Origin of the sequence: Bradyrhizobium sp. YR681 (assembly GCF_000282615.1) — a bacterium.
GTDB lineage: Bacteria > Pseudomonadota > Alphaproteobacteria > Rhizobiales > Xanthobacteraceae > Bradyrhizobium.
In genome coordinates this window covers 1-48,545 of sequence record NZ_AKIY01000283.1, presented here as the reverse complement: position 1 = coordinate 48,545, position 48,545 = coordinate 1, and the positions used below count along the sequence as shown (strand labels likewise).

The 48,545-nt window shown below is 64.7% G+C and carries 58 protein-coding genes and 1 pseudogene; 27 read left to right on the top strand and 32 right to left on the bottom strand.

Annotated features, from left to right (window positions below):
• The first annotated feature begins 138 nt into the window (after nucleotides 1-138).
• The gene (gene curA, locus PMI42_RS30745; protein ID WP_008141965.1) at nucleotides 139-1,161 is read left to right on the top strand and encodes an NADPH-dependent curcumin/dihydrocurcumin reductase; all 1,023 of its coding nucleotides are present in this window, start codon (nucleotides 139-141) and stop codon (nucleotides 1,159-1,161) included.
• A 149-nt stretch (nucleotides 1,162-1,310) separates the two neighbouring features.
• A complete protein-coding gene (locus tag PMI42_RS30740) occupies nucleotides 1,311-1,619 on the top strand; it encodes a hypothetical protein (protein WP_008141964.1) in 309 nt (102 codons plus the stop codon).
• Nucleotides 1,620-1,625: 6 nt separating this feature from the next.
• Here PMI42_RS30740 and PMI42_RS30735 read toward each other — a convergent pair whose 3' ends face one another.
• The 10 genes from PMI42_RS30735 to PMI42_RS39800 form a co-directional block, all read right to left on the bottom strand.
• Nucleotides 1,626-2,690 carry a LacI family DNA-binding transcriptional regulator gene (locus PMI42_RS30735; protein ID WP_008141962.1) on the bottom strand — a complete coding sequence of 355 codons (1,065 nt, stop codon included), beginning with the start codon at nucleotides 2,688-2,690 and terminating at the stop codon, nucleotides 1,626-1,628.
• Between the two features lie 41 nt (nucleotides 2,691-2,731).
• The gene (locus PMI42_RS30730; RefSeq protein WP_008141960.1) at nucleotides 2,732-3,760 is read right to left on the bottom strand and encodes a succinylglutamate desuccinylase/aspartoacylase family protein; all 1,029 of its coding nucleotides are present in this window, start codon (nucleotides 3,758-3,760) and stop codon (nucleotides 2,732-2,734) included.
• A gap of 62 nt (nucleotides 3,761-3,822) precedes the next feature.
• Entirely contained in the window at nucleotides 3,823-4,167 is a 345-nt protein-coding gene (locus PMI42_RS30725; protein ID WP_008141958.1) for a RidA family protein, read from the bottom strand.
• Between the two features lie 55 nt (nucleotides 4,168-4,222).
• Complete coding sequence (locus tag PMI42_RS30720; RefSeq protein ID WP_008141955.1) at nucleotides 4,223-5,020, bottom strand: transporter substrate-binding domain-containing protein; 798 nt, start codon at nucleotides 5,018-5,020, stop codon at nucleotides 4,223-4,225.
• Nucleotides 5,021-5,051: 31 nt separating this feature from the next.
• Entirely contained in the window at nucleotides 5,052-5,780 is a 729-nt protein-coding gene (locus tag PMI42_RS30715; RefSeq protein ID WP_008141953.1) for an amino acid ABC transporter ATP-binding protein, read from the bottom strand.
• Nucleotides 5,767-6,417: an amino acid ABC transporter permease gene (locus tag PMI42_RS30710; RefSeq protein ID WP_008141951.1), complete on the bottom strand. Its 651-nt coding sequence runs from the start codon at nucleotides 6,415-6,417 to the stop codon at nucleotides 5,767-5,769. The genes PMI42_RS30715 and PMI42_RS30710 overlap by 14 nt, the downstream gene beginning before the upstream one ends.
• Before the next feature lie 9 nt (nucleotides 6,418-6,426).
• A complete protein-coding gene (locus tag PMI42_RS30705) occupies nucleotides 6,427-7,086 on the bottom strand; it encodes an amino acid ABC transporter permease (RefSeq protein ID WP_008141948.1) in 660 nt (219 codons plus the stop codon).
• 8 nt (nucleotides 7,087-7,094) lie between these two features.
• Nucleotides 7,095-8,390 carry an alanine racemase gene (locus PMI42_RS30700; protein WP_008141945.1) on the bottom strand — a complete coding sequence of 432 codons (1,296 nt, stop codon included), beginning with the start codon at nucleotides 8,388-8,390 and terminating at the stop codon, nucleotides 7,095-7,097.
• Nucleotides 8,391-8,530: 140 nt separating this feature from the next.
• On the bottom strand, nucleotides 8,531-9,373 hold the full coding sequence (locus PMI42_RS30695; RefSeq protein WP_035967108.1) for a metallophosphoesterase family protein: 843 nt from the start codon (nucleotides 9,371-9,373) through the stop codon (nucleotides 8,531-8,533).
• 70 nt (nucleotides 9,374-9,443) lie between these two features.
• Nucleotides 9,444-10,058 carry a hypothetical protein gene (locus tag PMI42_RS39800; RefSeq protein ID WP_008141941.1) on the bottom strand — a complete coding sequence of 205 codons (615 nt, stop codon included), beginning with the start codon at nucleotides 10,056-10,058 and terminating at the stop codon, nucleotides 9,444-9,446.
• Between the two features lie 158 nt (nucleotides 10,059-10,216).
• On the opposite strand from PMI42_RS39800, the gene PMI42_RS30685 reads away from it, so the two are divergent.
• From PMI42_RS30685 to PMI42_RS39450, 3 genes are all read left to right on the top strand, one after another.
• Nucleotides 10,217-10,639 (top strand): MAPEG family protein, encoded by a 423-nt coding sequence (locus PMI42_RS30685; RefSeq protein ID WP_035967093.1) that lies wholly within the window; start codon nucleotides 10,217-10,219, stop codon nucleotides 10,637-10,639.
• A 34-nt stretch (nucleotides 10,640-10,673) separates the two neighbouring features.
• The gene (locus PMI42_RS30680) at nucleotides 10,674-11,975 is read left to right on the top strand and encodes an RsmB/NOP family class I SAM-dependent RNA methyltransferase (RefSeq protein ID WP_008141936.1); all 1,302 of its coding nucleotides are present in this window, start codon (nucleotides 10,674-10,676) and stop codon (nucleotides 11,973-11,975) included.
• 133 nt (nucleotides 11,976-12,108) lie between these two features.
• Nucleotides 12,109-12,756 carry a hypothetical protein gene (locus PMI42_RS39450; protein WP_008141934.1) on the top strand — a complete coding sequence of 216 codons (648 nt, stop codon included), beginning with the start codon at nucleotides 12,109-12,111 and terminating at the stop codon, nucleotides 12,754-12,756.
• Nucleotides 12,757-13,025: 269 nt separating this feature from the next.
• Here the strand turns inward: PMI42_RS39450 and PMI42_RS30675 are convergent, their stop codons facing one another.
• The 3 genes from PMI42_RS30675 to PMI42_RS30665 all read right to left on the bottom strand — a co-directional run bounded on the left by PMI42_RS30675 (nucleotide 13,026) and on the right by PMI42_RS30665 (nucleotide 14,520).
• Entirely contained in the window at nucleotides 13,026-13,235 is a 210-nt protein-coding gene (locus tag PMI42_RS30675) for a cold-shock protein (RefSeq protein ID WP_008141931.1), read from the bottom strand.
• Between the two features lie 267 nt (nucleotides 13,236-13,502).
• On the bottom strand, nucleotides 13,503-13,835 hold the full coding sequence (locus tag PMI42_RS30670; RefSeq protein ID WP_008141928.1) for a DHCW motif cupin fold protein: 333 nt from the start codon (nucleotides 13,833-13,835) through the stop codon (nucleotides 13,503-13,505).
• Nucleotides 13,836-14,151: 316 nt separating this feature from the next.
• The gene (locus PMI42_RS30665; RefSeq protein ID WP_008141926.1) at nucleotides 14,152-14,520 is read right to left on the bottom strand and encodes a nuclear transport factor 2 family protein; all 369 of its coding nucleotides are present in this window, start codon (nucleotides 14,518-14,520) and stop codon (nucleotides 14,152-14,154) included.
• Nucleotides 14,521-14,668: 148 nt separating this feature from the next.
• On the opposite strand from PMI42_RS30665, the gene guaA reads away from it, so the two are divergent.
• Nucleotides 14,669-16,267 (top strand): glutamine-hydrolyzing GMP synthase, encoded by a 1,599-nt coding sequence (gene guaA, locus PMI42_RS30660; protein WP_035967106.1) that lies wholly within the window; start codon nucleotides 14,669-14,671, stop codon nucleotides 16,265-16,267.
• A 99-nt stretch (nucleotides 16,268-16,366) separates the two neighbouring features.
• Here guaA and PMI42_RS30655 read toward each other — a convergent pair whose 3' ends face one another.
• From PMI42_RS30655 to PMI42_RS30640, 4 genes are all read right to left on the bottom strand, one after another.
• Nucleotides 16,367-17,245 carry an SDR family NAD(P)-dependent oxidoreductase gene (locus PMI42_RS30655; RefSeq protein WP_008141921.1) on the bottom strand — a complete coding sequence of 293 codons (879 nt, stop codon included), beginning with the start codon at nucleotides 17,243-17,245 and terminating at the stop codon, nucleotides 16,367-16,369.
• A 145-nt stretch (nucleotides 17,246-17,390) separates the two neighbouring features.
• On the bottom strand, nucleotides 17,391-18,209 hold the full coding sequence (locus PMI42_RS30650; protein ID WP_050994427.1) for a DUF3108 domain-containing protein: 819 nt from the start codon (nucleotides 18,207-18,209) through the stop codon (nucleotides 17,391-17,393).
• Between the two features lie 194 nt (nucleotides 18,210-18,403).
• A complete protein-coding gene (locus tag PMI42_RS30645) occupies nucleotides 18,404-18,997 on the bottom strand; it encodes an NADPH-dependent F420 reductase (RefSeq protein WP_008141918.1) in 594 nt (197 codons plus the stop codon).
• A 16-nt stretch (nucleotides 18,998-19,013) separates the two neighbouring features.
• Entirely contained in the window at nucleotides 19,014-19,748 is a 735-nt protein-coding gene (locus PMI42_RS30640; RefSeq protein WP_008141915.1) for an SDR family NAD(P)-dependent oxidoreductase, read from the bottom strand.
• A 286-nt stretch (nucleotides 19,749-20,034) separates the two neighbouring features.
• On the opposite strand from PMI42_RS30640, the gene PMI42_RS30635 reads away from it, so the two are divergent.
• Nucleotides 20,035-20,931, top strand: coding sequence for a LysR family transcriptional regulator (locus PMI42_RS30635; RefSeq protein WP_008141913.1), 897 nt, complete (start codon nucleotides 20,035-20,037; stop codon nucleotides 20,929-20,931).
• Nucleotides 20,932-20,982: 51 nt separating this feature from the next.
• On the opposite strand, the gene PMI42_RS30630 is transcribed toward PMI42_RS30635, so the two are convergent.
• Nucleotides 20,983-21,519, bottom strand: coding sequence for a hypothetical protein (locus PMI42_RS30630; protein ID WP_008141911.1), 537 nt, complete (start codon nucleotides 21,517-21,519; stop codon nucleotides 20,983-20,985).
• A gap of 73 nt (nucleotides 21,520-21,592) precedes the next feature.
• A complete protein-coding gene (locus PMI42_RS30625; RefSeq protein WP_008141909.1) occupies nucleotides 21,593-22,363 on the bottom strand; it encodes an alpha/beta fold hydrolase in 771 nt (256 codons plus the stop codon).
• A 213-nt stretch (nucleotides 22,364-22,576) separates the two neighbouring features.
• Between PMI42_RS30625 and PMI42_RS30620 the strand changes: the two are divergent.
• The 5 genes and pseudogenes from PMI42_RS30620 to PMI42_RS30600 all read left to right on the top strand — a co-directional run bounded on the left by PMI42_RS30620 (nucleotide 22,577) and on the right by PMI42_RS30600 (nucleotide 28,916).
• Nucleotides 22,577-23,514, top strand: a pseudogene (locus tag PMI42_RS30620) (cupin domain-containing protein).
• A 237-nt stretch (nucleotides 23,515-23,751) separates the two neighbouring features.
• On the top strand, nucleotides 23,752-24,048 hold the full coding sequence (locus PMI42_RS30615) for a hypothetical protein (protein WP_008141905.1): 297 nt from the start codon (nucleotides 23,752-23,754) through the stop codon (nucleotides 24,046-24,048).
• 95 nt (nucleotides 24,049-24,143) lie between these two features.
• On the top strand, nucleotides 24,144-26,411 hold the full coding sequence (locus tag PMI42_RS30610) for a hypothetical protein (RefSeq protein WP_008141904.1): 2,268 nt from the start codon (nucleotides 24,144-24,146) through the stop codon (nucleotides 26,409-26,411).
• 166 nt (nucleotides 26,412-26,577) lie between these two features.
• Nucleotides 26,578-27,831, top strand: a complete 1,254-nt coding sequence (locus PMI42_RS30605) for a serine hydrolase domain-containing protein (RefSeq protein WP_008141902.1) — start codon at nucleotides 26,578-26,580, stop codon at nucleotides 27,829-27,831.
• 203 nt (nucleotides 27,832-28,034) lie between these two features.
• Complete coding sequence (locus PMI42_RS30600) at nucleotides 28,035-28,916, top strand: AraC family transcriptional regulator (RefSeq protein ID WP_008141900.1); 882 nt, start codon at nucleotides 28,035-28,037, stop codon at nucleotides 28,914-28,916.
• 71 nt (nucleotides 28,917-28,987) lie between these two features.
• Here PMI42_RS30600 and PMI42_RS30595 read toward each other — a convergent pair whose 3' ends face one another.
• Together PMI42_RS30595 and PMI42_RS30590 are read right to left on the bottom strand one after the other, a co-directional pair.
• Nucleotides 28,988-29,338 (bottom strand): EutQ-related cupin domain-containing protein, encoded by a 351-nt coding sequence (locus PMI42_RS30595; RefSeq protein ID WP_008141898.1) that lies wholly within the window; start codon nucleotides 29,336-29,338, stop codon nucleotides 28,988-28,990.
• Nucleotides 29,339-29,448: 110 nt separating this feature from the next.
• Nucleotides 29,449-30,588, bottom strand: a complete 1,140-nt coding sequence (locus PMI42_RS30590) for an FAD-dependent oxidoreductase (RefSeq protein ID WP_008141896.1) — start codon at nucleotides 30,586-30,588, stop codon at nucleotides 29,449-29,451.
• On the opposite strand from PMI42_RS30590, the gene PMI42_RS30585 reads away from it, so the two are divergent.
• The 3 genes from PMI42_RS30585 to PMI42_RS30575 all read left to right on the top strand — a co-directional run bounded on the left by PMI42_RS30585 (nucleotide 30,572) and on the right by PMI42_RS30575 (nucleotide 32,463).
• Nucleotides 30,572-31,339: a TetR/AcrR family transcriptional regulator gene (locus tag PMI42_RS30585; protein ID WP_240535301.1), complete on the top strand. Its 768-nt coding sequence runs from the start codon at nucleotides 30,572-30,574 to the stop codon at nucleotides 31,337-31,339. The genes PMI42_RS30590 and PMI42_RS30585 overlap by 17 nt on opposite strands.
• Nucleotides 31,340-31,438: 99 nt before the next feature.
• Complete coding sequence (locus PMI42_RS30580) at nucleotides 31,439-32,101, top strand: SRPBCC family protein (protein ID WP_008141890.1); 663 nt, start codon at nucleotides 31,439-31,441, stop codon at nucleotides 32,099-32,101.
• The gene (locus PMI42_RS30575; protein ID WP_008141888.1) at nucleotides 32,101-32,463 is read left to right on the top strand and encodes an ArsR/SmtB family transcription factor; all 363 of its coding nucleotides are present in this window, start codon (nucleotides 32,101-32,103) and stop codon (nucleotides 32,461-32,463) included. Before PMI42_RS30580 ends, PMI42_RS30575 begins: the two co-directional genes overlap by 1 nt.
• 33 nt (nucleotides 32,464-32,496) lie before the next feature.
• Here the strand turns inward: PMI42_RS30575 and PMI42_RS30570 are convergent, their stop codons facing one another.
• On the bottom strand, nucleotides 32,497-33,378 hold the full coding sequence (locus PMI42_RS30570) for a LysR family transcriptional regulator (RefSeq protein WP_035967102.1): 882 nt from the start codon (nucleotides 33,376-33,378) through the stop codon (nucleotides 32,497-32,499).
• Nucleotides 33,379-33,530: 152 nt separating this feature from the next.
• Between PMI42_RS30570 and PMI42_RS30565 the strand changes: the two genes are divergently transcribed.
• Nucleotides 33,531-34,184, top strand: a complete 654-nt coding sequence (locus PMI42_RS30565; RefSeq protein WP_008141886.1) for a hydrolase — start codon at nucleotides 33,531-33,533, stop codon at nucleotides 34,182-34,184.
• 122 nt (nucleotides 34,185-34,306) lie between these two features.
• Here the strand turns inward: PMI42_RS30565 and PMI42_RS30560 are convergent, their stop codons facing one another.
• Nucleotides 34,307-34,804 carry a peptide deformylase gene (locus PMI42_RS30560; RefSeq protein WP_008141885.1) on the bottom strand — a complete coding sequence of 166 codons (498 nt, stop codon included), beginning with the start codon at nucleotides 34,802-34,804 and terminating at the stop codon, nucleotides 34,307-34,309.
• Between the two features lie 77 nt (nucleotides 34,805-34,881).
• Here PMI42_RS30560 and PMI42_RS30555 point away from each other — a divergent pair, with 77 nt between their 5' ends.
• From PMI42_RS30555 to PMI42_RS30535, 5 genes are all read left to right on the top strand, one after another.
• The gene (locus PMI42_RS30555; RefSeq protein WP_008141884.1) at nucleotides 34,882-35,466 is read left to right on the top strand and encodes a TetR/AcrR family transcriptional regulator; all 585 of its coding nucleotides are present in this window, start codon (nucleotides 34,882-34,884) and stop codon (nucleotides 35,464-35,466) included.
• A 95-nt stretch (nucleotides 35,467-35,561) separates the two neighbouring features.
• Entirely contained in the window at nucleotides 35,562-36,149 is a 588-nt protein-coding gene (locus tag PMI42_RS30550; RefSeq protein ID WP_008141883.1) for a DUF308 domain-containing protein, read from the top strand.
• A gap of 109 nt (nucleotides 36,150-36,258) precedes the next feature.
• Nucleotides 36,259-37,275, top strand: coding sequence for an alpha/beta hydrolase (locus tag PMI42_RS30545; RefSeq protein WP_008141882.1), 1,017 nt, complete (start codon nucleotides 36,259-36,261; stop codon nucleotides 37,273-37,275).
• Nucleotides 37,276-37,279: 4 nt separating this feature from the next.
• On the top strand, nucleotides 37,280-38,005 hold the full coding sequence (locus PMI42_RS30540) for a class I SAM-dependent methyltransferase (protein ID WP_008141881.1): 726 nt from the start codon (nucleotides 37,280-37,282) through the stop codon (nucleotides 38,003-38,005).
• 94 nt (nucleotides 38,006-38,099) lie between these two features.
• Nucleotides 38,100-39,320 (top strand): MFS transporter, encoded by a 1,221-nt coding sequence (locus PMI42_RS30535; RefSeq protein WP_008141879.1) that lies wholly within the window; start codon nucleotides 38,100-38,102, stop codon nucleotides 39,318-39,320.
• Between the two features lie 4 nt (nucleotides 39,321-39,324).
• Here PMI42_RS30535 and PMI42_RS37585 read toward each other — a convergent pair whose 3' ends face one another.
• Nucleotides 39,325-39,957: a CGNR zinc finger domain-containing protein gene (locus PMI42_RS37585; protein WP_008141876.1), complete on the bottom strand. Its 633-nt coding sequence runs from the start codon at nucleotides 39,955-39,957 to the stop codon at nucleotides 39,325-39,327.
• Between the two features lie 53 nt (nucleotides 39,958-40,010).
• On the opposite strand from PMI42_RS37585, the gene PMI42_RS30525 reads away from it, so the two are divergent.
• Complete coding sequence (locus tag PMI42_RS30525; RefSeq protein WP_008141874.1) at nucleotides 40,011-40,958, top strand: EamA family transporter; 948 nt, start codon at nucleotides 40,011-40,013, stop codon at nucleotides 40,956-40,958.
• On the opposite strand, the gene PMI42_RS30520 is transcribed toward PMI42_RS30525, so the two are convergent.
• The 4 genes from PMI42_RS30520 to PMI42_RS30505 all read right to left on the bottom strand — a co-directional run bounded on the left by PMI42_RS30520 (nucleotide 40,955) and on the right by PMI42_RS30505 (nucleotide 43,222).
• Entirely contained in the window at nucleotides 40,955-41,341 is a 387-nt protein-coding gene (locus PMI42_RS30520; RefSeq protein ID WP_008141872.1) for an ester cyclase, read from the bottom strand. The two genes, PMI42_RS30525 and PMI42_RS30520, sit on opposite strands and share 4 nt — an antisense overlap.
• A 68-nt stretch (nucleotides 41,342-41,409) precedes the next feature.
• Nucleotides 41,410-42,282 (bottom strand): bifunctional helix-turn-helix transcriptional regulator/GNAT family N-acetyltransferase, encoded by an 873-nt coding sequence (locus PMI42_RS30515; RefSeq protein WP_008141869.1) that lies wholly within the window; start codon nucleotides 42,280-42,282, stop codon nucleotides 41,410-41,412.
• Nucleotides 42,283-42,332: 50 nt separating this feature from the next.
• Nucleotides 42,333-42,746, bottom strand: coding sequence for a cupin domain-containing protein (locus tag PMI42_RS30510; protein WP_008141867.1), 414 nt, complete (start codon nucleotides 42,744-42,746; stop codon nucleotides 42,333-42,335).
• A 74-nt stretch (nucleotides 42,747-42,820) separates the two neighbouring features.
• Nucleotides 42,821-43,222, bottom strand: coding sequence for an Ohr family peroxiredoxin (locus tag PMI42_RS30505; protein WP_008141864.1), 402 nt, complete (start codon nucleotides 43,220-43,222; stop codon nucleotides 42,821-42,823).
• 103 nt (nucleotides 43,223-43,325) lie between these two features.
• On the opposite strand from PMI42_RS30505, the gene PMI42_RS30500 reads away from it, so the two are divergent.
• Nucleotides 43,326-43,829: a MarR family winged helix-turn-helix transcriptional regulator gene (locus tag PMI42_RS30500; protein ID WP_502692750.1), complete on the top strand. Its 504-nt coding sequence runs from the start codon at nucleotides 43,326-43,328 to the stop codon at nucleotides 43,827-43,829.
• Nucleotides 43,830-43,942: 113 nt separating this feature from the next.
• Nucleotides 43,943-44,683 (top strand): 2-keto-4-pentenoate hydratase, encoded by a 741-nt coding sequence (locus tag PMI42_RS30495; protein WP_008141860.1) that lies wholly within the window; start codon nucleotides 43,943-43,945, stop codon nucleotides 44,681-44,683.
• Between the two features lie 13 nt (nucleotides 44,684-44,696).
• On the opposite strand, the gene PMI42_RS39795 is transcribed toward PMI42_RS30495, so the two are convergent.
• Nucleotides 44,697-44,846 (bottom strand): hypothetical protein, encoded by a 150-nt coding sequence (locus PMI42_RS39795; RefSeq protein ID WP_008141858.1) that lies wholly within the window; start codon nucleotides 44,844-44,846, stop codon nucleotides 44,697-44,699.
• A gap of 135 nt (nucleotides 44,847-44,981) precedes the next feature.
• Entirely contained in the window at nucleotides 44,982-45,335 is a 354-nt protein-coding gene (locus PMI42_RS30490; RefSeq protein ID WP_008141857.1) for an MmcQ/YjbR family DNA-binding protein, read from the bottom strand.
• A gap of 69 nt (nucleotides 45,336-45,404) precedes the next feature.
• Between PMI42_RS30490 and PMI42_RS30485 the strand changes: the two genes are divergently transcribed.
• From PMI42_RS30485 to PMI42_RS30475, 3 genes are all read left to right on the top strand, one after another.
• Nucleotides 45,405-45,956, top strand: a complete 552-nt coding sequence (locus tag PMI42_RS30485) for a carboxymuconolactone decarboxylase family protein (protein ID WP_008141853.1) — start codon at nucleotides 45,405-45,407, stop codon at nucleotides 45,954-45,956.
• A gap of 127 nt (nucleotides 45,957-46,083) precedes the next feature.
• The gene (locus tag PMI42_RS30480; protein ID WP_008141851.1) at nucleotides 46,084-46,710 is read left to right on the top strand and encodes a PadR family transcriptional regulator; all 627 of its coding nucleotides are present in this window, start codon (nucleotides 46,084-46,086) and stop codon (nucleotides 46,708-46,710) included.
• Nucleotides 46,711-46,733: 23 nt separating this feature from the next.
• The gene (locus PMI42_RS30475; protein ID WP_008141849.1) at nucleotides 46,734-47,378 is read left to right on the top strand and encodes an O-methyltransferase; all 645 of its coding nucleotides are present in this window, start codon (nucleotides 46,734-46,736) and stop codon (nucleotides 47,376-47,378) included.
• On the opposite strand, the gene PMI42_RS30470 is transcribed toward PMI42_RS30475, so the two are convergent.
• A complete protein-coding gene (locus PMI42_RS30470) occupies nucleotides 47,359-47,592 on the bottom strand; it encodes a tautomerase family protein (protein WP_008141847.1) in 234 nt (77 codons plus the stop codon). The genes PMI42_RS30475 and PMI42_RS30470 overlap by 20 nt on opposite strands.
• A 34-nt stretch (nucleotides 47,593-47,626) precedes the next feature.
• Nucleotides 47,627-48,367, bottom strand: coding sequence for an SDR family oxidoreductase (locus tag PMI42_RS30465; RefSeq protein ID WP_008141845.1), 741 nt, complete (start codon nucleotides 48,365-48,367; stop codon nucleotides 47,627-47,629).
• Nucleotides 48,368-48,545 lie beyond the last annotated feature (178 nt).

Here is a 48,545-nt window from a genome sequence, read left to right as displayed (position 1 = left end):
CCGCGGCTTCTCGGTTCAATCGCAGCCGCCTCTGGAATACTGGATCGTCCGCTTTCGCGGGCGATGACAGCGAGTGTGGGATTTGCTTCATTCCCACGCACCTCCTAAATGATTGCAACAAGCATTCAGGAGGAAGCCATGTCCCAAGCAAAACGCATCGTTCTCGCCGCGCGTCCCGTCGGCGAGCCCAAGCCGTCCGATTTCCGCATCGAGGAATTCGCAGTTCCGACGCCGGGCGCGGGTGAAGTCCTGCTGCGCACGATCTGGCTGTCGCTCGATCCCTATATGCGCGGGCGCATGAGCGATGGTCCGTCCTACGCCGCACCGGTGCCGGTCGGCGGCGTGATGGAAGGCGAGGCGGTCAGCGAGGTCGCGGCCTCCAGCAATCCCGACTTTGCCAAGGGCGACATCGTGCGGGCCCGTACCGGCTGGCAGTCGCACGCGATCTCGAACGGCAAGGGCCTGATCAAGGTCGATCCGAAGCTCGGCCCGATCTCGACCTCGATCGGCGTGCTCGGCATGCCCGGCATGACCGCCTACACGGGCCTGCTCGATATCGGCAAGCCGCAGGACGGCGAGACCGTCGTCGTCGCCGGCGCCTCCGGCGCGGTCGGCTCGGCGGTGGGCCAGATCGCCAAGATCAAGGGGGCTCGTGCGGTCGGTATCGCCGGCGGCAAGGACAAGTGCGACTATGTGGTGAAGGAGCTCGGCTTCGATGCCTGCATCGATCACCGCGATCCCGATCTTGCCGCCAAGCTGAAGGACGCGTGCCCGAAAGGCATCGACGTCTATTTCGAGAATGTCGGCGGCGCCGTGTTCGAGGCGGTCTTTCCGCTGCTCAATCCGTTCGCGCGCGTGCCGGTCTGCGGCCTGATCGCCCATTACAACGACACCGAGGCCAAGCCGCCGAAATGGGCCGCATCCATGATGCGCGCGACCCTGACCAAGCGGCTGACCTTCCGCGGCTTCATCGTCTCCGACTTTGCCAGCCGTCATGGCGACTTCCTGCGCGACATGTCCACCTGGGTCCGCGACGGCAAGGTCAAGTACAAGGAGTTCGTCACCGAGGGCCTGGAAAGCGCGCCCGGCGCCTTCATGGGGCTCCTGAAGGGCGCCAATTTCGGCAAGCAGCTGGTGCGGGTGGGACCGGACAAGGCCTGATCTGGCCGTATCCGGCCTCTCGGGCGGTGGATGGTTAAGAAAGAGTCACCAAACGGTCACACCTGCCTGCAAAAGCCGCAGGTGTGACCGCCGGTTCATTGACGGGACGGGGAAGGCATTGAATCATCGCGCATATTTTGGGTGTTGCGATGTTCGAGATCGGTATTTTCTGCGTAATCCTTCTGGCCGCCGGCTATTGGGCGACGATGTTCGTCATGGGCCGGCGCGACGACGTCATCCATGGCAAGTTCATTCACACCGAAGACGTGGGCGGTTCCACACCGGCGGCGATGCCGCCGACGCCGCCGTTCCCGAGGCGTCCGGTGAAAATTGTGCAGCCTGCCAACGTCCAGACCGCCAGTGTCCAATCCGAGACGACAGAGGCGAAGCCCGTGAGCAGCGCGGCGCTGCAATCCCTGCTGGCCGCGATCCAGCAGGATCTCAAGAGCGTCGCGTAAGCACGCTCAGATGCTGCCGCGCTCGACCAGGAACAGATCGACAGCCAGCCGCTGTTCGGCGGGCGGCGTTCCGGAGAGGCGCGCCAGCAGCAGGTCGCCCGCGATACGTCCCACAGCCGCCGCATCGAAAGAGATGGTGGTGAGGCCGGGCGTGATCTGATCGGCGACGTCGTTGTCGCCGAAGCCGAGCACGGCGAGATCGCGCGGCACCGACAGGCCGCGGGCGCGCGCTTCGATCAGCGCACCGGTCGCGAGCAAATCGTTGGCGCAGAACACGGCATCGATACCGCCGCCGCGCTCGAGCAGGGCGGTGAAGGCGGCACGGCCGTCGACGAGGCCGGTGATCTCGCCAACGCCAATCTCGTGGACGATCTCGAGCCCGAACTGCTTTGCCGCCGCGCGAAAACCGTCGCGGCGCAGCGCGCCACGCCCGCTGCTGCGGCCGATGAAGGCGACCCGGCGATGTCCGGCCTCAGCCAGCCTGCGCGCCGCCATCGCGCCGGCATCCGCGTTCGGCAGGCCGACCAGCATGTCGATGGGATCGCGCGGAAACGCCCAGGTCTCGATCACGGGAATGCCGAGTTCGGCCAGCGCCGAGCGATTTTCTTCGAGCTCGATGACGCCGGTGAACATTACCGCGGCGGGGCGGATGCCGCGCAGCGACTGGATCATCGCGACCTCCTTGGCATAGGAGTAGGAGGTCTGGCCGACCAGAACCTCAAAGCCCTCAGGCTCGAGCGCGGCCGCGAAGCTGCGCACCGCGAGGCCAAATTGCTGGCTGAGGATGTTGGAGACGAAGGCCATGACCACGTTCGAGCGTCCCGAGCGCAGCGCGCGTGCATGCGGGTTGGAGGCATAGCCGGTCGCCTCGATCACCGCGAGGATGCGCTCGCGCGTCTCGCGGTTGACCTTTTCGGGGTGGCGCAGCACCCGGGACACCGTGATCGGCGAGACCCCGGCGCGTTCCGCCACCTCCTCGATGCGCGGCGGCCGCCCGGTCGCACTGCTGCGGCCGGGCGGCGCCGGAATGCGCACCACGTCGTCATAGGTCGGCCTTGCCGGATCGCTCATCGAATCCTGGGGTTAGTCGAAGCCGGTATCGTCTCCGAAGTTCAGCGTGCGGGCAACTCGTCACGCGACAGCCCGCGGCCGACCTGGACCAGGCAGTCGCCACTCTGGCTGTCGGTGTGCAGGCGCTGCGAGATCACGATGCCGTCGGCGGGGAAGCGCAGCACCTCTTCCGGCAGCTCCGGGCGCTCGAAATCGTGATACCAGCCGGCGATGTCGCCGGCCGCGACGCGTGCGCCGACCATGACCGCGGGCTCGAACCAGCCGCGCCGGGTCGCGAACACCGCCTGGGCGTGGCTTTGCAACGCCAGGAGCTCGGTGGCGCGCTCGACCGGCGCATGGGGTCCCAGCACCGGCGCCTGGACGATGCCGAGCGCGAGCAGCAGCCGGTCGACCGCGCGCGCGGTGAGCGCCATGGTCTGCGGCGTGACGGTGCCGCCGCCGCCGAACTCACCGGACAGCCCGATCGCGCCGGCGCGCGCCGCCGCCGCCATCGAGGTCGGTGCCGTGGAGCCGTTCTCGGCGACGAAGGCGAAGGGCATGCCGAGGCCCTCCATCAGGCGCAGCGCGTGGGCCAGCATCTCGGGCGTGCCTTGCCGCTCGATCAGCGCGCAGGGCACATGCGCCATCGAGGTGCCGCCGGAATGGATGTCGAAGACGACATCGTGACGCGGAAACAGCTCGTGCTCGAGGAAGTGCGCCAGACGAAACGTCGGCGTGCCCGCGGCATCGCCCGGGAAGGCGCGGTTGAGATTGCCCTCGTCGAGGGGCGAGCGGCGGCGCGCCGCCATGACGGCGGGCCAGTTGGCGAAGGGCAGGATGGTGATCTCGCCCCTGATGGCGTTCGCATCGAGCCGGCGAAACAGCCGCGTCAGCGTGATCTCGCCCTCATATTCATCGCCGTGATTGCCGGCCATCAGAAGCAGCTTCGGGCCGGCGCCGTTCCTCATCCGGAAGATCGGGATCTTGAGCTGGTAATAGGGAGAGCGATCGATCGAGAAGGGAATGCCGAGATGGCCGGACCATTTCTGGTCCTTCTCGAAATCGATGTCGTGAAACAGTCCGGTATGCATGGGAGGCCTCATGGCCGCGTCGTCGCCGACGCCGGCCGAAGGTTGAAGGAAGGACGGTGCCGTTACAGCAGGGCGACCGCGGTCATCTCGACGCGCAGGTCTGGATCGGCGAGACGGGCTTCGACGCAGGCGCGCGCCGGCGGGTTGGCCGGATCGATCCAGGCATCGTAGACCGAATTCATGGTGTCGAAGTCGGTGATGTGCGGCAGGAAGACGTTGACCGCGATCAACCTGGAGCGATCGGAGCCGGCCTCTTTCAGCAGCGCGTCGATCTTGGCGAGCACCTCTCGGGTCTGCGACACGATGCCGGCCTTGCGATCGTCGGCGACTTGACCCGCGATATGCACCATGCCGCCGGCGGCGACGGCCTGGCTCATGCGCGATCCCACGACGTAACGTTTGATCATATGAAATCTCCTCGTGAAGGTCGGCTCCCGCATGGTGCGGGAGCCGTGTGCGAGCTTACAGCGTCGGAAGCGTCTGCTCTTCCTTGAACCATTTCAGCTGAAGTGCGCCGAGCTTGCCGTTGAGCTTGTTGAAGAAGATGTCGGTGTTGATCCAGTTCAGCAGGTTCTGCTCGCCCTGGCGGACGCCGACATGGGCCGGCGACTGGCGGATCAGGAATTTCAGCTCGACCTCCTTGGTCGGGTTCTGGTCCTGCACCTTCAGCGCGATGGCGCTGTTCTCGGCGAAGGTGTCGGCCTGTCCGGCGAGGAAGGCGGCGAGCGCGGCCGGCGTGTCTTCAAAACGCACCAGCTTCACCTTCGGGGCATTGTCGGTGAGCCAGACGTCGAGCGTCGAGCCCTTGGCGACCGCAACGCTGCGGCCGTCGAGATTGTCGGGCTTCTTGCCGGTCGCCGCAGGAATCGACTTGGCGCCGTAGACGCCGAGATTCACCACCGCGTAGGGCTGCGAGAACATCACCTGCTGGGCTCGCTCGGGCGTGGCGCCGAGGCCCGCGATCAGAATGTCGATCTTGTCGGAGAGCAGGCTCGGGATGCGCGCGGCACCCGTCACCGGCACCAGCTCGAGCTTCACACCCATGTCGGCGGCGATCAGCCGGGCGAGATCGGCATCGAGGCCCGCGATCTCGCCCTTGTCGTCCTTGAAGCCCCACGGCGCGGCATCGGTCAGCAGGCCGACGCGCAGCTTGCCGGAGCCGAGCACGTCCTGGAGCTTGTCGGCGTGCGCGAGGGTGGGGGCGGCGAGCACGGCGAGTGCCGTGGCTGCGATCGTAAAGAGGGACTTCAATTGTCTCATGACTCTCTCCTGGTGGCGGATGGCTGGTTGATCATTTCGAAGAAGCGATGAAGCTTGCGAGCTCGGGGGTTTCAGGGTTGGCGAACAGTTTTGCCGGCGGGCCCTGTTCCCAGACGCGGCCCTGATGCATGAAGACGATGCGGTTGGCGACGTTGCGGGCAAAGCCCATCTCATGGGTGACGAGGATCATCGTCATGCCCTGCTTCGCCATCGCCTCCATCACCTTCAGGACTTCGCCCACGAGCTCGGGATCGAGCGCGGACGTCACCTCGTCGAACAGCATGAGGTGAGGGGCCATGGCGAGGCAGCGGGCAATCGCGACGCGCTGCTGCTGGCCGCCGGAGAGTTGTTCCGGCCAGGCGTCGATCTTGTCGGCGAGGCCGACGCGGGTCAGCACGTCCTCGGCCAGCGCCCGCGCGCGGGCCTTTTCGATGCGGCCGGTGAGGAGCGGGGCGAGCGTGATGTTGCGCTCGACCTTCAGATGCGGAAACAGGTTGAAGGCCTGGAACACGATGCCGACGCGCTGACGGAATTTCTTCAGGTCAGCCATCTTGGCATGAACCTTCTGGCCCTCGACGCGGATCTCGCCGGTATCGACGCTCTCCAGCGCGTTGATGCAGCGGAGCAGCGTCGACTTGCCCGAGCCGGAGCGGCCGATGATCGTGACGATCTCGCCTTCCTCGACGTCGAGCGAGACGCCCTTGAGCACCTCGACCTTGCCGAATGTCTTGTGCACGTCGCGGATTTCAACGAGAGCCATCGAGGCGGGCCTCCAGGGAGCGGGACCAGAGCGTGAGCGGCAGGCACAGCGCGAAATAGATCGCGGCGACCAGCGCGTAGGTGAGCAGCGGCTGGAACGTCGCCGCGCTCACCACCTGGCCGGCGCGGGCGAGCTCGACGAAACCGAGGATGGAGGCGAGCGAGGTGCCCTTGATGAGCTGCACCAGGAAGCCGACGGTCGGCGGCAGCGACAGCCGCAGCGCCTGTGGCGCGATGATGTGGCGGAACTGCTGCCACGCGGAGAGACCAAGGCAGGCGCCGGCTTCCCATTGGGCCTGCTTCACGGCTTCGAGGCCGCCGCGCCAGATCTCGCCGAGGAAGGCGGCGGTGTAGAGCGTGTAGGCGACGGTGACGGCGACGAGTGCCGGCACCTGGATGCCAAGGAACACCGGCATGCCGAAATAGAAGAAGAACAGCAGCCCGAGCAGCGGCACGCTCTGGACGATCTGGATGCACGCCGCCATCGTCCAGCGCAGGCCGGCGAGGCGGCTGATGCGGCCCATGGCGAGCCCGAGCGCCAGCGGTGCACCAAAGGCGAGCGCGAGTGCGACCAGCGCGACGGTCCAGCGCAGCGCTGCGAACAGCGAGACGAAATCGATGAGGGTGAAAGATCGCATCGTCTTCCCTCAGCGCCGCCGCGGCCAGCGGAACGCCGCCAGACCGATGACGGCGAACAGCGCCTTGAACGACATCGCCATTGCGAAATAGACGGCGCAGATCACCGCATAGACCTCGAAGCTGCGATAGGTGCGGCTCTCGATAAAGCCGGCGACGTGGAACAGCTCGTCGGCTGCGACCTGCGAGGCGAGCGAGGTGCCGAGCAGCAGGAGAACGAACTGGCTGGTCACGGCCGGATAGGCGTTACGCAGCGCCGGCGGCAGCAGGATGTGACGGAACACCTGCCAGCCTGACAGCCCAAGGCACTGCCCGGCCTCGATCTGGTTCTTCGGCACGGAGTCGAGACCTGCGCGGATGATCTCGACCGAATAGGCGCCGAAATACAGCGAGAGCGCGACGGCGGCAGATTCGAACGCCGGCAGCTTCAGGCCGAAATTCGGCAGCACGAAGAAGATGATGAAGATCTGGATCAGCGACGGCGTGTTGCGGAACAGCTCGATGTAACCGCGCACCAGCCAGCGCAGCGGCGCGATGCGTCCGTTCAGCGCGACCGCGCCGGCGATGCCGATCACGAGACCCGCCAGCGCCGCGATCACCGTCAGCTCGAGCGTGACGATGGCCCCGTCGATGAGCTGGTTCTGATAGCGCCAGAGCGGCAGGAAGTTCATCGCCGCCCTCAACCGAACTGGGTGGGGAGGGCGCGCGTCACCACGCCGTCGGCATCGAGGCCGAGGATGACGCGCCAGCGGTCGAGGCAGGTGCAGGGATGCGAGATGCCGAAGGCGACGATGTCGCCGACCGCAAGCGCGCAATGGTGGGCGACGGACAGGAACGCATGCTGGTCGTTGAGGCGCGTGACGGACATGCTCTCGGCGAGAGCTTGCTGCTCGACGCCGTCGCGAAACACGCGCAAGGGTACGGGCAGTCCCTGGTCGAAAGAGGCGTCGCGCATGCCGAAGCCGGCAACCGCAAGCCCGTCCTCGGGGCGCGATAACACTTCGGCCCAGAGCGTCAGCGCAGGGCGAAAGCTTTCCACAGCGGAATGGCGCAGGCCGTCGATGAGGAGACCGCCGCGCCGATCGATCTCGGTGAAGGCGCGGGCGTAGATGCCATGATCGGCAAAGAACAGCGCGCCCGAGCGCAGGATCATGCTGGCGTTGCCGTCGGCCTGCGCGACCGGAGCGAGCGCGCGCGCGACGATATCGAAATAGGCCGAGCCGCCGGCACTCAGGATCAGCGGCCGCTGCGGAGCGGCGGCGCGCGCCAGCGCAAAGGTCTCGATGCTGCGCTCCAGCAGTGCCGCGATGGCGCGCAGGCTCTCGTCGGCATCCTGTGTTGCCGCAGCGCCCTCATAGGTCGCGACCCCGCCGAGCACGAGCCGGTCGGCGGCGAGCACGGCTGCGATCGTCGCCTCGATCGCGGTGCGATCTCGCGCGCCGGCGCGGCCTGCGCCGAGTTCGACCAGCACGGACAATTCGGCGCGCTCCGCAATCCGCGCCGTCTCGGCCAGCGCTGCGACTGCCGCGGGCGAATCCGCGAAAGCGTGGAACTCGACATCGGGATAGGCGCTGAGTAGCGCGCCGAGCCGCCGGCCGGCTGCGAGCCCGCCGATCTCATTGGCCAGCAGCAGGCGTCGCTCGCCGCTCGCGAGCAGCACGGCGGCCTGCTGGATGTTGGCAACCGTCGTGCCCCAGGCGCCGGCCGCACGCAGCGAGCGGGCGAGCTCCGGCGACATCGGCGTCTTGGCGTGAGGCGCGACGTTCACGCGTGCGCTCGCGCACCAGCGCAGGAAGAGGTCGCGGTTGGCCGCGAAGGCGGCTTCATCGAGGGTAAGGGCGGGCAGGGCAAGGTCGCCGCGCGAAGGTGACCATCGCTGGCTGGCGATGTCTTCCATTGCCAGGCCATCGACCAAGGGAATGCCCCGGATTGTCGTTGAAAGACGTTGGTTATCCCACCGGGACAAGAACTGCATCGTCGCTCCCTGAGCGGCCCTCGACCGCCGATGGAACGATATGCTGTAATGACAACGTTGTCATCAGGCTCTTCTAGCCATCTACAAGCTACTTTTGATGCAATGTGGTATTTAGATAGGGGTAAATGCCTGCCGACTGGCTAGTGCTCGACGCCCATCTGGGCGAGCAGCTCCTCGATATCGACATCAAGCTGGCCAGCGGCCCTGATATGGCGGACCTCGAAGCTGTCAGGCCGGAAGCGATACTCGACGAGGCCGGTCTCCTTGATCGCGATGCGGTCCTGGCGCGCATCGTTGATCTTGAAGCCGGCTGACGGCGCCCAGACGTGGCGGGTGTGGCGCCAGGTGAAGTCGCGGCGCTGATGCACGTGACCGCTGGCGATCAGGCGCAGATCGACAGGCGCGAACATCTCGATCAATCGCGCGCGCGCCGGCTGCGGCACGTAGCGGATTGAGGTCTCGGGCGTCTCTGGATCGTCGGGCAGGTTGAGGAACAGCGGCTTGTGCAGGAACAGCGCAACAGGCCTGCCGTTCAGGCGCGAAACTTCGGAGGCCAGCCAGTCGAACTGCTCGGCCTCGAAGGCGAGGCCCGAATTCATCACCAGCGTGTTGAGGCCGATGAAGCGCCAGCCGGCCGCTTCGAACGACCAGTGATCTTCGCCGATGATGTCGCGAAATTGCAGGCGGTGCTTTTCCTCGACCGGCGGCTTCGGCGCCGACCCGATCGCGGTCGGATTGTCGCCGATGTCGTGATTGCCGGGGATGTAGCGGCAGGCGACGGGCAGGGCGTCGTGCAAGCCCTTGGCGAATGCGACATCGTCGCGGCCGGTCGGCCCGTCGAAGGACACGTCACCGGTGTTGATGACGAGATCGGGTCTGTTCGCATCGACGTGTTCGCAGACACGATGGAAGTTTGCGATCAGGCCGGGAAAGCGCCGGCCGAGATGGGTGTCGGAAATCTGGGTGAGGCGAAATTCGGACATGCGATCAGCATATGCGTTGTCACACGTCGAAACGATGACGGCGCGCGCATGCATCCCGATGAAACAAAGTTTAAAGCACGCGATAGCGGATCGTGAAGGCGTCCTGCGGGGCGACCGCGCCTGTCACCGGCGATGCAATGCGATCGGCGAGGTGCCAGGGGCCGAACTGTTCGGAGCGATGCGGTTCGGCGGGCAGGCGGAGGCGGAATTCGAAGGTGCCCTTGCCGGGCAGGTTCACCACCAGCACGCGGTCGGTGGTGCGGTGGTTGAGCGCCACCGCGCCGCGCAGCAGGGCGCGGCCGTCGGCGAGATCGCGCACGCCCTCGACCAGCGCGAGCGTCTGGTTGCGGTCGGTGTGCAGCTCAATCTGGGTATCGGTGACAGCCGTCAGCGTCTCCCGGGGCATGCGGATCTCGAACTCGACCGCGGGCTTGGACGGGTTGAGGCCGAGATAGGCAAGCGCGGCGTGGCGCATGTCGTAGGCGGCAAAGGCGAACAAGGCGACGGCGGCAAGGGTGGCGAGGCCATGCCTGACCACGTCGCGCCAGGTCCGGTAGCTCAGGCGGAAATACACCGTCATCGCCAGCGCCACCGCAAGCGCGGCCGCGATACCGGACAGCATCGACATCAGGATACCGAGCTGGCCGTCGGCGGATTCGGTGAAGAGGCTGGACAGGATATTCATGGCGCTAGCTCGCCTTGCGCCCCCCAGGGGGCCAAAATCGCTTTAACTATCGGCAGTTGGTCGCCGGATCGGGAACACCGGTTCAACTCGTTGATTGTCAGCGCCAGCAGTCGCGGCTAATGACGGTCCGCGGCGTTCCGCCTTACGGGAAAGTTCCGATGTCTGTCCAAATGGTCCTGCTGCCTGTCTTCGTGCAGGTCGGTCTCACCTTCGCGCTCCTGATCGGCATGGTGTTCGGGCGCCGCAAGGCGCTGGTCTCGGGCGAGACCAAGATCCGCGACATTGCGCTCGGCGAGCCGAACTGGCCGAAGGGCGCCACACAAATCGCCAATTGCTACCGCAACCAGTTCGAGCTGCCGGTGCTGTTCTACGCCCTGATCGCACTGGCGCTTCCGTTGCGCCATGCCGATCTCTTCATCGTGCTGATGTCCTGGGTGTTCGTGGTGACGCGCTTTGCCCATGCCGGCGTGTTCGTTTCCTCGAACGATCTCGGCCGCCGCTCCACGGTCTGGCTCGCCGGCGTGCTGGTGCTGCTCGCGATGTGGATCTACTTCGCACTGAAGATGCTGTTGCTGATCTGAGCCTTAGGTGCCGGATCCAATCTGAAAGATTCAAATGACTCCCGCTGCCCGGCTGTCCGCAGCCATCGAACTGATCGACACCATCGAGAAGGACCGCGTGCCCGCGGCCAAGGCGCTGAAGGAGTGGGGCACCGCGCACCGTTTTGCCGGCTCCGGCGACCGCGCCGCCATCGCCGGGCTCGTCTGGGACGTGCTGCGCCGCTACGCCTCGAGCGCCTACCTGATGGACGCCGACACCGCGCGCGCCCGGCTGATCGGCATGCTCCGCCTCGAGCGCAACATGGACGCGGCGACCATGGCCGCGCTGTTCGACGGTAGCCGGTTTGCCCCGGCGCCGCTGACCGAGGCCGAGCAGGCGGCGCTAGCCTCGCGTTCCCTGAAGGACGCGCCCGCTGCGATCGCCGGCGACTATCCCGAATGGCTCGATTCCCATCTGGCAAAAGTCTTTGGCGAGGACCGCGCGGCGGAGGCGGCCGCGATGGCGAGCCGGGCGCCGCTCGATCTTCGCGTCAACACGCTAAAGTCCAGTCGCGACAAGGTGCTGCGCGGGCTTGCTCATCTTCATGCGAAACCGACGCCCTGGTCCGCAAACGGCCTGCGCATCGAGCTTTCGGCCGATGCGCGCAACCCCGGCGTCCAGGCCGAAGAGGATTTCATCAAGGGCGCCGTTGAAGTGCAGGATGAGGGATCGCAGCTTGCGGCCAGGCTCACCGCGGCAAAGCCCGGCGAGCAGGTGATCGATCTCTGCGCCGGTGCCGGCGGCAAGACGCTGGCGCTCGCCGCGATGATGCAGGGCAAGGGCCGGCTGATCGCGACCGACAGCGACAAGCGACAGCTTGCGCCTATCCACGAACGGCTGTCGCGCGCCGGTGTCCACAATGCCGATGTCCGCACGCCCAAGGGCGAGACCGACACGCTGGCCGACATCCACGCCTCGGCCGACTTGGTGGTCATCGACGCGCCCTGCACGGGAACCGGAACCTGGCGCCGCAACCCCGACGCCAAATGGCGTATGCGCCCGGGTGCGCTGGAGATCCGCCTGCGCGACCAGGCCGAGGTGCTGGACCGCGCCGTGCCGCTGGTGAAGGCGGGCGGCCGCATCGCCTACATCACCTGCTCGGTGCTGCCGGAAGAGAATGGCGAGCAGGTCAGGGCGTTCTTGGAGCGCCACCCGGAATTCGCGGTTGTCCCGCCCGAGCAGACCGCGAGCGTGCTCTGGGACAAGGCGGAAGAGTTTGCGGACGCCGCGCTGCAATCGCCGGAGGGATGGCTGATGACGCCGCGCCGGACTGGGACGGATGGGTTCTTCGTCTCGATGCTGAAGAGGAGGCCATAGCTGCAATAGAGCAGCGTGCACTCCGATGAAGCCGCCTGAAAACAACGGTCTGTAGTCCTTGAGGGGCGCCGAACTGTCTTGCGTTTCAACCTATGGTTGCTATAATCTATGGTGCAGGGACGGGGAATAAACTATGGTAGAGAACGAGAAAGGCAAGGACGACGGGAAACTGAAAACTGGCACTTTCGTCGTTGATTTCTTTTCGAAGGTGCTTCTTGGAGTGGCCGCGGCTTATTTCACCTATGCGACCTATGTGAATTCGGTTGAAGCCGAATGCACGAAGAATGTCAGTCACTTATTTGACTTTGTGTTTGGCAAAGACATCTCGGCTGAGAACATAAACTCGGCCGTTAGCGTGCTCGTCAAGACACATTGTGAGGGATTCAAGACAGCGTCTGAACGGACCAGGTTGGTCGAAACATTGTCAGGCTTGAGTCCTACTACGAAAGCTGTTTCGTCGTCTCCATCCCCAGCTCTGCCTCCGAGTGCGCTTCCAAGTAATCCCGGTAATCCCGATGGAAACTGGGTGGCGGTTGGGTTCGTAGGTACCCCCGATTACAATTTTACTAAGCCGGATGGAGGGGCGCTTGGGGAAGTTGCGGAAGGGGCGACCATAAAGGCGAAATGGCAAGTCAATGTTCGACGAAAGCCTGCCGATTGGCGGGGTGCGCTCAAAGTACTTGAGGCTGGCGATTGCTTTACCGTCAGCGCAACCCAAACGCTAACAGCTGCTGGACAAAAACAGCTTTGGGCGAATGGCACGCCGAAGAAGTGCAGTTGAGGCGCCCATCAGGAACTAGGCGGGGTTCGGCATTTGGTCGGCCGAAATTGTCATCAAGCGAGCGAGCACGCAAGCTCGACACATCGGCGAAGCGTACTTGGTCGCTATAGGTGAGGGGCGTACCTTAGAGCTTACGCGTAGTGCTCGCTCAGCGCTCAAGCGAGCCGGCCTTGGTTCTACCAAACAAAAGCCCCGCGAACCGAAGTTCGCGGGGCTTTCTAACTCTTGCGTTCTGCCGGTACGTCCGTGGTCAGAACGGTGCGCGGGCGTTAGCCGACGCGGAGATTGTCAGCCGAGGACTTGCCGCTGCGACGATCGGCGACGATGTCGAACGAGACCTTCTGACCCTCGTTGAGGGAGGAGAGGCCAGCGCGCTCGACGGCGCTGATGTGAACGAACACGTCCTTCTGGCCGTCATCCGGCTGGATGAAACCATAACCCTTTTGGGTGTTGAACCACTTCACGGTGCCCATAGCCATGGGAATTTCCTTTAGTTAGTTAGATGAGGGTACGCACGCGGGCCGGTACGCATCGCTGCGCCCATAACCCTGATGAGTCGATGTTTGGAGAATTCATCTGGAAGCGTGCGCGCCCGTCTGCAACGAAGCGAAGCGGCCCAGTCGTTCGGCCAAGTATCGATGATCACAATATAGCGAGAATTTTGGGCCACTTCAAGGCACCACCCGTTACCCGGTACCCTCAGGGGATTTTCTATTTTGCGGTGCAAATAGGCGGCCCGGCGCGTCTCAGTCGACGATGAAAAGTGTGGCACCCGAGGCCGTCGAGGACCGGTGCGCGGCGTCGCCGAAGTCGGAAACCTGGTAGCTCATCCCGGCCGTCAGCTTGAACTTGCGGCCGTCGCGGAGCTCGCTCTCGAGCTCGCCCTTGACCACGAAGATGACGTGACCGCGGTCGCACCAATGGTCGGCGAGATAGCCCGGCGAATACTCGACCATCCGCACCCGGAGTTCGCCGATATTGAGCGTGCGCCACAGCGCCTGACCGGTCTCGCCGGCATGCGTGGTCGGCTCGACCTTGCTCCAGTCGGTGACGGTGAATGGGGAGGTGGGGAGTTTCATGGGGAATCCTATGTCAGAGCCGGCGACGCTGGTGTTAGCGCACGCCGTTGCCGCAGTCTCCGTCATTGCGAGCGCAGCGAAGCAATCCAGAAATGCATCCGCGGCGGCAGCCCGGATTGCTTCGCTGCGCTCGCCATGACGCCTGTAGAGGCCGCGCACCCAACTATCTGCCCGTCACCCTGAGGCGGCCGCTTCTTCAGCGGCCCTCGAAGGGCGACGGCCCGGCTGTATCTCGGCCGTGCATCCTTCGAGGCTCGCTTCGCGAGCACCTCAGGATGACGGGAAGAGGGTGAAAGCGTCGCGCCAAAGACAGCACTCAATGCACCAAATGGTTCGCCGACCCCTGCACGATCAGCCCCGCGTCATTCACCCGCAGATATTCGCAGATCTTCTTGCCCCGCTCGTTCGCGTAAAACACCACGACGCTGTCCGGGCTCACGAACACATCGATCAGCGAAAAGTGCAGCCCCGGCAACAGCCCGAGCGCCTTGCCCCAATAGGCGCGAAGCGCATCCTTGCCGCGCACGGTGCCGCTCGCATCGAACCCCATCGCCGGGATGCGGTCCGAGGTCATCACGGCGTCCTCGGCATAGAGCGTGAGCACGAGCTCGAGGTCGCGTGCGTTCCAGGCCTCGACCCAGGTCCGGCCGAGTTCGGCGAGCGTTGATGGCTGATGGTGTGACATGACGTTCTCCCTGACTGGCCTCTGTTTGCTAGTGAGGCAAATTAGGTCAATAATACTTACCTATATTCATTTGTCCATGCCCAAAGAAGAATGTGGGTGCGTGCCGCGCGCGGTTGCGGGCAGGTCGCACGTCGCGTATCTGCTTGCCATGACAGCAGCACAGCACGACCGCTCCGCGTCGACGCCCTCGGTGGCCTCGGCGCATGACAAGATTCTCATCGTCGACTTCGGCAGCCAGGTGACGCAGCTGATCGCGCGTCGCGTGCGCGAGGACGGCGTCTATTGCGAGATCGTCCCGTTCAACAAGGCCGAAGAGGCCTTCAAGGAGATGAAGCCGAAAGCGGTGATCCTCTCCGGCGGCCCCGAGTCGGTGCATGAGGCCGGCTCGCCCCGCGCCCCGCAACTGATCTTCGCCTCCGGCGTGCCCGTGCTCGGCATCTGCTACGGCCAGATGACCATGGCGGAGCAGCTTGGCGGCACCGTGGAAGGCGGCCATCACCGCGAATTCGGCCGCGCCGATGTCGAGGTCAAGGCGCCGAGCAAGCTGTTCGAGGACGTCTGGTCGCCCGGCGGCAAGAATCAAGTCTGGATGAGCCATGGCGACCGCATCACAAAAATGCCGCCGGGCTTCTCGGTGGCCGGCACCTCGCCGAACGCGCCCTTCGCGATCATCCAGGACGAGACGCGCAAATATTACGGCCTGATGTTCCACCCCGAAGTGGTGCACACGCCCGACGGCGCCAAGCTGATCCGCAATTTCGTCCGCAAGATCGCCGGCCTCTCCGGCGACTGGACCATGCGCGCCTTCCGCGAGGAGGAGATCGCAAAGATCCGCGCCCAGGTCGGCAAGGGCAAGGTGCTGTGCGGCCTGTCCGGCGGCGTCGATTCAGCGGTCGCGGCCGTGCTGATCCATGAGGCCATCGGTGACCAGCTGACGTGCGTGTTCGTCGATCACGGCATGCTGCGTCTCGACGAAGCCAAGACCGTCGTCGACCTGTTCCGCCACCACTACAACATCCCGCTCGTGCACGTGGATGCCTCCAAGCAATTCCTCGGCGAGCTCGAAGGCGTCACCGACCCCGAAAAGAAGCGCAAGACCATCGGCCGTCTCTTCATCGAGGTGTTCGAGGCGGAAGCCAAGAAGATCGGCGGCGCCGACTTCCTCGCGCAAGGCACGCTCTACCCTGATGTGATCGAAAGCGTCTCCTTCACCGGCGGTCCCTCGGTGACGATCAAGTCGCACCACAATGTCGGCGGTCTCCCCGAGCGCATGAACATGAAGCTCGTCGAGCCCTTGCGCGAGCTGTTCAAGGACGAGGTCCGCAAGTTAGGGCGCGAGCTCGGCCTCCCCGAAATCTTCGTCGGCCGCCACCCGTTCCCGGGCCCGGGCCTTGCGATCCGCTGCCCCGGCGACATCACGCGCGAAAAACTCGACATCCTGCGCAAGGCCGACGCCGTCTACATCGACCAGATCCGCAAGCACGGCCTCTACGACGACATCTGGCAGGCTTTTGCGGTGCTGCTCCCGGTGAAGACCGTCGGCGTCATGGGCGACGGCCGCACGTATGACTTCGTCGTCGGCCTGCGCGCCGTCACCTCCACCGACGGCATGACCGCGGACTTCTACCAGTTCGACATGAAGTTCTTAGGCGAGACCGCCACGCGCATCATCAACGAGGTGAAGGGCGTGAACCGGGTGGTGTATGATGTGACCAGCAAGCCGCCTGGGACGATCGAGTGGGAGTGATTTAGGTCCATCGCGAGGTCTGCTCCATTCTCCCATTCTAATTCGCGGAGCAAAGCTAGATCCGACATACGAGGACCGGCGGGCTCTTTTCGACAGGGATCAGTCGACGAAACCGACCATGCGGGCGCCCTCGCGCCAAAAGCGCTGGACGACCTCATCGCGCTGCGCGAGTTCGGACGGCTCCGGCCACTCCAGCTTCCGACTGTTCAGCGAGGCGTAGATGCGACCTGGCGGCGGTGTGATGCGGTCTAAGGCAAGTTCGGCGAGCGTCTTGCCCGAGATCGCGACCGTGTTCATGCGGGCGAACGGGCGCACCAAGCTGGCGACACCCACCCCCATCTTCGCCCACCACGGCCACGCCCGGAACAGAGAGGTTCCGGCAGTAAAGCCAGGATTATATGCCACGACATTGAGCTTCTTCATCTTGGCCTCGCCCGACGCAGCGAGCCCGCGCGCGATCAGGAGATCCCCAAGTTTGGACGCCGAATAGGCGCGGAAGCCGGCCGAGAAGCCGGTGGCCTTTCGCTGCTTGAGCGGATGGGCCAATTCATCAGTGTCAAACTCTTTTGGTCCCATCGGATTCAGTTTGGGGTCGTGTCGATCGCTTGTCGTGATGATGACAGCGGCCTCGCGCGCGAGTTTCGCGAGCAGTAGGCGCAGCAGCAGATAATGCGCAAGAACGTTGACCCCGAAGGTGGTTTCGAATCCGTCCTCGGTGCGGTGATCGATCGTCGGGAACTGCGTGCCAGCGTTGAACACAAGTCCGTCAATTTCGGTATCGCCAAGCTTCTCAATGACGGCGGTCGCGAATTCTCGGACGCTGGCGAGGCGCGCAAGATCGAGCGGAATCGTTTCAACCCTCTCCGCTGCGGTCCGGCGCGCGCCGATGATCAAGCGGGTATTCGGCGCTTCGGCGATGGCGCGGGCGGCTATCTCTCCGAGACCCGATGTCCCGCCGGTCATGATGATGGTCTTCATGGATTTCCTTTCAGGTGTATGTGGCCGGCCGTCGGAGCAGGCTATTCGCCGGCCCAAGACGGCGAGCCGAACAAGCGTCCATAGGCCGTCCGATATCGCCCCTCGAGCGTCAGGCAACACCACCGCGGTGGCCCGTTCGAAGGGATTATCCCCGTGGTGAACCCGCCACCGCTGGTTCGATCTGAAGCTCCTGGATTTGAAGCGTCGCAATTCCCACCTGAAGGGGAATGGTCGCCGACACCATGAAGAGTTGCTGCGTGTCCGGAATGGGGGCGAGACGCATTTCTATGCCGGTATTGCTCTGCATGAACTTTGTCATGCTCGCAGCCGGCTTGTGGCCGGCGATGGGCAGATAGCGCACTGAGCAGACTGTGACTTTGCCTTTGTATCCGCTCGTGTTCACGTCTTCCGTCTTGACGTATTCCAGCACGAAGTCTGATCGGGAGAAGCCGTCAAACATCCGAACCGTGCGGTTGCATGCCGATGGTCCAAGCGGGGCCTGGCCTGATGGAACAGTCATGATCAAAGTGCTTGCCGGATCGACGATGTTCTTTTTGTGCTCATCCAGAACAGGCACTCGTTGATCGAGATCCTTGATCGGGGGGACAATGTCGGCGGACGTCACGCTTCCTCCGACAACTGTCAGCCTCATGGTCTGACTTTCGCCCGAGCCTGTCTCTTCCGCAGCGAAATGATTGGGTTGGACGACGTTCTTCCGAATGATTCCGTCCGACTTCATGTTCATCTTGAAATTGGAAATGATCGTCGCGATGCCGGACACGCGTGCGTCCAGACTTGCCTGATAAGTCGAGGCACCGAACGTCTTTTCGGTGTTCATATCTCCCACGGGTAAACCCAGATAGAAGATCGTGTACCTCGCACGGACGGTCATCGCGCTCGCCGGATCTGCAAAGTGCAGGCCCATGGCGATTGAAATGAGTATCTTGAGCGCTGAAATTTTCATGCGAACGCGTTATGCATCGCACTCGTTGTGTCGATAAGCTGGACAATCCCGAATACGTTGTTCGTTATGGCGAACAATGGCTGACGTGGATTTGCGCGATCTCGATGCCTCCGTCTACGCGGTAGGCTGCTCCCGGCACCGAAGCGCCGGGGGCAGGGATTTCGCTCAGACCAGATCACACGGTCGCAGTTCGACTACTGCTCCTTCCTGAACAAATCCTGGAAGATCAGCTGCCCCCAGACGCGCCCGCGTGCGTGCACCAGCGCGCCGCCCTCGTTGAGCTTGCCCAGCTTGACGGGTGCGAAGCCGAGTTGCTTGGCCAGGGCCGCCACCGGGGCGATCGCGTCCTCGTCGTCACTCGACAGGAAGACAACCCGGTGGCCGCCCTCGACGACCGGATCGGCCGCCAGTTTGGTCGCACCCAGATGATTGAAGCCTTTCACGAGCCTGGCGCCGGTGAACGCCTTCGCGACGACGGCGGAGGACAGAAGGCCGTCCAGCTCTTCACCAAACCCATTGGTCGCGTCGATGATCGTCTTGCCTGCCCAGCTCGGCAGGGCCTTCGCGACTTCGCGATGCTCGGCGAAGGGGACCGCCAGGATGATCGTATCGGCCTCGATGGCGTCCCGCAGCGATTTGGCGACGACCGTGGGGCCGATCGCGCGCGCCTGCGGCACCAACGCCTCGGGCGGCCGGCGGCTCGCGACTGTGACCTCGATGTTGTTGCGGGCGAAGGCGTGGGCGAGGGCCTGGCCTATCTTGCCGAATCCTATGATTGCGTAGCTCATCATGTTTCTCCTGTTTTCAGATGGCCGAGAAGCCGCCGTCGACCGACAGCTCCACCCCGTTCACGAAGCTGGAATCGTCCGAAGCCAGAAACAGCGCGGCTGCCGCAATTTCCTCGGGACGACCCATCGTTCCCCTGGGGATCAGGGATTCGAACATCCGCTTCGCTTCCTCGGTGAGAACCTGGTCCTGCATCGGTGTGGCGATCGGCCCTGGGTGCAGCACGTTCACCCGGATATTCCTGCCCTTGAGTTCGTTGAGCCACCCGCGTGCGAATGCGTGCAGCGCCGCCTTGCTCGCCGCATACACGCTGTAACCAGGAAAACCTTTGATCGACGCAACCGACCCGGTCATGAAGATCGATCCGCCATCGCGAAACAGCGGCAGCGCCTTCTGCACCGTGAACAGCGTGCCGCGCGTGTTCAGGCCGAAGGTCGCATCGAAATGCTGCTCGGTGATCTCGCCCAGCGGGACGGCCTCGCCCGTGCCGGCGCTCGCGTACAGGACGTCGATGCTGCCTTTTTCCCGCTTGACCGTGCCGAACAGGCGGTCGAGGTCGTCGAGATTGGCCGCATCGCCGCGCACGCCGGTCACGTTCCGGCCGATCAGTTTGACGGCCTCGTCGAGCGCCTCCTGCCTCCGGCCCGTGATGAAGACATAGGCGCCTTCCTCGACGAACCGCTTGGCGCTCGCCAGCGCCATGCCGCTCGATCCACCCGTGATGACTGCAATCTTACCTTCAAGCTTTCCCATGACTTCCTTTCAGACTCCGTCTTTGGTCGTTCGGGGATGCCCCCGAGAGGCTCGACATAGGTCCGCTGGAGACAGGCGTTGAGTGCGGAATCACGCACATCGGTGGTGCGAAATCGATCCGGCTGGACGACTGGTGCGAGCCGCGGCGATCGGTGTCCGCCGTTCAGAGTCGGGCGTTTTTCGGCATGGACTACAATAATCGGCCCGCGCTACCCACATACGAGACGCTGTTCGATGGGTTGGGTACGGGCTTTGGAAGGCGCACCGCGCGGTGCGGGATTGCACCATGATCGACTGGGATGACGTTCGCCATTTTCTTGCCGTCGCGCGCGGAGGCTCGGTGCGGGCTGCCGCCGAGCACCTCGGTGTGAACCACGCGACCGTGCTGCGACGCATCGCCCAGCTCGAAGAACGCCTCGGGGTCCAGATGTTCGAAAAGCTGCCGTCGGGCTACCGCCTGACGGCTGCGGGCGAGGAGGTCCTCGAATTCGCGGAGCAGATGGAAGCGTCGTCGCACCAACTGGAGACGCGCGTCTTCGGACGCGACCAGAGCGTACGCGGGCGTCTGCGGGTGACGCTGGCGCCGCCGCTGGCGACACATCTGCTCATGCCTGATTTCGCCGATTTCGCGCGTCAGCATCCTGATATCGAGATGGACATCCTGTCGTTCGGCGAGCTGGCAAATCTGACCAACCGGGAGGCCGACGTCGCGATCCGCGTCGTCTACGACCGCAAAACCCTGCCGCCCAATCTTCACGGCCTGAAGGGACCGGAAGTGTTCGGCGGCGTCTACATCTCCAGGGATCGACTGGCCGCGTGGCGTGAAGGCACGCCCGAACCCGTCAGGTGGATCGTCATCAGCTTGCATGGCATTCCGGACTGGGCCAGCGCGGGTGAGGTTCGCACGGCCGAGGTTCCGTTCAGGGTCACGGATGCCGGAGCGCAGATCGCTGCTGTCAGGCAAGGGCTCGGGATCACCACACTGCCGTGCTTCGTCGGAGACGCAGACCCACTGCTGGCGAGGGTGCCGGGTACCGACCTGCACATGTACGGAACGCTCTGGCTTCTCACACAGGGCGAGGCACGCAAGACCAAGCGCGTGCGGCTCTTCACCGAGTTCATATCCCGCCGGCTCGCCGCGCATGCGCCACTTCTCGCGGGGCTGTCAGTATCGCGCGACTGACGTGCGTCGGGCCGCAAGGGGCTGGCCTCCATCACTAAGGGCGCGCCAGATTCAGTTGCCAGCCTTTGCGGCCGGTGCAGGCGGGACCGGCAGGATGATCTCGGAAGCGATCTTCCAATCGTCCGCGACCTTGATCCATTCGATGAACATCAGAAATGGTTTCGGCGTGCCGTCCTGTCCCGCATAGGAGACCGTGATGGTCATGGGGGCGTAGGATTCGGCGACATCAGCTGTCAGTCCGACGACCTTGAGCCGCGACAGATCAGGTGAGAGCACGACCGGTCCCGATGTTGCGATATCGTGCAGCTTCCGGTCGACCGCGTCGTTACCCCAAAATCCTGCCCAGTTGCCTTCGGATGCAACCGCGCTCTTGGCGACCAGCAAGACAGATGGCGATTGCCAGAACATTCCGTGTAGTGCTTCGAGATCGTGCCGGTTGGCCAACTCCATCAGTTCGCTGAATCTGGACTTGATCGTGCTCAAGGTCCGCGCATCCAGCGGATCTTGATGAGCGGCCGGTGCGGCAGCTGCGGAGCCTGCCGTGAGAGCTGCCGCGATGAGGGCGGCTGCGACATGCATCTTTTGCATCTTCGGAGTTCCGTAGGTTCTGCCTGATCCGGGGCGGGCTGCTTCCGGCACCGAAGCGCCGGGAGCAGGTTCGTCACTTCGCGAGCGCAGCCTTCTCGATCACCTCGGCGACTTCCTTCGCATGGACAACGAGCGAGGCATGGCTGCCGGCGACTTCCGTCGTCTGGGCCTTGATCCTGGCCGCGAACGACTTCTGGGCCTCGGGGGCGAGCACCTTGTCCTTGGTGCTGATGACATAGAAATTCGGCTTGTCGTGCCAGGCGGCGATGTCAACGGGCGCCTCGAACGCAACGTGGTTCAGCGGAAGCTGCGCGTTGGCGAGATGGGTGGCAATCTCCGGCGGAAGGTCAGCCGCGACAGCCGACGGAAACACCTTGGGGTCGATGTACAGATTGCCCTTGGCGTCGGGATGGATCGCACTGCCGCCTTCGGTCGGCGGGCCGGCCTTGGCGAGCGACGCCAGGGATTCACCGACCTCGGGCGCAAAGGCGGAGACATAGACCAGCGCCGAAACCTTGGGATCGTTGCCGGCCTGCGTGATCACCACGCCGCCCCATGAATGGCCGACGAGCACCGTTTTGCCGTCCTGCTTCGCGAGCGCCTGCCTGGTGGCATCGACGTCGGCGGCGAGCGAGGTGAGCGGGTTTTCCACCAGCGTGACGCGGTAGCCTTTCTTCGTGAGAATATCGGCAACGGGCTGCCAGCTCGTCTGGTCCACGAAAGCGCCGTGCACGAGCACAATGTTGTGGGCTGCGCCCTTGGGTGGCTCGGCGGCATGGGCGGAGCCGACCAGTGTCGATCCGGCCAGCAGCACGGTGGCGGCTGAAAAGAGGATATTTCGCATTGATTGTTCCTGTTGGCACGTCGGACGAAATGAGGTCCGGGGGGAATGGACAGGCGTTTCCAGGTCGCGGTTCTTCCATCCGCCGTCGGCGAAATGGTTGCCGCACGTGACGTCGGCCCGCCGCGACATGACCTAGTCCGCGGGCTTTTCGGACGATAGGGATCAATCGTCCGGATGTTGTGTCCAATCGTCCACAGGATTAGCTTGGGCGGAATGGACATCCTCGCCCAAGTGCTCGATCGCGTTCGTCTCGGCGGGACGCTGCTCTTCCACTTCGAGCTCGGCCACCCCTGGAATCTCGCGCTGCCGGCGCGCCCCTATGCGCTGTTCCACTATCTCAGCCGGGGCTCGGCGACGCTTGCGCTCGAACAGGGGCAAGAGCTCGAGATGTCCGAGGGCGATCTTGTCGTGATCACACGCGGCGAGCCCCATGTGTTTTATTCGGATCGCCGGGCCAAGCCTTTGCGGATCATCGATATCGACCGATCGTCGCCGCGTCTGGGCGTCATTCGTCACGGCAATCGTGCGAGGCCGCACGCGACCATGATCTGCGGCAATTTCACCGTCTCACGGCCGCTGTTGGGCAGCGTGCTCGAGCTGCTGCCGCCCGTGCTTCTTCTGAAGCCGAATGCGGACGGCGGCTGGCTCGAAGCGATCCTGCGCCGCATGGTGAGCGAGTCCGCGCTCGAGCGTCCCGGCCAGCGCGTCGCGCTCTCGCGACTGACGGAAGTGCTGTTCGTCGAGGTGCTGCGAAGCTGGATCGCGTCTCTCTCTCCCGGACAAGGCGGCTGGCTCGGGGCGATATCGGACCCGCATATCGGACCGGCGCTGAAGCTGATCCACGAAAACCCGGAACGGCCGTGGACCCTGAGCGCGACCTCGGTCACCGCGTGGGGCTCGGCCGCTCGGTCTTTTCGGCGCGCTTCACCAAGCTCGTCGGCCAGTCCATGCATCGTTATGTGATCGAGCGCCGCATGGCGGAAGCGGCGTTTTTGCTCGAGACCAGCGACGAGCCCATCGCACGGATCGCGAGCCGGGTCGGCTACGAGACGGCGGCAGCGTTTTCAAAACTCTTTCACCGACATCATGGCCTCTCGCCCGGCCGCTACCGGACCGCGCGACGTCAGGATGACAGCAAGGATGCGGACTGAAAGGCCTCGACATCGGAAGGCACCCGTCCTTTTGTGCCCGTGCCCAATCGCCGCACCAACGGTGTGAAGCATCTCACACGCACGCTTGCATAAATACTGCGATAGAGTACCTGCTGTGATTGTGCATGGCAGAATGCCACCACATCAGCTTGAAATGAGCTGCACACGCCAGAACGACATGTTGAGATAGCCTTCGACCGGCCGATCGCGCCGGGCGATGAGAGCTATGGAGACACGATGGCTGACAAACACGAACAGAGCATGGTCGGCACGTGGACGAAAACCACGGCGGCTGCGTGTGCGGACAAATATCCCGCCACTCTCACATTCCAGGCCGGCACCTACCGCGGCATGCGCGGCGAAGGGCAGGGCATGGTGTGGTGGGATGCGGGAATCTACCGTCTCGAGGATTCCAACACACTCGTCGTCGGGACGGCGACTGATGAACTAGTGACCTATCGCATCTCATTGCAGCCCGATCGATTTGAGTTCACCGATTCAGACGACTGTCTTGTGACTTATCGGCGCGCGTAGGATTTCGCACGCCCCAGCTGGTTCAGATAACGCGGGTTTACCCGCGAACGCGCACTCACGTCGATCGCCTGCGTTTTCAACGAGGAGAAGACGACATGTGCAATTGCTCAGAGCATGAAACCAGTGGCAGCCTTGCGAAGATGACCGGCGCATCGGTCGAGTCGGCGATGAAGCCGCTCGTGCCGCTGTCGCGCCAGATCAGCATCGGCGACGACGAGACCGGCGACCAGCCGGGCGCAACCGATCTGCAGCCCTTTCCCCCGTTCAAGCTGTGCAAGCTCGACTTCCGCGAAGGCTGCTACCAGATCAACTTCAGGCCGACGGCGAGTCTGGTGTCGTTCGAAGGCACGCTGCGCGTCGATCGCTCGGCGCCCGACGGCGGCGCGGACCATCTGATCGTCAGCGGCGATCTCTACTCGAAGCGGCCGGTGATCGGTCCGATCCCCCATCCGTTGCCGCCGGTGGGGAACAAGGACGAAGATGAAGCAGCCGAGGACGCAGGCCTGACGAGCCTTGCCGGTTCGCTCAGCGCGGTCGATGAGCCGGCCATTCCGTTCCCGATCCGCAGGCCGGTGATCCCCATCTTTCCCCGCGCGCGCTATCACTCCTATCTCAGGGTGACCAGCGTGTCCGCGCCGGTTGCGGTGCCGTTCCCAAGGAAGTGCGAGCTGACGATCACCGCCGAGCAGTTCAATTACACGCAGCCGCCGGCCGGCCAGTTCAAGGGCACGTTCCCGGCTACGCCGTCGCGCACCGTGACAATGAAGCTTTCGAAGGTGGCCGCGCCGTTTCCGTTCTCCTTGACCGGCGGGCCGTTCTACGAAGGCCGGCTGTTCGAAGGCGGCGTGGACAAGGGCAGCGTCACGCTGGCCTGGGTGTCGAAGTTCTTCCGTCGTGCGACGCTGGAGATCGATACGCTGGTCGGAGCCGTGCGGCCCGCGCCGGTGCCCGATGGTTCCGGCGGCACCGAGTTCTTCGACACGGTCTTTGCCAAGACCGGCTGGCAGCTCTCGGTGGTGCAGGACCAGCTCAACATCCCGGTGCCCGCAGGCGTGGTGGCGACCAATTGCTGGAGCTCGGCGGATCTGCACGCGCTGATGACCAATGTGCGCAATCCCGCGACCAATCTGGACACCGAATGGCGCGTGCACATGATCGTGGTGCCTGCAAAACTCGGCTGCTCGCGCGGCATCATGTACGACCAGATCGGCGTGCCCCGCGAGGGCTGCGCCAGTTTCTCCGATGACGGCTATCCCGTCTCGGACTCCTCGAACTTCGGCCTCGCCGCCAACAAGAAGCAGCGCGACGTGCCGCGTGCGTTCCTGCGCAGCGCGACCCACGAGCTGACGCACACGCTGAACCAGATCCATCAGGAGCAGGAGACGGCGGCCGACAACTCGATCATGACCACGACGCCGAGCGTCGCGGACGTGCTCGGCGGTCCCGCCACCGGCGCACCCGGCGTGTTCCCGGACCAGATCCAGCTCGCGCACAACACCAACGTCCGTCATCATCTCAACCACATGCCGGATCCCGTCATTCGTCCGGGTGGATGGCCGTTCGCCAGCTGGTTCCCGACCGGCGCGCCGCAAGCTGCCGACCGGCACGATTTCGATCCGTCCGAGCTGGCGCTGTCGGTGACGGCCACGACCGACCGCGTCGCGCTCGGCCAGCCGCTGGATCTGACCTGGACGATGACGAACACCAGCGGCGTGTCGCTGCGTGCGCCGAACGACGTCAGCACCGAGGCCCTGTTCGCATCGATCACCGTCACCGATGCGGAAGGGCGCGAGCGACCGGTCAGGCCCTTCGTGATCCTGTGCGAGCACGCGAAGGTGGCTGAGCTCGCGCCAGGCCAGAGCGTCACGGCCTCGGCGAAAGTGTTCTGGAGCACGGCGGGCTTCGCCTTCGAGCGGCCGGGCCGGTATCGCGTCGACGTCGCGGTGTCGTGGTCGGCGCAGGGCGTGATGGTGGGCGTGCAGTCGGGCATCGAATTGTTCGTCGACTATCCGACCAGCAATGCCGACAATCATTCGGCCAATCTCGTGCTGCATCCCGAGGTCGGCACATGGGTGGCGCTCGGCGGCGAGGCCTATCACCTCGGCGAAGCCTGCCGCCGCTTGCAGGCGCTCAGCGAGACCGCGTCGCCCGCTGCGCTCGCCGCCGCCGGCGACGGTGCGCCCGCACCAAGCGTGCTCGACGGCTTTGCGGACCTGATGCCTGATCGCGCCAAGCTGGCCAGATTGCGTCCCCAACTGACCGCCGACACCGGCGGCCGCGCAGGACGCGGACCCGCGCGCGCAGCAGCGCCGGGGCGCAAGCGTGCGGCGAAGGCAAAGAAGCGTACGGGGCGAAACAAGTAGCCGGTTTCGTCGAAGAGCGACGCCCCCACGGACGGCCGCATCTACGACGACGTCGTCGCAGGTGTGGCCGTCAACTCCAGCGCGCAGGTGCCCAGCACAAACGCTGGATGTCCGCCATTTCATCTGATGTTACGACATCGGCCCCGCCTGTCCGGAGCCAGTGTTCATGTCCAACGCCGCCGCCAACCCGCCCGCATCCGCCACTGAAACCGATCCCGAGACCCTCGGCTGGATGCGCGGCTTCCCGCCATCGCCCGACCGCACCATCACCTTCCAGAACGGCTCCTTCCGCAGCTTCCCCGAACTGCGCTGGGCCTGGAGCAACGTCCGCCAGCTGGTGCCGACCGTGAATGTCTGGCGCGGCGCAGGGCCGGCATCGGTGCTGCCGCGCGAGGATCGTGACCTCGGCGGCGCAGTCTCCACCGCCATGGACGGCCGGCCCATGACCTTCGCAAAAATGCTGGAGGAGACCTACACCGACGGCATCGCGGTGCTGCACCGGGGCAAGCTCATCTACGAGCGCTACTTCGGCGCGCTGAAGCCGCACAAGCCGCATATCGCAATGTCGGTGACGAAGTCGTTCACCGGCGTGCTCGCGGGCATTCTGGTCGCCGAGGGCAGGATCGATCCGCAGGCGCCCGTCACGGACTACGTGCCGGAGCTGAAGGCGAGCGCGTTTGGCGATGCGCGCGTGCACGAGGTCATGGATATGACCACCGGGCTCGAATACACCGAGGTCTACACCGACAAGAACTCGCATGTCTGGGGCCTGCGGCGCGCCAACGGCATGGCGCCGATCCCGCCCGATTATGACGGTGCGACCACGATCTTCGATTTCCTGATTGCACAGACGAAGCAGGGCGAGCACGGCAAGGCCTTTGCCTACAAGACCGTCAACACCGACGTGCTCGCCTGGATCGTCAGGCGCGCCAGCGGCATGACGCTGTCCGATCTTCTCTCCGAGCGAATCTGGCAGCCGATGGGGGCGGAGGAGGACGCGCATTATCATGTCGACCGCATCGGCACCGAAAGCGGAGGAGGTGGTCTCTCCACCACGCTTCGCGATCTCGCCCGCTTCGGCGAGACCATGCGCAATCACGGCCGCTTCAATGGCCGCCAGATCGTGCCGTCACAGGTGGTCGAGGACATCGCGCGCGGTGGCGATCCCGAAAAATTCAAGCCGGCCGGCTACACCACCTTGCCCGGCGCTTCCTATCGCAATCAATGGTGGGTGACGCACAACGCCCACGGCGCCTACATGGCGCGCGGCGTGTACGGTCAGGGCATCTATGTCGATCCCAGGGCCGAGATGGTGATCGCGCGCTACGCTTCGCACCCCGTCGCGGGCAACGCCGCCAACGATCCCGTGACGCTGCCGGCCTATATGGCGCTGGCCAAGCAGCTGATGGCGGGCGGGTAGGGGCGCGACTTGGCCTCTTCGTAGCCCGGATGGAGCGATAGCGTAATCCGGGACAGACCAACCGCTTCGCGCGACTGCCTGCGCGGGACGAACCCCGGATTGCGCTGCGCTCCATCCGGGCTACGGGTGCTGCCGAACCGCAAGATCGGTCGAGCGCATCATGGCCGTCCGCCGCTAACTGAAGCCGCCACGGAGGAGGGACGATGACGGCGGCGCTGCAAAACTATCAGGACCGGATGCGACGGGTGCTGGACCATATCGACCGGCATCTCGACGCTGATCTGGACCTGGACAGCTTGAGCGGCGTTGCGGCCTTCTCGAAATTTCATTTCCACCGGCAATTCGCGGCGACCTTCGGGTTGTCAGTGCATCGCTATGTCCAGCTGGCCCGTCTGAAGCGCGCTTCGCACCGGCTGGCCTACAGGGACGACGAAAGCGTCACTGACATCGCGATGGATGCCGGCTACGACGCACCGGATGCCTTCGCCCGCGCCTTTCGGCAACGGTTCGGGCAATCGCCGTCGTCGTTCCGGAAATCGCCGGATTGGGAGCCGTGGCTTGCGGCCTTCGGGCCTTTCGATATCGCGAGGAGCAAGCTCATGCAGACGACCTACACGACCAGCGACGTGACGATCCGTGACGTGCCCACGACGAAGGTCGCGATCATGGAACATCGCGGCGACCCGGCGACGCTCGGCGACACCATCCGTCGCTTCATCGCCTGGCGCAGGGCAGCGGGCCTGCACCCCAGCGCGAGCCCGACCTTCACTGTCTGGCGCTCCGAGCGGCGGCCCGCATCGCCTGGCGATTACAGCACGGACCTTTGTGTGGGGACCGACCGGCCGATCGCGGCGAACGGCGACGAGATCAAGGCCGGCGAGATCCCGGGCGGACGCTGTGCCGTGCTGCGCGTCGTCGGCCACACCGACAATCTGGAGCCGGCAGCACTGTATCTTTATCGCGACTGGCTTCCGGCCAGCGGCGAGGAAGCCCGCGACTTCCCGATCTATTGCCAGCGGCTGAGCCTGTTTCCGGAGGTGCCGGAGCACGAGGCGGTCGCGGACGTTTTCCTGCCGCTGAAATAGCCGCGGCGCGTCGGGCGGATGGCACCCTGAAGGCGGATCAAGTTTCGCTCAACCGCCCTCCCGGACCGCGCTCAATCGCGTGCTTCCTGCCAATGCGGATAGGTCACGTAGGCGGTGACGGCGCCTTGCTCGTGCGAGCGGATGGTGACCGTCTCGCCCTTCGGCATGTAGACGATCTCGCCGGGACCTGCGGTGACGGTGTTTCCGTCACTCGTTACCGAGAGCTTGCCTTCCAAGACGAGCATGACGTCGTCGACCGAGACCCTTTCGTCGAGAGTCTGATTTGGTCCATAGCGGCCGAAGCCGATGGTGATCGGTCCGCCGTGACGCTGGTCGATCACGTTCCCGGCAAAAATGTCGCCGTCCTGTCCCGGCGAGCGGTCGAACGAAGCATCGTCGATGGTGAATTTGCGAACTTTCATGGATTCTTCCGTCTTGGGCCAAAACTTGGCGGCGTCGACGATAGACTCTTGAGCAGATGTTTTGTTCACTCGGCTCGCAAGGCAGTTTGACGCAGGACGGTTGGAGCCGCTCAGCCGTGCTTCGGCCCGCGCATGCCGCTAAAAAACTCCACAAGGCTGAACGGCGCGCGTTCGCCGAGGCATAGCTCCAGGATCTCATGCGCGCCCACCGCGGCTGCTCCGCTGCGGGAGAACATCGCGTTTTCGTAGGTTGCAAGGGCGGCTTCGATGTCGTCGGGGCGGGCGGCGATGGCTTTGCCGAGTTCGGCGCCGTCGAGCATGGCAAGGTTCGCGCCTTCGCCCGCGGGCGGCATCAGATGCGCGGCATCGCCGAGCAGGGTCACCCCCGCCACGCGATCCCAGCGATGGTCGTTCGGCAGCGTGTGCAGCATACGCAGCACCGGTGGCGTATCGGTGTCGGTGATCAGCGCGGTGAGCGCCGGCGCCCAGCCGTCGAACTCGGCTGCGATGCGCGAAGTCGTTGCCGGCACATCGCTGAAGTCGATCGCCGCGATCCATTCGGCCGAACGGTTCAGCGCGATATAGGCGTGGAGCACGCTGCCCGGCTCGCGATGCGCAAAAATGCCCTTGCCGGGCGCGAGCGCGAACATTGCGCCGCCGCCGACGGCTTCGGCCGCAGCCCGGTGCCGCGCGTCGGCGTCGCGCAGATAAGTCTCGATGAAGGACGTGCCGGTGTATTTTGGCATTTCGCCCGAGAGCAGCGGCCGAACCTTCGACCAGGCGCCATCGGCGCCGACGAGCAGTTCGGTGCTGACGCTCGATCCGTCCGCAAATGTCAGCTCGTGGCGCCCGTCGCCGCGCGCAACGACACTCACGAGCTTCTTTCCCCATCGGATCGTTTCGGCGGGCAGGGAGTCCAGCAGGATGCCCCGCAGGGCGCCCCGGTGCACCTCGGGCCTTCCGCCTGTGCCGTCGTCGGGCTCCTCGATCAACACCTCGCCGTGCTGGTCGAGCGTGCGCGAGGCTTGTCCGCCCGGATGGATGAGCGCGCTGAATTCATCGAACAGGCCTGCGTCCTTGAGAGCGAGCTGTCCGCTGTCGTCGTGAATGTCGAGCATCCCGCCTTGCGTCCGCGCCATCGCCGAAGCCTCGGCCTCGTAGACCGCGACGGGAATGTCGTGACGATGAAGCACGCGCGCGAGGGTGAGGCCGCCGAGGCCGGCACCGACAATCGTGACCGGTGGTGTCATCGGAGGTCCTTTACGAAGCTTTATGGAACGATGTTCCATTGTATTGGAGCAACGTTCCATTCATGTCAAGATGGCGTTCATGGCAAGGAAGACCAAGCGAGTCGAACGGCGCACCGACGCATTGTCCCGCGAGCGGATCATCGCGGCCGCGATCGATATTCTCGACGCCGGCGGCGAGGGCGCGCTGACTGTCCGCGCGCTCGCGGCAAGACTGGCAACGGGGAGTGGGGCGATCTACTGGCACGTCGCTGACAAGAGCGAGCTGTTGGCTGCGGCCGCCGATGAGGTCATCGCCCGTGTCATCACTGCCGTGGCCGGCGGCACGGGGCCGCGAGAGGCGATCCGCGCGATTGCGCTCGGCATTTTCGACGCCATCGACGCGCATCCCTGGGTCGGTTCCCAGCTCTTTCGCGAGCCGTGGCGGCCCGCGACGCTGGAGATCATCGAGAGCGTCAGCGGGCAACTCAGCGCGCTCGGCGGACCCGACGCGGCGCAGTTCAACTCCGTGACCGCGCTCTTGCACTACATCCTCGGGGTTGCCGGACAGAACGCCGCAAACGCGCGGCTCGTCGCCCCCGGTACGGATCGATCGGCCTTCCTCGCCTCCGTCGCGGCGCGGTGGAGAGCGCAAGACCCCGCAAAATATCCGTTCGTGCGACAGATGGCGGCGCAGCTGCGCGACCACGACGACCGCGAGCAATTCCTCGCCGGTGTCGATCTCATCCTGGCCGGGATCGAGGCCGTTCGTTAGCTGGAACCCGGCGGAATCCGGTTCGTCCTAATATAATTATTGACTTATATAAGCGGTGATCGATATTTATCTTCCAGGGAAGCGAACAGGAGGACCGCAATGGAGATCGACGCCGCCAGGCTATTGGGGCTTGTCACCCGCTCAGTGACGAATTTCGAGAAGGACGGAAAGCCGGCGAGCACGGTGACCCTGACGCGGCTCTACGAGACGAGCGTCGACGATCTCTGGGACGCGATCACCAGCAAGCAACGCATTCCGCGCTGGTTCCTGCCGGTCGAGGGCGACCTCGAGCTCGGCGGACGGTACCAGCTGAAGGGAAATGCGGGCGGCTCCATCACAGCGTGCACGCCGCCGACTCATTTCGCCGCGACGTGGGAATTCTCAGGCTCGGTGAGCTGGATCGACGTCAAGCTCGCGGCAGAACGGGATCAGGCGCGTTTGACGCTGGAGCACACCGCGATCATCGAGGACCATTGGAATCAGTTCGGTCCCGGTGCTGTGGGTATCGGTTGGGACCTCGCCATTGCTGGCCTTGAGCGATATGTTGCGACCGGCGCATCGGTCGACCACGAGACGGCCGAGGCGTGGATGGGCTCTCCTGCGGGCAAGGATTTCATGACGACGAGCGGCGAGTATTGGCGTGCAGCGCATGTCGCAAGCGGGGTCGATCCCGACACGGCGAAGCAGCGCTCGGACCGCACCATCGCCTTCTATCGCGGCGAGACGCCACCTGACGTCGCGCATCCCGGTACGGGAAGCTGATGCAGATCTTCGAGGTCCTCGCCGATCCCGTGCGCCGTCGCATCCTCGAGTTGCTCGCGCCCGGGGAGATGGCGTCCGGCGAGGTCGTCGAGGCGATCGGAGCGGAGTTCGGGATCACGCAGGCAGCCGTGTCGCAGCACCTCAAGGTGCTGCGCGAGAGCGGCTTTGCGACGGTTCGGGCGGAGGCGCAGAGACGACTCTACTCGGTCGACGTTGCAGGCCTTCGTTCGGTGGATGCGTGGATCGGTCAGTTCCGCAATTTCTGGGAGCCGAAGCTGGACGCACTGGCAACCGAGATCGCACGCGGCAAGCGGGAGCGTCGCAAGGCGCCGATCACCAAGCGGAGCGGGAAGAGGGCCTGAGCGCATCGCGAACTTCGTGGCGCGGAAGCGAGCTCACGCCGGCTGCGGAGCCGGTTCGCAATACTCGATCAGCAGTTCGGTGAGCACGCGTATCTTCCGTGCGGGATGCTGACCCGGCGGGCGGATCACATAGGCCCCCGCCGGCGGCGGGGGATAATTCGTCATGACCGGCACAAGCGCTCCGGAGGCGATATATTCATGAGTGAGGCGGTCGGGGAGATACGCAATCCCCAGTCCTGCTGTCGCTGCGGCGATCAGGGCCGTGCCGTTGTCGGCCTTGAAGCGCCCCTGCGGATGAACTGTGATGATCTTGTCGCCGTCCGTGAGCTGCCAGGCTTCAGTGCCTTGCATGAGGGCCTCATGGGCCACGAGTTCCTCCGGCGTCTTGGGCGACCCGCGCGCCTTGATGTAGTCGGGGCTTGCGACAAGCTTCCCGTGGATCGGTCCGATGCGTCTTGCGATCAAGTTGGAGTCCTGGAGATAGCCGATCCGTATCGCACAATCATAACCGTCCGTGATGAGATCGACGAAGCGGTCACTGTAGCAGGTGTGGATCTGGAGCTGGGGGTGGCGGCGGGCCATTTCCGCGAGAATGGGCGCGAAGTGAGTCGGGCCGAAAGAAAGCGGCACTGCAACCCGCAAGCGGCCGCGAAGGTCACCGGCGGGTAGGATCGCTTCCCTGGCCATGTCGATCTCGGCGCGAACTCTGGCTGCATAGTCTCGGAAAGTGACTCCGGCTTCCGTGAGAGCAGCCCCGCGGGTGCTTCGTGCAAGGAGCTGGACGCCAAGTTCCGCTTCAAGCCGGAACAGCCTGCGACTGACGATCGATTTGGACACGCCGAGCCGGAGCGCAGCGGACGAAATCCCGCCAGCGTCAGCAACTTCGACGAATGTCCGGATCTCTTCGATATCCAATTCAACGTTCCTCATTTCGCGACACAGCGTGCCACGAAGCGACGCTACCGCATCGCGTTTGGGAACGCCAATGTCCGTCCGAGGCAACGTCGTCGCAGGCGTATGTCTTCGAAAAACCAGTGCCGCTCACAACGGCAGCAAAGGATGTGACAATGACTTTTCGTAACGGCCTTGCTTCGCTTCTTCGTCCTGAAGATTCGGTACTCGTCCTGATTGACCACCAACCGTACCAGCTCGCGAACGTGAACAGCCACGAGCCGCAGATGGTGATCAACAACACGACGGGCCTGGCAAAGGCCGCCAAGGCCTTCGGCGTCCCCACGATCCTGACCACCGTGCTCGCTGAGCGGGGCGGTCTCCTCTTTCCGCAAATTACGGATGTGTTCCCTGGCCAGGAAGTGATCGACCGGACGCTCATCAACACCTGGCAGGATCGGAAGGTGGTGGACGCGGTCAGGGCAACGGGCCGCAAGCAACTGATCATCGCGGGCCTGTGGACCGAAATCTGCGTCGCGATGCCGACGATTCAGGCTCTCGGCGAAGGCTGGGATGTCACTGTCATCACCGATGCCTCGGGCGCCGTTTCGGTCGAGGCCCACGAGGTCGCAATCCAGCGCATGATCGCGGCCGGCGCAAACATGATGACCTGGCTGGCGCTGGCGGCCGAATGGCAGCGCGACTGGGCCAGGACCGAGCAGGCTGTCGCGCTGACCGAGGTGATCAAGCAGCATGCCGGCGGGAGCGGCATCGCGTACCTGTGGGAGCAGCAGCTGCTCAACACGCCTGTGCCCAGCAAAGCAGGATGATCTGAGCGGGGGGCGAGGCGTCAAGTGGCGCCAGCGGCTATGCGAAAGCGGAGGCCGTTGGCGCAATTTATCGTTTTTCCCGTCGCGCCGGTGGAGGGCGTATTGCGCTTCGCCAATCCGCCCTAGGTCCGCGACATCTTCTCATACTTCTTCACCAGCCGCTCCCGCTTCAGCCGCGACAGCCGCTGGATCCAGAACATGCCGTCGAGCTGGTCGATCTCGTGCTGGTGGCAGACGGCACGCAACGCTTCCGATTCTTCGCTCTGCATGTTGCCGTCGAGATCCCGATAGCTGATCCGCACGCGGGCGTGGCGCTGCACCTCGTCGTTGACCCCTGGCATGGAGACGCTGCCCTCGCGGTGCATGATCGTCTCGGGCGAGGCCCATTCGATCTCCGGATTGACGTAGGTCTGCGCGCCGTCCTTCGGGTCGAGCTCGAGCACGACGACGCGCAGGGGCACGCCGATATGCGGCGCGGTGATGCCGATGCCGGGCGCGGCGCGCATGGTGTCGAGCAAATCGGTTGCGAGCTCGCGAAGTGCGTCGTCGAAGACGGTGACGGGACGGGCGGGCATGGCGAGCCGGCGGTCGGGATAGCGGACGATCGGGCGAATGGTCATGCGCGGCTCCTACCACTCACGGATGGTTGAAGCACCCGTTATTGACGGCCTACCTACTAGAAGGTAACTCGACGTCCATGACCAATGTTTCCTCGACCGCCGACGACATCCTGGCCTGCGCGCGCAGTCTGATCATTGCGGGCGGCTACAACGGCTTCAGCTACGCGGATATCGCCGACGTCGTCGGCATCCGCAAGCCGAGCATCCACCACCATTTCGCCAGCAAGGTCGATCTGGTCCGCACCCTCGTGTCGCGTTACCGCGCGGAAGCCGAGGCGGGACTGGCGGCGCTTGAGCGCAATATCCCCGATCCGCGCGACCAGCTCAAAAGCTACGTCGGATATTGGGAGGCGTGTATTAGCGATGCGATGGCGCCGTTCTGCGTCTGTGCGCTGCTGGCCAGCGAGCTTCCGATCCTGCCGGAGGAGGTGGCGCTCGAGGTCCGCGCGCATTTCCGGTCGCTTGCTTCGTGGCTGAATTCGGTGATGGAGCGCGGCAAGCGGAAAGGGCGGCTCAAATTCTCCGGCACGGCCCGGGTCGAGGCTGAAGGTTTCATGGCGACGGTTCACGGTGCGATGCTGTCGGCGCGCGCCTATGGCGATCCCAAGATGTTCGCCGTGATCACGACCCCGCTGCTGGAGCGGCTGGCCGCCAAGCACTGAGCGACACCGGCGAGACGACAACGCCCGCAGGCGAGCGTGCGGGCGAGGGCAACCTGTAGCACGTAATCTACCAACTAGTAGGTAAGGAGAGAATGATGACCCATGATCGATTGAATCGCGTTGCTGCCGATCGCGAGCGATGGCTGAGGCAGTACTACTTCATCCGGGCGGCGTTCTCCGTCGCCTGGGTCGTTGCCGCCTTTGCCGTCGGGCCGTCGTCGGCCATCGCGGGCGCCTTGCTCGTCCTCTATCCCGCCTGGGATGCGGCTGCGAATGTCGTGGACGGCTTGCGCAGCGGCGGCTTGAACCAGAATCGCACGCAGGCACTCAACGCCCTCGTCAGCCTCGCGACCGCCGTCGCGGTCCTCATCGCCCTGCACGTGAGCATGAACCTTGTGCTCGCCGTGTTCGGGATCTGGGCGATCCTGTCCGGATTGCTTCAACTGGGCACGGCGATCCGGCGCTGGAAGAGTTTTGGCGCGCAATGGGCCATGGTGCTCAGCGGCGGCCAATCGGCCCTGGCCGGCGGCTTCTTCGTCTTTCAGGCGTCGACGCCCGCTGTACCGTCGATTGCGACCGTCACCGGTTATGCCGCCGTCGGCGCGGTCTACTTCCTGGTCTCGGCGATCTGGCTTGCCGTCAGCGAATGGCGTCAGCGCGCCGGGCGGGCCCAATTGGGCTGACGCGGGGCGTTTCCGCAAATCTTGTCGGAAGGACATCTCCGAATTTGCCCTGCATCGGCGCCTGGCCTAACAATGCGGCCAACAACAAGCATCCGGGAGGACCAACTTCATGCGCGGACTGGCGATCGCAGTGGCGGCAACCCTTGCAGCGGCAACGCCCGCCGCGGCCGACTATCTCGTCAAGGAAGTCGGCAGCTTCCACGTCGGCGGCCACACCGAAACCTTGAGCGGCCTGCCGTCGAAGGAGATCGTGTTCTCGCCCGGCGCCCCGCCGATCAAGGTCGATCCGAACGGCGAGTTCGAGGTCGAGCAGATGTACGTCCAGTTCGTCAAGCAGGCTCAGCCCAAGTCAAAGCTGCCGCTGCTGCTCTGGCATGGCGGCGGGCTCTCGGGCGTGACGTGGGAGACCAAGCCTGACGGCAAGCCGGGCTGGCAGCAGTTCTTCCTCAATGCCGGCTACGACGTCTACGTCTCCGATGCGGTCGAGCGCGGCCGCGCCTCATGGGCGCGCTATCCTGAAATCTTCAAGAGCGAGCCGTTCTTCCGGCCGAAGAAGGAGGCCTGGGAGCTGTTCCGGATCGGGCCTGCTTACGAGGTCGGCGGCAAGCGCGATGCGTTCGAGGGCGAGCAATTCCCGATCGAGGCGTTCGACCAGTTCGCCAAGCAGGGTATTCCGCGCTGGGCTACCAATGACGCTGCCACGCAAAAAGCCTATGACGCGCTGGTGCAGAAAGTGTGCCCCTGCATCATCCTGGTGCACAGCCAGGGCGGCAATTTCGGCTTCACTGCGGCGCTGAATGCGCCCGACAAGGTGAAGGCGCTGATCGCGATCGAGCCGTCGGGAGCGCCTGATGCCGCCAAGGCCGATGCCGCAAAGCTCAAGGGCGTGCCGCATCTGATCGTGTGGGGCGATTTCCTCGACAAGGTCCCGGTGTGGTCCAAGATCGTGGTCAATCCGACCAAATGGGGGCAGGCGGTTGCGGCCGCCGGCGGCAAGGTCGATACGTTCGAGCTGCCGAAGATGGGGATCAAGGGCAACACCCACATGATGATGATGGACCGCAACTCGGACGATGTCGCGAGGCTCGTCAACGACTGGATCGAGAAGCAGGGGCTGGCGAACTAGCGACATGGACAGGGACATCTACGACCCCGCCTTCGTGAAGGACGTGTTCGACCGTTGCTCGGATCGCTACATCACCTTCAGCCTGATCTGCTCGATGGGGTTCACCGAGCGCTGGCGCCGGCAATGCGTGGCGGCGATGCCGGCGCCAAAGCCGGGCGGGGCGCGCGGCTATGATCTGATGGCGGGGACCGGAGAAGCCTGGCCGCATCTGCTGAAGCGTTTTGGCGATATCGACGCGATCACGGCGGTCGATATTTCCTCCGGCATGCATCGTCGTGCCATGGAACGGCTTCACGCGCATCGCGCCCATCGAATCGCGTTCATCGAGGACAACGTGCTGGCGAGCGATCTGCCGCCGGAGAGCGCGGATTTCGTGATCTCGACCTTCGGCCTGAAGACCTTCAAGCCCGAGCAGCATGCCCAGCTCGCCGCGCTGATCGCGCGCGTGCTGAAGCCCGGCGGTGTGTTCTCGATGATCGAGGCGTCCGATCCGAAGGGCTGGTGGTTGCGGCCGCTGTACCTGTTCCATCTCAAGGTGATGCTGCCGCTGGTCGAGCGGATCTTTCTGCGCGGCGCGCAGGACTTCGCGATGATCGGCACCTACAGCACGAATTTTGGCAGTACCGCCGGGATTGCGGCCATGCTCCGCAGCCGTGGACTGGAGGTGGAGCAGTCAAAATACTTCTTCGGCTGCGCCACCGGGGTTGCGGGCCGGAAGCCGCCTGAGTGAAACTTCGAAAAAATCGTCCATGCCAGCCATGGACCTGTCGGCCCGCGCTGTTCCCATTCGTCTTCCACCCAGACAGACCTGACGGGAGACCACAATGAAAGCTTCCCCCTATCGCTGGGTGATCGTCGCCGCCGGCGGCCTGCTTGGGTGCGTCGCGATCGGCGGCATGTTTTCGCTGCCGGTGTTCCTGCAGCCGATCACGAAAGACACCGGCTGGTCGGTGACCGGCATCTCCAGCGCGATGACGATCGGCTTTCTGGCGATGGCCGTCACCAGCATGGCCTGGGGTACGCTGAGCGACAGGTTCGGGCCGCGGCCGGTGGTGCTGACGGGCTCGATCGTGCTGGCGCTCAGCCTGTTCGCGGCGAGCCATGCGACCTCGCTGATCGTATTCCAGTTCGTGTTCGGCCTGCTCACCGGCGCCTCCTGCGCCGCGATCTTCGCGCCGATGATGGCGACGGTGACCGGCTGGTTCGACACCCATCGCAGCCTTGCCGTGTCACTGGTCTCAGCCGGCATGGGCATGGCGCCGATGACGATGGCGCCGCTTGCAGCCTGGCTCGTCTCCGGCCATGACTGGCGCACCTCGATGCAGATCATCGCGCTCGTGGTCGGCGCCATCATGATTCCGGTCTCGTTCCTGGTGCGCCGTCCGCCCGCGCTCACAAACGCGGCGACGGCGCCCGTGGGCGAGGGGGCCGCGCAGAGCGAGATGTCGATGGGCGAGGCGCTGCGCTCGCCGCAATTCCTCATCCTGCTCGCCACGAATTTCTTCTGCTGCGCCACCCATTCCGGCCCGATCATCCACACCGTCAGCTATGCCGTGAGCTGCGGCATTCCGCTGGTCGCGGCGGTAACGATCTACAGCATCGAGGGGTTTGCCGGCCTCGGCGGACGCATCGCCTTCGGCCTGATGGGCGACCGTTTCGGTGCCAAGCGCGTGCTGGTCTCGGGCCTGCTGCTCCAGGCGTTCGGCGCGCTCGCCTATGTCTTCGCGCATCAGCTTGCGACCTTCTATGCGGTCGGCGCCGTATTCGGCTTCATCTATGCCGGCACCATGCCGCTCTATGCCGTGCTGATCCGCGAGAACTTTCCCCTGAAGATGATGGGCACGGTGATCGGCGGCACCGCAATGGCCGGCAGCCTCGGCATGGCCACGGGCCCACTGGCCGGCGGCCTGATCTACGACGCGTTCTCCAGCTACGCCTGGCTCTACATCGCCTCCTGGGCGATGGGCCTGGGTGCGTTCCTGATGGCGATGAGCTTCCGCCCCTTTGCCAAGCCGCAAGGGGAGGCGGCGCCCGTGGCGGCGTAAGCCGTCAGGTGCGCGCTTGCTGTCGCGTCCGTTGATAATGCCGGTGCGCCTTCGCGCGATTGCCGCAATCGCCCATCGCGCACCAGCGCCGGTTCTGTGCGCGGCTCTCGTCGACGAACAGCCAGCCGCAGCCGCGATCGTCCTGGCATTGCTTCACGCGCCGTGCCCGCGGCCCCGTCATCAGCGCCGCGGCCGATGTGATCACCGGTTTCAGCAAATCCTGCCCGTCTCCCGGGCTCTGTAGTTCCCATCGCAGGTCGCTCCTGTCCGAGGTGAGCGTCGCCGCCGGCATCGACTGCGTGAGCATCCGGTTGAAGGCCTTCAGCGCCGCGGCGGGAGGCGCATGCCGTTTGATCCGGGCGACAAGGATGTCGTAGATGGCTTCGCGCAGAACGATCGCCTCGCGATACACGGCCTCGCCAAGTCTCGCATCGTTTTGCCAGGCCGTGCGGATGCGTTTCAGATCGCGTGCGCCGCCAACTCCGTTTTCGCCGAGCCACACAAGCAGCGCGTCGGCGTCGGCAAGCCGTTCCTCGGATGGATCGCGCAGCCGCCATGCCGCCGTGTTGACGAGGCGGATCGCCAGCTCCTCGCCGTCGTCTTTATCCGGGGAACTGTCGATTTTTCGGGAACCCAAAGCGCACCGGTGCGATTGATCGATATAACCACATAACAGGTTATGAGATCAGCATGGCACTTTCAAGGGCGCATTTGGCGATCGTCGCGGCGTTTGCCGCCATCTACATCGTCTGGGGCTCGACCTATCTTGCACTCGCGCTGGCGCTGCAATCGATGCCGCCATTCACGCTGATGGCGGCGCGCTGCCTGACCGGCGGCGCGATTCTCTACGGGGCAGCGCGCCTCGGTGGTGCGTCTTCGCCGCCGCGAGCCATCGGCGTTGTCGCCGTGATTTGCGGCGTGCTCTTCTTCGTCGGATGCCACGGCGTGCTCGCCTTCGCGCAGCAGCGCGTGCATTCGGGGCTTGCAGCCGTGCTGCTCGCAACAATTCCGCTCTGGATCGTGCTGTTGCAGCTGATCTTTCCCGGCAGTGAGCGGCCGACATGGAAGACCATTGCGTTCCTCGTTCCCGGTATCGCGGGTGTCGCCCTGATCGCGTCTCACGAAGCGTCTGCCGGCAGCGGCGGCCTGCGCGCGAGCGACGTCTTTCTGCTGCTTGGTGCTGCGCTGTCCTGGGCCGCCGGCACCTTCATATCCGAGCGCCATTCCGGAACGTTCTCGCCTGTCGCGCTGTCCGGCCTGGAACTGCTTGCCGGCGGCGTGGTGCTGCTGGCTGTCGGCGCAGCCCGCGGTGAATTCAGCGGCCTGTCCTTGCGCGACGTTTCGGCCGTGTCGATCGCAGGCTGGGCCTACCTGACGCTGATGGGAACTGTCGTCGCGTTCGCAGCCTATGGCTGGCTGCTCAAGCAGGTGCCGGCGACGCTGGTCGCGACCTACACTTTCGTCAACCCGATCATCGCGGTGCTGCTTGGCTGGGCGTTTCTCGGCGAGACGCCGTCGGCATGGATGCTGGCCGGTGCGGCATTGGTCGTTGCCTCGGTCGCGGGCTTGCTTTTCGCCCGAAGCCGATCGCAGGCAGGGGCAAAGAAATCGTGGTCGGTCCAACTCGTCGCCCGCTAGAGCTGCGTCTCGATCGCGGCCTTGTCGACGATCGACCACACCTGCCGGATCCTTCCGTCGTGGAACTCGTAGAACACGTTCTCGCAGAACGACACGCGCTTTCCATTCACGGCGAGGCCCAGAAACGTTCCGATCGGTGAACAATCGAATTTCAGCCGGGCTGCGATCCGGGGCGGATCGGCAATCAGCAGCGCGATGTTGAACTGCAAATCCGGAATTTCGCGAAAATCCTGCTCCAGCATCGCGCGATAACCGGATAGCCCAAGCGCCCGCGCGTTGTGTGCGACGTCGTCATGCACGAACTCCGCGAGCGCCGGCCAATCCTGCCTGTTCAGGCAGGCGATGTAGGCGCGGTAGATGTCAGCGAGATCGTCTTTGGTCATACCGAAGCTCCCGGGGCCTCGACGACGAGGCTTCGATGATAACGTGGAAGCGGGCAGACGGGCTCAGCTCAAAGCTGCTTTTCGAAGAACAAATCCGGATAGGGATCGTCGTTGAAGCGGGGAATCTCGCGCCAGCCGGTGGTGCGGTAGAGCTGGCCGGCCTCGGGCAGCGCGCTGTTGGTGTCGAGCCGCAGCAGCGCGATGCCGAGCCGGCGCGCGGCGTCCTCGGTCGCATCCATCAGGCGCCGGCCAAGCCGCAGGCCGCGCGCGGCAGGCGCAACCCAGAGCCGCTTGATCTCGGCGTAGCCGTGATCGGTTCCCTTCAGGCCGACGCATCCGATCGGCAGCGTGTCCGACATCGCGACGATGAAGGTGCCGCGCGGGCGTCGCATGTCCTTGGCGTCAGGATCTCTCGACAGGGAAACGTCAAAACCCTGTTTGAAGCGGCGGCCGAGCTCGGCGTAGTACTCGCCGAGGCAGTAGCGCGCCTCATCACTCTGCGGGTCCATCTCTGTGAGCGCGACGCGCTCACGCGTCAGCGCGGAGGCGATCATGTCCATTGCCGCCAGCAGCGCATCGCGCTGCGAATGTTTGGCAAGAAAGCTCTCGGCCTGCGCGTTCGAGAGCGCTTCATAGGCCGCGAACTCGCGCCGGCCGGTACGCGTCAATTTTGCCACGCGGCGGCGCGCATCGTCTTCATGCGCATGGGTCTCGACCACGCCTTCGTCCTCGAGGCTGCGGAGCAGGCGGCTCATCAGGCCGGAATCGAGACCGAGATAGTCGCGGATGTCAGCGACATCCGTTCGCCCGTGCCCGATCGCATTGAGCACGCGCGCGGCGCCGAGCGGCCGCCCGCGCCCGAGGAACGAGGTGTCGAGCGCGCCGACGGCGGAGGTGACGGCACGGTTGAAGCGGCGGACGCGGGAGACGGGGTCGAGCATTACCTGACTTTAGTCAGAGATTTTCGTCAGGTCAATCCGGGCGGCCGGATTCACCTCACCAGCGTCAGCAGCGGCTTGCTCTTCTCCACGATATAGGTCGCAAGCTCGCTGGCGGTCTCAGTGCCGACGTTCTTCGCCGCGTGCACCGCGCCGGCCGGGATGAAGAGCACGTCGCCGGCCCTCAGCGTCACCGGCGGCTTGCCCTCGACGTCGTATTCGATCGCGCCCGTTAGCACGTAGATGATCTCTTCGCCCGGATGGGTGTGCCGGCCGAACGCCACGCCGGGGGCGAGGTCGACACGCACCTGCACGGCCTCGCGGCCGGGCGCGCTGAGATCGTGACGCTGGAGATCGGTACGCGTGACGCCGGCCGGCTGTGCCGCTGCCGGCAGGGTGACGAGATTTGTGGCGAGGATGGCGGCGCTCGCCAGCACGCGCACGGTTCGCAAGAATTGATGGCTCATGGTCGGCTCCTGTTTGCGAAAGGTCCGCCGCGCGGGGCCCGGCCGATACCGGCCGGCTCCCGCGTCGCGCTGCCTCAGACGAGGGTGGTGGTCACTTCGATATTGCCGTGCACTGCCTTGGAGTACGGGCAGATGCCGTGCGCCGCCTCGATCAGCTCCTGCGCGACCGCGCGGTCGATACCGGGGACGCTGACGTCGAGCCGGGCGCGCAGAAAGAAGGCGCCGCCGGCATTGTTCAGGTCGATCGCGGTGTCGACCGACGGTTCGCTCGGCAGCTTGACCTTGCGCTGGGCGGCGGCGAGTCCGAGTGCGCCGAGGTAGCAGGCCGACCAGGCGGCGGCGAACAGGTTTTCGGCGGCCGGGTGCGGCTGGGCCAGCTTGATGTCGAGGAAGCCGTCGCTGGACTGCGCGGCACCGTCGGGGCCGGAGGTGACGTGGGTCTTGCCCGTGAAGAGAAGCTTGGCAGCGGATGACATGGCGGTGTCCTTTCGGAATTGATTTATATCGTATCCGATCTAATCGGATGCGCTCGAAATAAACCCAGAGCACGGCCCGGTCAAGCTCTTCCGATTTAATCGGATGCGATTTATATCCGCGGGTAGATCACGAATTGCGGAGGTTCCATTGGCCCGATCCCCCAAAACTGCCCCCAAGGGGCGAAAACTCTCGAACTTCCTGTGCTTTGCCGTCTATTCGGCCAATCTCGCCTTCGGCCGGGCCTACAAGCCGCTGCTGGACAAGGTCGGGCTGACCTACACCCAGTACATCGCGATGGTGGCGCTGTCGGACGAGGACGAGGTGACCGTCAGCGCGCTCGGCGAAAAACTGTTCCTGGAATCCAACACGCTGACGCCGATCCTGAAGAAGCTGGAGCAGACGGGTTACATCAAGCGCTACCGCGATCCCGCCGACGAGCGGCAGGTGCGCCTGAGCCTGACGCCGGTCGGCCGCAAGCTGATCGAGCAGGATCTCAGCGTGTCCCTGGTCGAGGCGACCGGTCTCGGCGATGAGTTTCCGGTGGTGCAGCAGACCGTGAGCCGCCTGCGCGACAATCTGCTGCGCGCAACGAAAGCCGACGATTAGCGCATCGCCACATCATGGAGCGATGACAGGCTGGCATTGGGCCGGGAATTCGAGCAGAACGATCCGCCTGGAGCGCCTGTGGGCGAAGCTGAAAGACACTGCGGGAGAACATCGTGAGCAATGCGAATGAAGTGGCGGACCGGCTGGTCGCCGCCCGAAACAGCGGACGGCCGGTCTCGTGGCATGATGTTCTGCCTTCGGATCGTGCTGCCGCCTACGCGATCCAGGATGCGACGCTTGCCCGGATCGGCCCGGTCGGCGGCTGGAAGGTCGGGGCGTCGAACCCGGAAGCCGAGCCTGTCTGCGCGCCGCTGCCCGCCTCGGGTCTGCTTGCCTCCGGCGCGCGACTGGGAACGGGATTGCTGCGCGGTGTCGAGGCGGAGGTCGCGCTCCGGGTCGGGCGCCCGCTCACGGCTGACGATGCCGCATTGCCTGATGGCGAATTGGCCAAAGCCTTCGATGCCGCCTATCCCGTCATCGAGGTGGTCGAGACGCGCCTGGAGGATTGGACCAACAGCGCCGCCCTGGCGCAGCTTGCGGATTTGCAGAGCCACGGCGCGTTGCTGATGGGGCCGGCCTCGACAGTCAGCATCGCTGCCATCGATCTGAGGAGCGTCGAGGCGCACATCTCCATCGGCGACGATGTCAGCAAGCGAACCACAGGCGGCAATCCGGCCGGCGACATCTGGCGTATGCTGCGCTGGCTCATTCGCCATTGTGCCGACCGGGGTACGCCGCTCGCGCGGGGCCAGATCGTCACGACAGGCTCGTGCACCGGCATGATCTTCGCGCGCGAGGGGGCCAGCGTTCGTGCGCGTCTCGAAGGTTTCGGCGAGGTTGCCGTCGATTTCTGAAATCAGCGCCGATCTAGTTGCAGATTGCGCGTGGAATCATCCACGTCGCGAGGGTCTGCCAGGTCCCGCCCTCACGACGCTGATAGGCGACGAAATCGGCGCCTTCACCGTGCATCAGCTCGTAGCGATGGGTCTTGGTGGCTGCAGTGCTGGACTTGGTCATGGAACGCTCCATCTGACATGGGGTTTCCACTGAGCTAGTTGCGGTGCACCATCGCGCCAATGGGAGGATGAGGATCATCTCATCACGTTGTGGAGAGGGACGAGCCCGGCATCCGACCGCTCAGGGCGCTCGCCCTCAGTCGAGGCCCAGCGCCTTGCGCGATTTGCGCGTCAGCTTTGCAACGATCAGCGCATGGGCCTGCGCGAGATAGCCGGTGAGCTCCGCATCGGGCAGCGCGTTGTTGCTCACCAGCTGCACCCATTTCGCGCGCGCCAGATACGGCGCCGGCCGTGCGACGCCATGCTCGATCAGCATCGCATAGGCCATGTCCGAGACCTTGAACATGTAACCGCCGGAGCCTGCCGCAAAGCCGCCGCCGAGAGCGAACATCTTGCCGCCGACCTTGAACACGGAGGTGCCTTCCCACTGCACCACCTTGGTGGCGGCGGGCAGGCGCAGGCAGCGTGCTTCAAATGTCTTGGGTGTCATGCGATCGCACCAGAGACGTCAGGCCTGCCTTTATGGCAGCATGCGCGCTCCAACCAGGGATGAATTGCCATGTCGCGCGTTTCGATCAAGACCAGGGACGACTTGCCGGACGCACTGAAGCCGTTGTGGGACAAGATGACGACCTACGGCGCGTTCGAGAACCAAGCCGGTGTCATGGCGCACCGCCCGCCGATCTTCAAGCACATGTGGTCGCTGCTGGTCGATCTTGCCCAGGACGGCAATCTGTCGAAGCGTCATCTCGAGCTGGCGCTGGTCACGGTCTCCTTGCTCAACAAATGCGACTATTGCGTCTCGCATCACGCGCCGAAGCTGGCGGTGCAGGGCGTTTCGGAGCAGGGTGCCGCGCGCCTGATCGATTACAAGGACCATCCCGAGCTCGACGACCTCGACAAGCTCGTCGTCGAATATTCCATCGCGGTCACCAACAACTGGAACAAGACCCGCGACGAGATCTTTGCTCGCCTCCGCGCGCACTTCTCGGAAGCGCAGATCGTCGAGCTGACCTGGCGCATCGCACTGTGCGGCGCCTTCAATCGCTTCAACGACATCCTTCAGCTCGAGGTCGAGCAGGGCGTCCCCCACAGCGAAGCCGCCGAGTAACGGCGAGGCGCCCGCGCCGGTTCCGGCCGGGGACGGGCGTCCGGGCGCCCGATCACAGACTTGTGGGTTGCAGGAAAAGATATCGCAAACTATATCGTAAGATATGTTTTACAAAAGGACTTACGATATGAGACACGGACGAGACCACAAAGACTTCCATTTCGGGCACTTCGCCCACTTCGCCATGGGCCGGCACGGCGGCGGGCGGCCTCGCTTCGGCCGCGGCGGGCACGGCTTCTTCGGGCGCGGTGGCGACGACTTTCCGGGCGCGCGGCGGCTCTCGTCGCAGGACCTCCAGCTGGTGATCCTGGCGCTGCTCGCCGAGAATCCGGCGCATGGCTACGAGCTGATCAAGATCATCGAGGAGCGCTCCGATGGATTCTACACGCCGAGCCCGGGGGTGATCTATCCGGCGCTGACCTATCTCGAAGAGGTCGGCCACGCCCGTGTCGAGCAGGATGGCGGCCGAAAACTCTACAGCATCACGCCGCAGGGCGAGGCGCATCTGGCCGAGAACCGTGCGACCGCGGATGCGATCCTGCAGGCGCTGTCGCGGATCGGGCGCCGCATGGACGAGGTGCGCGAGGCCTTCGCCGGCGTCAGCGATCTCGACGGTGGCGCCTCGGACGAGCTGCACCGCGCCCGCCACAACCTCAAGCGCGCGCTGCGTGCCAAGCACGACAGCGATGCTGCGGAAGCCCGCCGCATCGCCGCGATCCTGGATCGCGCCGCCGCCGAAATCCTCGGCAAGTGACGGAACTGCAAGGGAAGCAACGCATGACCGATCGGCCCCACAGCCCGATTGCCGACCCGCGCGTCAACGCCGTGCTCGCGCGCCTGCAAGGCGCGCGGCAGCGCCCATCAGGCGGCGGTCCGCGCGGTGCGTTCAACAGCCGCGATCCGCACGCCTATGCCGAGCAGGGCTTTTCGATTCACCCCGAGCAGGGCGAATTGATCTACTTGCTGTGTCGCGGCCTGCGCGCCACGCGCGTGGCGGAGTTCGCGACCTCGGTTGGCATGTCCACGCTCTATTTCGCGGCGGCGCTGCGCGACAATGGCGGCGGCACCGTGATCGGCTCGGAGATCGTGCCGGCCAAGGTCGAAACCGCTAAACGCAATCTCGCCGACGCGGGCCTTGCCGACTACGCCGAGATCCGCGAAGGGGACGCGCGAAAAACCTTGCGCGATCTCGGCGGCCCCGTCGATTTCGTGCTGATCGACGGCTGGCCGGGCGAGGGAGGCCCGTCGCTCGCCCGCGAGGTGATCGAGATCGTCGCGCCGCAGCTTCTGATCGGCGGCTACGTCATGAACGACAATGCCGAGCCCGACTATCTCGACTTCATCCGCGATCCCAAAAACGGCTTCGTCTCGATGACGCTGCCGCTCAAGGGTGGCACTGAGCTCAGCCTGAAGCTGGCGTGACGGTGTCGCGGGCGCGATAGGCGTCGGGAACGACGAACACCTCGTCGGCGCGGCCATAACCGCCGTCGGGGACTTCCTCGATCAGCACCATCGCGTGCGGCCGCGCCGCTTCGCCGAAATAATGGACGAACAGCGCGGTGAGGTTATGTACGATCTCCGCCTTCTGCGCCCGCGTTAATGCAGCCTGCGGGATTTTGATGTTGGCGAACGGCATGATGGATGTCTCCGGTTGATGTGTCGTGTGTGCGTCAGACCACGCCGCCATTGGCGCGGATGATCTGGCCGTTGACCCAGCCGCTGTCGTGGCCGGCGAGGAAGGCGACAACGCCGGCGATGTCGTCGGGCTGGCCGAGGCGGCCGAACGGGTTCATCGCGGCAATGGCGCGCACCTGCTGCTCGCTCTTGCCTTCAAGGAACAGCCGGGTCTCGACCGGGCCGGGCGCCACCGCGTTGACGGTGATGCGCCGGCTGCCGAGCTCCTTGGCGAGGATGTGGGTCATGGCTTCGACCGCGGCCTTGGTCGCGGCGTAGACGCCATAGCCGGGCTGATAGAGGCCGATGACGCTGGACGAGAAGCTGACGATGCGGCCGCCATCGCGCAGCCGGCGCGCCGCCTCGCGCAGGGACCGGAACACGCTGTCGAGGTTGATCGAAGTCTGCCGCGCGAAGGCTTCGTCGGTCACCTCGGCAAGCGGCCCGAGCTCCATCACGCCGGCATTGTTGACGAGGATGTCGACGCCGCCGAAGGCGCGTTCGGCCGCGTCGAACAGCCGCGACGGGGTGGCCGGATCGGCCAGATCGGCCTGCACGGCGATGGCGCGCCCGCCGGCGGCTTCGATCCCGGCAACGAGCTCGTCGGCGGCCGTCTTGCCGCTCGCATAGTTGATCGCGACCGCGACGCCGTCCTGCGCCAGCCGGCGGGCGATCGCAGCGCCAATGCCGCGGGAGCCACCGGTCACGATGGCGGCGCGCTGGGATGGGTTGGTCATGGCGGGTCTCCTCGATGTATCGTCTGACCGAGAGATACCTGATCGCTGTGGCCGGATAATCTCCAGAAACTTGCCATCACTTGTCGGCTGTGGTGAACAATGGCCATGGACCGATTTGACGCCATGCGCCTGTTCGTCCGCCTCGTGGAACGGCAGAGTTTTACGGCGGGGGCAGCCG

Coding starts and splice junctions, on each gene's coding strand:
- curA (WP_008141965.1), top strand. CDS start 139: ATGTCCCAAGCAAAACGCATCGTTCTCGCCGCGCGTCCCGTCGGCGAG.
- PMI42_RS30740 (WP_008141964.1), top strand. CDS start 1,311: ATGTTCGAGATCGGTATTTTCTGCGTAATCCTTCTGGCCGCCGGCTAT.
- PMI42_RS30735 (WP_008141962.1), bottom strand. CDS start 2,690: ATGAGCGATCCGGCAAGGCCGACCTATGACGACGTGGTGCGCATTCCG.
- PMI42_RS30730 (WP_008141960.1), bottom strand. CDS start 3,760: ATGCATACCGGACTGTTTCACGACATCGATTTCGAGAAGGACCAGAAA.
- PMI42_RS30725 (WP_008141958.1), bottom strand. CDS start 4,167: ATGATCAAACGTTACGTCGTGGGATCGCGCATGAGCCAGGCCGTCGCC.
- PMI42_RS30720 (WP_008141955.1), bottom strand. CDS start 5,020: ATGAGACAATTGAAGTCCCTCTTTACGATCGCAGCCACGGCACTCGCC.
- PMI42_RS30715 (WP_008141953.1), bottom strand. CDS start 5,780: ATGGCTCTCGTTGAAATCCGCGACGTGCACAAGACATTCGGCAAGGTC.
- PMI42_RS30710 (WP_008141951.1), bottom strand. CDS start 6,417: ATGCGATCTTTCACCCTCATCGATTTCGTCTCGCTGTTCGCAGCGCTG.
- PMI42_RS30705 (WP_008141948.1), bottom strand. CDS start 7,086: ATGAACTTCCTGCCGCTCTGGCGCTATCAGAACCAGCTCATCGACGGG.
- PMI42_RS30700 (WP_008141945.1), bottom strand. CDS start 8,390: ATGCAGTTCTTGTCCCGGTGGGATAACCAACGTCTTTCAACGACAATC.
- PMI42_RS30695 (WP_035967108.1), bottom strand. CDS start 9,373: ATGTCCGAATTTCGCCTCACCCAGATTTCCGACACCCATCTCGGCCGG.
- PMI42_RS39800 (WP_008141941.1), bottom strand. CDS start 10,058: ATGAATATCCTGTCCAGCCTCTTCACCGAATCCGCCGACGGCCAGCTC.
- PMI42_RS30685 (WP_035967093.1), top strand. CDS start 10,217: ATGTCTGTCCAAATGGTCCTGCTGCCTGTCTTCGTGCAGGTCGGTCTC.
- PMI42_RS30680 (WP_008141936.1), top strand. CDS start 10,674: ATGACTCCCGCTGCCCGGCTGTCCGCAGCCATCGAACTGATCGACACC.
- PMI42_RS39450 (WP_008141934.1), top strand. CDS start 12,109: ATGGTAGAGAACGAGAAAGGCAAGGACGACGGGAAACTGAAAACTGGC.
- PMI42_RS30675 (WP_008141931.1), bottom strand. CDS start 13,235: ATGGCTATGGGCACCGTGAAGTGGTTCAACACCCAAAAGGGTTATGGT.
- PMI42_RS30670 (WP_008141928.1), bottom strand. CDS start 13,835: ATGAAACTCCCCACCTCCCCATTCACCGTCACCGACTGGAGCAAGGTC.
- PMI42_RS30665 (WP_008141926.1), bottom strand. CDS start 14,520: ATGTCACACCATCAGCCATCAACGCTCGCCGAACTCGGCCGGACCTGG.
- guaA (WP_035967106.1), top strand. CDS start 14,669: ATGACAGCAGCACAGCACGACCGCTCCGCGTCGACGCCCTCGGTGGCC.
- PMI42_RS30655 (WP_008141921.1), bottom strand. CDS start 17,245: ATGAAGACCATCATCATGACCGGCGGGACATCGGGTCTCGGAGAGATA.
- PMI42_RS30650 (WP_050994427.1), bottom strand. CDS start 18,209: ATGAAAATTTCAGCGCTCAAGATACTCATTTCAATCGCCATGGGCCTG.
- PMI42_RS30645 (WP_008141918.1), bottom strand. CDS start 18,997: ATGAGCTACGCAATCATAGGATTCGGCAAGATAGGCCAGGCCCTCGCC.
- PMI42_RS30640 (WP_008141915.1), bottom strand. CDS start 19,748: ATGGGAAAGCTTGAAGGTAAGATTGCAGTCATCACGGGTGGATCGAGC.
- PMI42_RS30635 (WP_008141913.1), top strand. CDS start 20,035: ATGATCGACTGGGATGACGTTCGCCATTTTCTTGCCGTCGCGCGCGGA.
- PMI42_RS30630 (WP_008141911.1), bottom strand. CDS start 21,519: ATGCAAAAGATGCATGTCGCAGCCGCCCTCATCGCGGCAGCTCTCACG.
- PMI42_RS30625 (WP_008141909.1), bottom strand. CDS start 22,363: ATGCGAAATATCCTCTTTTCAGCCGCCACCGTGCTGCTGGCCGGATCG.
- PMI42_RS30615 (WP_008141905.1), top strand. CDS start 23,752: ATGGCTGACAAACACGAACAGAGCATGGTCGGCACGTGGACGAAAACC.
- PMI42_RS30610 (WP_008141904.1), top strand. CDS start 24,144: ATGTGCAATTGCTCAGAGCATGAAACCAGTGGCAGCCTTGCGAAGATG.
- PMI42_RS30605 (WP_008141902.1), top strand. CDS start 26,578: ATGTCCAACGCCGCCGCCAACCCGCCCGCATCCGCCACTGAAACCGAT.
- PMI42_RS30600 (WP_008141900.1), top strand. CDS start 28,035: ATGACGGCGGCGCTGCAAAACTATCAGGACCGGATGCGACGGGTGCTG.
- PMI42_RS30595 (WP_008141898.1), bottom strand. CDS start 29,338: ATGAAAGTTCGCAAATTCACCATCGACGATGCTTCGTTCGACCGCTCG.
- PMI42_RS30590 (WP_008141896.1), bottom strand. CDS start 30,588: ATGACACCACCGGTCACGATTGTCGGTGCCGGCCTCGGCGGCCTCACC.
- PMI42_RS30580 (WP_008141890.1), top strand. CDS start 31,439: ATGGAGATCGACGCCGCCAGGCTATTGGGGCTTGTCACCCGCTCAGTG.
- PMI42_RS30575 (WP_008141888.1), top strand. CDS start 32,101: ATGCAGATCTTCGAGGTCCTCGCCGATCCCGTGCGCCGTCGCATCCTC.
- PMI42_RS30565 (WP_008141886.1), top strand. CDS start 33,531: ATGACTTTTCGTAACGGCCTTGCTTCGCTTCTTCGTCCTGAAGATTCG.
- PMI42_RS30560 (WP_008141885.1), bottom strand. CDS start 34,804: ATGACCATTCGCCCGATCGTCCGCTATCCCGACCGCCGGCTCGCCATG.
- PMI42_RS30555 (WP_008141884.1), top strand. CDS start 34,882: ATGACCAATGTTTCCTCGACCGCCGACGACATCCTGGCCTGCGCGCGC.
- PMI42_RS30550 (WP_008141883.1), top strand. CDS start 35,562: ATGACCCATGATCGATTGAATCGCGTTGCTGCCGATCGCGAGCGATGG.
- PMI42_RS30545 (WP_008141882.1), top strand. CDS start 36,259: ATGCGCGGACTGGCGATCGCAGTGGCGGCAACCCTTGCAGCGGCAACG.
- PMI42_RS30540 (WP_008141881.1), top strand. CDS start 37,280: ATGGACAGGGACATCTACGACCCCGCCTTCGTGAAGGACGTGTTCGAC.
- PMI42_RS30535 (WP_008141879.1), top strand. CDS start 38,100: ATGAAAGCTTCCCCCTATCGCTGGGTGATCGTCGCCGCCGGCGGCCTG.
- PMI42_RS30525 (WP_008141874.1), top strand. CDS start 40,011: ATGGCACTTTCAAGGGCGCATTTGGCGATCGTCGCGGCGTTTGCCGCC.
- PMI42_RS30520 (WP_008141872.1), bottom strand. CDS start 41,341: ATGACCAAAGACGATCTCGCTGACATCTACCGCGCCTACATCGCCTGC.
- PMI42_RS30515 (WP_008141869.1), bottom strand. CDS start 42,282: ATGCTCGACCCCGTCTCCCGCGTCCGCCGCTTCAACCGTGCCGTCACC.
- PMI42_RS30510 (WP_008141867.1), bottom strand. CDS start 42,746: ATGAGCCATCAATTCTTGCGAACCGTGCGCGTGCTGGCGAGCGCCGCC.
- PMI42_RS30505 (WP_008141864.1), bottom strand. CDS start 43,222: ATGTCATCCGCTGCCAAGCTTCTCTTCACGGGCAAGACCCACGTCACC.
- PMI42_RS30500 (WP_502692750.1), top strand. CDS start 43,326: ATGCGATTTATATCCGCGGGTAGATCACGAATTGCGGAGGTTCCATTG.
- PMI42_RS39795 (WP_008141858.1), bottom strand. CDS start 44,846: ATGACCAAGTCCAGCACTGCAGCCACCAAGACCCATCGCTACGAGCTG.
- PMI42_RS30490 (WP_008141857.1), bottom strand. CDS start 45,335: ATGACACCCAAGACATTTGAAGCACGCTGCCTGCGCCTGCCCGCCGCC.
- PMI42_RS30485 (WP_008141853.1), top strand. CDS start 45,405: ATGTCGCGCGTTTCGATCAAGACCAGGGACGACTTGCCGGACGCACTG.
- PMI42_RS30480 (WP_008141851.1), top strand. CDS start 46,084: ATGAGACACGGACGAGACCACAAAGACTTCCATTTCGGGCACTTCGCC.
- PMI42_RS30475 (WP_008141849.1), top strand. CDS start 46,734: ATGACCGATCGGCCCCACAGCCCGATTGCCGACCCGCGCGTCAACGCC.
- PMI42_RS30470 (WP_008141847.1), bottom strand. CDS start 47,592: ATGCCGTTCGCCAACATCAAAATCCCGCAGGCTGCATTAACGCGGGCG.
- PMI42_RS30465 (WP_008141845.1), bottom strand. CDS start 48,367: ATGACCAACCCATCCCAGCGCGCCGCCATCGTGACCGGTGGCTCCCGC.